A 48,791-nucleotide genomic window follows, 5' to 3' on the forward strand; every position below is an offset into this window, starting at 1 on the left:
AGTCTGGTGCTAGGGCCCGTCGTCCGGACCGGGCCCGGAGACCCTCGCATCGAAGACGGGAAGGTCAGATGTCCTGATTTCGCCGCCCGAAGCGGCCTGCGGCCGGGGCCGCACCGCACCGACTGAGCGCCGAAAACACCGACTGAGCGTCGAAAAGACGCACGCACTCGCGGGGGTAGGCTCGACACCGCCTGGCGGACATACCGTCCGCGGCATTCGACATGTGGAGAGGAGCCCTGACTCAGGGTGAGCACCAAGCCGACCACCACAGATCTCGAGTGGACCGAACTGGATCAGCGGGCAGTGGACACCGTCCGTGTCCTGGCCATGGATTCCGTGCAGAAGGTCGGTAACGGCCATCCCGGTACGGCCATGAGCCTGGCGCCGGCCGCCTACCTTCTCTTCCAGAAGCTGATGCGGCACGACCCGGCGGACGCGAACTGGACCGGCCGCGACCGGTTCGTCCTCTCCGCGGGCCACTCCAGCCTGACCCTCTACATCCAGCTCTACCTCGCCGGTTACGGCCTGGAGCTGGCCGACCTGGAGGCGTTCCGCACCTGGGGCTCGAAGACCCCGGGCCACCCCGAGTACGGCCACACCACCGGCGTGGAGACCACCACCGGCCCGCTGGGCCAGGGTGTCGCCAACGCGGTCGGCATGGCGATGGCGTCGCGCTACGAGCGCGGGCTGTTCGACCCCGGCGCGGCGCAGGGCACCTCGCCCTTCGACCACACCATCTACTGCATCGCCGGTGACGGCTGCCTCCAGGAGGGCATCTCCGCCGAGGCGTCCTCCCTGGCGGGCCACCAGAAGCTCGGCAACCTCATCCTGCTGTGGGACGACAACCACATCTCCATCGAGGGTGACACCGAGACCGCGGTCTCCGAGGACACCCTCAAGCGCTACGAGGCCTACGGCTGGCACGTCCAGCGCGTCGAGCAGCTGCCCAACGGCGACCTGGACCCGGCGGGCCTCGCCCGTGCCCTGGACGCCGCCAAGGCCGAGACCGAGCGCCCGTCGTTCATCGCGATGCGCTCGATCATCGCCTGGCCCGCCCCGAACGCCCAGAACACCGAGGCCGCGCACGGCTCGGCGCTGGGTGACGAGGAAGTCGCGGCCACCAAGCGCGTGCTGGGCTTCGACCCGGAGAAGTCCTTCGATGTCGCCGACGAGGTGCTCGCGCACACCCGCGCCGCCCTCGACCGCGGCCGCGACGCCAAGAAGGAGTGGGAGAAGTCCTTCGCCGACTGGCGCGCCGCCAACCCGGAGCGTGCCGCGGAGTTCGACCGGATCGCCGCGGGCGAGCTGCCCGCGGGCTGGGAGGAGCACCTCCCCGCCTTCGAGACCGGCAAGGCGGTGGCCACCCGCGCCGCGTCCGGCAAGGTGCTCCAGGCGCTCGGCGGGGTCATCCCCGAGCTGTGGGGCGGCTCCGCCGACCTGGCGGGCTCGAACAACACCACGATCGACAAGACCTCGTCGTTCCTGCCCGAGGGCAACCCGCTGCCGGGTGCCGACCCGTACGGCCGCACGATCCACTTCGGTATCCGTGAGCACTCCATGGCCGCGGAGATGAACGGCATCGCGCTGCACGGCAACACCCGCATCTACGGCGGCACCTTCCTGGTGTTCTCCGACTACATGCGCAACGCCGTCCGGCTGTCGGCGCTGATGCACCTGCCGGTGACGTACGTGTGGACGCACGACTCCATCGGTCTGGGCGAGGACGGTCCGACCCACCAGCCCATCGAGCACCTCGCCTCGCTGCGCGCCATCCCGGGCCTCAACGTCGTGCGCCCGGCCGACGCCAACGAGACCGCGATCGCCTGGCGCGAGATCCTCCGGCGCTACACCAAGGAGTACGGCGTGGGTGCCCCGCACGGCCTCGCGCTGACCCGTCAGGGCGTGCCGACGTACCCGGCCGACGAGGCCGCCGCCAAGGGCGGTTACGTCCGCTTCGAGGCCGCCGGCGCCGACGGGCAGGACACCGCGCCGCAGGTCGTGCTGATCGGCACCGGTTCCGAGGTGCAGCTCGCCGTCGAGGCGCGCGAGCAGCTGCAGGCCGAGGGCGTTCCCACCCGTGTGGTGTCGATGCCGTCGGTCGAGTGGTTCGACCAGCAGGACCAGGCCTACCGCGACAGTGTGCTGCCCCCGTCCGTCCGGGCCCGGGTCGCCGTCGAAGCCGGCATCGGTCTGACCTGGCACCGCTTCGTCGGTGACGCCGGGCGCATCGTCTCCCTGGAGCACTTCGGTGCCTCGGCCGACGGCAAGGTCCTCTTCCGCGAGTTCGGCTTCACCGCCGACGCGGTGGCCGCCGCCGCCCGGGAATCGCTCGAAGCCGCCGCGCGCTGACGCCCGTACACGACAAGTAGGAGATGCAGAACCCATGACAGACGCACTCAAGCGCCTCTCCGACGAGGGCGTGGCGATCTGGCTGGACGACCTGTCGCGCCAGCGCATCACGTCCGGCAACCTCGCCGAGCTGATCGACCAGCAGCACGTCGTCGGCGTCACGACCAACCCGTCGATCTTCCAGAAGGCCATCTCGGACGGCCACGGCTACGACCAGCAGGTCGCCGACCTCGCCGCCCGCAAGGTCACCGTCGAGGAAGCCATCCGCATGATCACGACGGCGGACGTCCGGGACGCCGCCGACATCCTGCGGCCGGTCTTCGACGCCACCGGCGGCCAGGACGGCCGGGTCTCCATCGAGGTGGACCCGCGCCTGGCGCACCGCACCACGCCGACCATCGCCGAGGCCAAGCAGCTGGCGTGGCTGGTGGACCGCCCGAACACGCTGATCAAGATCCCGGCCACCAAGGCGGGTCTGCCGGCGATCACCGAGGTCATCGGCCTCGGCATCAGCGTCAACGTCACGCTGATCTTCTCGCTGGAGCGCTACCGCGAGGTCATGGACGCCTACCTCGCGGGCCTGGAGAAGGCCAAGGAGGCGGGCCTGGACCTGTCCCTGATCCGCTCGGTGGCGTCGTTCTTCGTGTCCCGTGTGGACAGCGAGATCGACAAGCGCCTGGAGAAGCTCGGCACGGACGAGGCCAAGGCCCTCAAGGGCAAGGCCGCGCTGGCGAACGCCCGGCTGGCCTACGAGGCGTACGAGGAGGTCTTCTCCTCGGAGCGCTGGGCCGCGCTCGACAAGGCCGGCGCCAACAAGCAGCGCCCGCTGTGGGCCTCGACCGGCGTCAAGGACCCCGCGTACAAGGACACCCTGTACGTCGACGAACTGGTCGCCCCGGGCACGGTCAACACCATGCCGGAGGCCACCCTGGAGGCCACCGGCGACCACGGTCAGATCACCGGTGACACCGTGCGCGGCGGCTACGGGGCGGCGCGCGCCGACCTGGAAGCCATCGCCCGGCTCGGGATCTCGTACGACGAGGTCGTCCAGCTGCTGGAGGACGAGGGCGTGGAGAAATTCGAGGCGTCCTGGAACGACCTGCTCAAGTCCACGGAGGCGGAGCTCAAGCGCCTCGCTCCCTCGGAGGGCTGATCTCCCTTGACTGATTCCCACGGAGCCAACCCGCTCCGTGACGCCCTGGACCGACGGCTCCCGCGTATCGCGGGGCCGTCGGGCCTGGTGATCTTCGGCGTCACGGGCGATTTGTCCCGGAAAAAGCTGATGCCTGCCGTGTATGACCTCGCCAACCGGGGGCTGCTGCCGCCGGGCTTCTCCCTCGTCGGGTTCGCCCGCCGCGAGTGGGAGCACGAGGACTTCGCGCAGGAGGTGTACACGGCGGTCAAGGAGCACTCCCGTACGCCGTTCCGCGAGGAGGTCTGGCAGCAGCTGGTGCAGGGCTGCCGCTTCGTCCAGGGCAACTTCGACGACGACGAGGCCTTCGAGACGCTCAAGGAGACGATAAACGAGCTCGACAAGGCGCAGGGCACCGGCGGCAACTTCGCCTTCTACCTGTCCGTGCCGCCGAAGTTCTTCCCCAAGGTCGTCCAGCAGCTGAAGAAGCACGGGCTGGCCGAGCAGAAGGAGGACTCCTGGCGCCGCGCGGTCATCGAGAAGCCGTTCGGGCACAACCTGGAGAGCGCCAAGGAGCTCAACCGGATCGTGCACGAGGTCTTCCCGCCGCACGAGGTCTTCCGGATCGACCACTACCTGGGCAAGGAGACGGTCCAGAACATCCTGGCGCTGCGGTTCGCCAACACGATGTTCGAGCCGCTGTGGAACCGCAGCTATGTCGACCACGTCCAGATCACGATGGCCGAGGACATCGGCATCGGCGGCCGGGCCGGCTACTACGACGGCATCGGCGCGGCCCGTGACGTCATCCAGAACCACCTGCTCCAGCTGCTCGCGCTGACCGCGATGGAGGAGCCCGCCTCCTTCGAGGCGGACGCGCTGGTCGCGGAGAAGACCAAGGTGCTGGGCGCGGTCCGGCTGCCCAGGGACCTCGGCAAGGAGACCGTCCGCGCGCAGTACGCGGCGGGCTGGCAGGGCGGCGAGCAGGCCGTCGGCTATCTCCAGGAAGACGGCATCGACCCCAAGTCGAAGACCGACACCTACGCCGCGATCAAGCTGTCGATCGACAACCGCCGCTGGGCGGGCGTCCCCTTCTACCTGCGCACCGGCAAGCGCCTGGGCCGCCGGGTCACCGAGATCGCGGTGGTCTTCCAGCGCGCTCCGCACTCCCCCTTCGACCACACCGCCACCGAGGAGCTGGGGCAGAACGCCCTGGTCATCCGCGTGCAGCCGGACGAGGGCGTGACCGTGCGGTTCGGCTCCAAGGTGCCGGGCACCTCGATGGAGGTACGGGACGTGTCGATGGACTTCGCGTACGGCGAGTCCTTCACCGAGTCCAGCCCGGAGGCGTACGAGCGCCTGATCCTCGATGTCCTCCTCGGCGACGCCAACCTCTTCCCGCGAGTGGAGGAGGTGGAGCGGTCCTGGCGCATCCTCGACCCGATCGAGGAGTACTGGGACCGGCACGGCAAGCCCGCGCAGTACCCGGCGGGCACCTGGGGCCCGGCCGAGGCGGACGAAATGCTCGCACGAGACGGACGGAGCTGGCGTCGGCCATGAAGATCGATCTGACGGAAACCACCTCCAGCAAGATCAACAAGGCGCTGGTGGAGGGCCGCCGCGCGGTGGGCACCCCGACCAGCGGCATGGTGCTCACCCTCGTCATCGTCACCGACGAGGAGAACGCCTACGACTCCCTGAAGGCGGCCAACGAGGCCTCCCGCGAGCACCCCTCGCGCACCCTCGTCGTCATCAAGCGGGTCAGCCGGTCGCCGCGCGACCGCGCCAAGGCCCGGCTGGACGCCGAGGTGCGGGTCGGCACGGAGGCCGGCACCGGCGAGACGGTGCTGCTGCGGCTGTACGGCGAGGTCATCGACCACGCCCAGTCCGTGGTGCTGCCCCTGCTGCTGCCGGACGCCCCGGTCGTGGTCTGGTGGGCGGTCAACGCCCCGGCGGCCCCCGCGCAGGACCCGCTCGGTGCGCTGGCCCAGCGCCGGGTCACCGACGCCTACGCCGACGAGCAGCCCATCCACGAGCTGTCCGCCCGCGCCGACACCTACACGCCCGGTGACACGGATCTGTCCTGGACCCGGATCACGCCGTGGCGCTCGATGCTGGCGGCGGCGCTCGACCAGGCGCCGTGCACGGTCACCTCGGCCGAGGTGACCGGCGAGGAGTTCAACCCCAGCTGTGAGCTGCTCGCCATGTGGCTGGCCGACCGGCTGAACGTTCCGGTCACCCGCAAGGTCTCCGGCGGCCCCGGCCTGACGGCGGTCCGGATGGAGTCCAGCATCGGCGCGATCGTGCTGGACCGCCCGGACGGCTCGCTGGCCACGCTCTCCATGCACGGCCAGCCCGACCGCGCGGTGGCGCTCAAGCGGCGGGAAACCTCCGAGCTGCTCGCCGAGGAGCTGCGCCGGCTCGACCCGGACGAGATCTACGCCGCCGCGCTGAAGTTCGGCGTGGACCGGCTCGGTCACGGCAACGGCAACGGCGCGCAGCCGGCGGGCGGGCAGCAGCCGGCCGCCGAGGAGAAGCCGGCCGAGAGCGGCGCCGCCAAGCCCGCGGCGAAGAAGCCCGCGAAGAAGGCGGCCGCCAAGTGAGTGCTCCGCAGGTGGTCGTCCACCGCGACAAGGAGCTGATGGCCAAGGCCGCGGCGGCCCGGCTGATCACGAAGATCGTGGACGCCCAGGCCGCCCGCGGCTCCGCCTCCGTGGTCCTGACGGGCGGGCGCAACGGCAACGGGCTGCTCGCGGCCCTCGCCGAGGCGCCCGCCCGGGACGCGGTGGACTGGTCCCGGCTCGATCTGTGGTGGGGCGACGAGCGGTTCGCACCGGACGGCGATCCGGAGCGCAACCACACCCAGGCCCGCGAGGTGCTGCTGGACAGCGTTCCGCTGGACCCGGCCCGGGTGCACCCCATGCCCCCGTCGGACGGCCCGTACGGCAAGGACGCCGACGCCGCCGCCGAGGCGTACGCGGCCGAACTCGCCGCCGCCGCGGGGCCCGAGGACCACGGCCCGGTGCCGTCCTTCGACGTCCTGCTGCTGGGTGTCGGCCCGGACACCCATGTCGCCTCGCTCTTCCCGGAGCTGCCCGCGGTCTACGAGACGGACCGGACGGTGGTCGGGGTGCACGGCGCGCCGAAGCCGCCGCCCACCCGGGTCTCGCTGACCCTGCCCGCGATCCGCGCGGCGCGGGAGGTCTGGCTGCTGGCGGCCGGCGAGGACAAGGCCAACGCCGCGGCCATCGCCCTCTCCGGCGCCGGTGAGGTGCAGGCCCCGGCGGCCGGCGCACGGGGCCGCAGCCGGACCCTGTGGCTGCTGGACGAGGCGGCGGCGTCCCAGCTGCCGCGCGACCTCTACCCGCCGGCATCGGCCTGAGGAACACCGCAGCAAGGCCGTGGGCCCCGCACCCTCCCGGGTGCGGGGCCCACGGCGTCACCGCGACGCTCCGGCGGCGATCCGGCGGATCAACGCCCGCGCAGCCGACGGTACTCGGCGACCAGACCGGCCGTGGAGGCGTCGAGACCCGGCACCTCGGCGCCCTCGGTCAGGGCCGGTTCGACGCGCTTGGCGAGGACCTTGCCCAGCTCCACGCCCCACTGGTCGAAGGAGTCGATGTTCCACACCGCGCCCTGGACGAACACCTTGTGCTCGTAGAGCGCGATCAGCTGGCCCAGCACGGACGGGCTGAGCTCACCGGCCAGGACGGTCGTGGTGGGGCGGTTGCCCGGGAACGTCTTGTGCGGCACCAGTTCCTCGGCCACGCCCTCGGCGCGTACCTCGTCCGGCGTCTTGCCGAAGGCCAGCGCCTGGCCCTGGGCGAAGAGGTTGGCCATCAGCAGGTCGTGCTGGGCGACCAGCCCCGGCTGGAGGTCGGCGACCGGCTCGGCGAAGCCGATGAGGTCGGCCGGGATCATCTTCGTGCCCTGGTGCAGGAGCTGGTAGTAGGCGTGCTGGCCGTTCGTCCCGGGCGTGCCCCAGACGACGGGCCCCGTCTGCCAGTTGACCCGGTTGCCCTGGCGGTCCACGGACTTGCCGTTGGACTCCATGTCCAGCTGCTGGAGGTAGGCGGTGAACCGGGAGAGGTAGTGGCTGTAGGGCAGCACGGCGTGCGCCTGCGCGTCCCAGAAGTTGCCGTACCAGATGCCGAGCAGGCCCAGCAGCAGCGGGGCGTTCTCCTCCGGCGGGGCGGTGCGGAAGTGCTCGTCGACGAGGTGGAAGCCGGCCAGCATCTCGCGGAAGCGCTCCGGACCGATCGCGATCATCAGCGACAGGCCGATCGCGGAGTCGAAGGAGTACCGGCCGCCGACCCAGTCCCAGAACTCGAACATGTTGTCCGTGTCGATGCCGAACTCCGCCACCTTCCCGGCGTTGGTCGACAGCGCCACGAAGTGCTTGGCGACGGCCTCTCCCCCGGCCCCCAGACCGGCCAGCAGCCAGTCGCGGGCCGAGGTGGCGTTGGTGATCGTCTCGATGGTGGTGAAGGTCTTCGAGGCGATGATGAACAGCGTCTCGGCCGGGTCCAGATCACGGACCGCCTCGTGCAGGTCGGCGCCGTCCACATTGGAGACGAAGCGGAACTGCATGTCCCGGTGGGTGAAGGCGCGCAGCGCCTCGTACGCCATCGCCGGGCCCAGGTCCGAGCCGCCGATACCGATGTTGACGACGGTCTTGATGCGCTTGCCGGTGTGGCCCTTCCAGTCGCCGGAGCGGACCCGGTCGGCGAAGGTGCCCATCCTGGTCAGGACGTGCTGCACACCGGGGACGACGTTCTCGCCGTCGCTCGTGACGACCGCCGAGCCGGGCGCGCGCAGCGCGGTGTGCAGCACCGAGCGCCGCTCGGTGACGTTGATCTTCTCGCCGCGGAACATCGCGTCCCGCAGCCCGGCCACATCGGCCGCCGCGGCCAGCTCGCGCAGCAGCCCCAGCGTCTCGTCGGTGACCAGGTGCTTGGAGTAGTCCAGGTGCAGATCGCCGACCTGGAGGGTGTAGCGCTCGGCGCGCCCCGGGTCCCGCTCGAACAGCTCGCGCAGATGCACCTCCGCCAGCTGCTCACGGTGCTTGCCCAGCGCGGTCCACTCAGGCAGCTGATCGAGCCTGCTGCGGCCTTCTGCGTTCATCTCGGACATCAGCCTTCTTCATCTCGTACCGGCCCCGCCGTCTCCCAACCTAATTGATCAGGGCGCGATGGGAGGTATCTGTCCCCCGCCGGACGGGGCGTCGTCGCGGCGGTGAAGAACAGGTGTCAACGCGGCCGTCCCCAGGGCCAGCAGGGCGGCGGCCAGCAGCGCGGGGGTGTTCGGGCCGAACGCCGCGGCGGCCGCGCCGCCGCACAGCGCGCCGAGCGGTGTCCCGGCGACCGAGACCGTACGGAAGGCGGCGCTGATCCTGCCGAGCATCCCCGCCGGGCTGCGCTGCTGCACGACGGTGGTCTCCAGGACGTTCCACACCATCCCGGCGAAGCCGAACAGGCCCAGGAGCAGGGCCGCGAGCCAGACCGTACGCAGTGTCCCGAAGCCCACCAGCGCCACGGTCTGGACCGCACCGGCGAGCAGCAGAGTGCGGCCCCTGCCGCCGGCCACGGCGATCGTCCGGTCCGCGAGAAGCCCGCCCAGGACCATCCCGATGCCGTAGCCGGTGGTCACCACGGCATACCCGAAGTCCCCGGCGCCCAGCCCGCCCTTGACGACCACCACCAGGGTCGCGATCAGCGCACCGATGCCCACATTGCCCAGCGCCACCGACACACAGAAGGCGCGCAGCACCCGGTCACGCCACAACTGCCGTATCCCCGCGCCGATTTCGCGCCGGACGGTACGCCCGGCGGCGGCCGGCCCCCGTGGCAGTGGGGCGGCGCGCAAGGAGGCGACGAGGACGGCAGCGACGAGGTACGTCACCCCGTCGGCCAGGAACGGGAGGGCGGCACCGAGCGCGAGGAGCACCGGTGCCAGCGGTCCGCCGAGGAACCGGCCGGCCAGCTCCTGACCGGTCATCAGCCTGGCGTTGGCGGCGGCCAGCGCCTCCTTGGGCACCACCGCGGGCAACAGGGCCGTGGCGGCGTTGTCGAACAGCGTCTGGAGGGTGGTGAGCGCGAAGGACAGCGCGAGCAGCAGTGCGATGCCCGCCCGGTCGAACGCCACGGCCAGCGCGAACCCGGCCATCAGCAGGCCCCGCAGCACATCGACGGCCCACATCGCCCGCCGCGGGTCCACACGGTCGGCCACCGCACCGCCCAGCAGCCCGAAGAACAGCCAGGGGACGAAGCCGCAGGCCGTGACGAGCGAGATCAGCAGGGGGTCATCCGTCAGGGCGTAGGCGAGCAGCGGGAGCGCCGTGCCCCGCAGGGCGTCACCGAAGCGGGAGACTGCGGCGGCGCCCCACAGCCGGCCGAAGCCACCGCCCCGGAGCGGCCCGCCCGTGCCCGCCGCCGGGCCCGCCTTCGTCCCCGTTCCGCTGTCCGCCATGCCGCCCCCGTCCGCATCGCTCGCGTACGGAAAACGGTACGGGCGACCACTGACAGTGACCCTCGGGCAACGTCCCCATCCGCTACCTCAGATGCGGACCGCAGGCCCTACAGGGGCGCGTATCGCCGTGAGGGAGCACCGACGCGGAAGGCCCGGCCGGAGGGGGTGTGTCCCCTCCGGCCGGGCCTTACGAGAGATGTGCTGATCCGTCAGATCTCACCGCGGAGCTTGGCGAGCGCCTCCGCGAGGATCGCCTCGCCGTCCGCGTCACTGCGACGCTCGCGGACATAGGCGAGGTGGGTCTTGTACGGCTCGGTGCGCGGCGGGTCCGGCGGGCTGTCCCGGTCCTTGCCGGCCGGGAAACCACAGCGCGGGCAGTCCCAGGTGTCCGGAACCTGCGCATCGCCGGCGAAGCTGGGCTGCGTCTCGTGCCCGTTGGAGCACCAGAAGGAGATGCGGGTGCGCGGCGCGGACTCGCCGCGCTCGGCCTCCCCCATCGGCCCCGCCCCGACCCGACTTCCTCGGATCGCGTTGCCACTTGCCACGGTCGTAACTCCCTGCGTAATGGTGCTGCACGCCTCTCGCAGCAGCTGCGCTGCGGAACGCCCCAGTCTACGTAAGGCCCAACGCGCGTCCAGTGGCTGGAGTTACCCGTCCGAGGACGCCTCCCTCATGATAGGCCGCACCTCCGACGCAGCGTCAGTTGCTGAGCTTCATCAGGATGCCGAGCACGACGATGCAGGCGAACCACAGCAGAGCCACCACGATGGTGATGCGGTCGAGGTTGCGCTCGGCGACCGAGGAGCCACCGACCGAGGACTGCATACCGCCGCCGAACATGTCGGACAGACCGCCGCCCTTCCCCTTGTGCATGAGCACCAGCATCATCAGCAGCAGGCTGAAGACGATGAGGGCGATCGAGAACCCGATGACCACGGCTGGACCAACTCTCTAGGACTGACGGACGGACGTATGGAGCACGATATACGGAACAAATGGTGCGGGGCCGGGGGCGGTGCCGCTGCACCGGTCCCGGCCCCGACAGGGTACGACGAGGGCTCCCCCTCGTCATAGCGGCTACTGGTCGCGGAAGCGGACGATCTTCACGAACTCGTCCGCGTCCAGCGCCGCGCCGCCGATCAGCGCGCCGTCGACGTCGGGCTGCGCCATGATCGCGGCGACGTTGCCGGACTTGACCGAGCCGCCGTACTGGATACGGACCTTGTCGGCCAGCTCCTGGCTGTACAGCTCGGCGAGGCGGCCGCGGATCGCACCGCAGACCTCCTGCGCGTCCTCGGGGGTGGCGACCTCGCCGGTGCCGATGGCCCACACCGGCTCGTAGGCGATCACCACGGTCTCGGCCTGCTCGGCCGGGACGTCCGCCAGACCGCCGTCGACCTGGGCGAGGGTGTGCGCGACCTGGTTGCCGGCCTTGCGGACGTCCAGGCCCTCACCGACGCACAGGATCGGGGTGATGCCGTTCTTGAAGGCGGCCTTGACCTTGGCGTTGCAGATCTCCTCGTTCTCGCCGTGGTACTGGCGGCGCTCGCTGTGGCCGACGGCCACGTACGCGCACTTCAGCTTGGCGAGCATCGGGCCGGAGATCTCACCGGTGTAGGCACCGGAGTCGTGCGCGGAGATGTCCTGGGCGCCGTACTTGATCTTGAGCTTGTCGCCGTCGACCAGCGTCTGCACCGACCGCAGATCGGTGAAGGGCGTCAGGACCGCGACCTCTACGGCGTCGAAGTCCTTGTCGGCGAGGGCGAAGGCGAGCTTCTGGACATGGGCGATGGCCTCGAGGTGGTTGAGGTTCATCTTCCAGTTGCCCGCCATCAGCGGGGTGCGGTCAGTCACGTTGTTCAGTCCTCCAGAGCGGCGAGGCCGGGGAGCGTCTTGCCTTCGAGGTATTCGAGGCTGGCGCCACCGCCGGTCGAGATGTGGCCGAATGCGTTCTCGTCGAATCCCAGCAGACGCACGGCGGCTGCCGAGTCACCGCCCCCCACGACGGTGAAGGCGGGCGAGTCCAGCAGCCCCTGGGCGACGGCCCGGGTGCCGCCGGCGTAGTCGGGGTGCTCGAAGACGCCCATCGGACCGTTCCAGAAGACGGTGCCCGCGTCGGCGAGCTTCGCGGCGTAGAGCTCGCGGGTCTTCGGGCCGATGTCCAGGCCCTCCTCGTCTGCGGGGATGGCGTCCGAGGAGACCACGGCCGGGTTCGCGGGGGCCTTGGTCTTGAGGTCCGGGAACTCGGACGACACCAGCACGTCGACGGGGAGCACGAACTCCACACCGCGCTTCTCGGCCCGCGCCAGGTACTCCAGGCAGGCCGGGACCTGGTCCTCCTGGAGCAGCGAGATGCCGACCTCGTGGCCCTTGGCCTTGAGGAAGGTGTACGCCATCCCGCCGCCGACCAGGATGCGGTCGGCCTTCTCGATCAGCTGGTCGATGACGGCCAGCTTGTCGGAGACCTTGGCGCCGCCCAGTGCGACCACATAGGGGCGCCTGACGTCGTCGGTGAGCTTCTTCAGGACGCCGACCTCGGTGGCGATCAGGTCGCCGGCGGCGTGCGGAAGGCGCTTGGGGAGGTCGTACACGGAGGCGTGCTTGCGGTGCACGGCACCGAAGCCGTCGCCCACGTACAGGTCCGCGAGGCCGGCGAGCTGCTCGGCGAAGGCTCCGCGCTCGGCGTCGTCCTTGCTGGTCTCGCCCGCGTTGAAGCGGAGGTTCTCCAGCACGGCCACCCGGCCGTCGGCCAGGCCCGCGACCACGGACCGGGCGGACTCGCCGACCGTGTCCGTCGCGAACGCCACGTCCTGCCCGAGGATTTCACCCAGCCGCGTGGCCGCCGGGGCCAGCGAGAAGGCCGGGTCGGGGGCGCCCTTGGGGCGGCCCAGGTGCGAGGCGACGATCACCTTGGCGCCGCGCTCGACGAGCTTGGCGATCGTCGGGGCGACGGCACGGATACGGCCGTCGTCGGTGATGGTGGTGCCGTCCAGCGGCACGTTCAGGTCTGCGCGGACAAAGACGCGCTGCCCGGCGACCTGAAGGTCGTCGATCGTCTTCATGAGGAGTGACTCCGTGTTTGCGTAGCTCGGCCATGGAACGGGGCCCGTACGACGCTCCTTCGCGTCCTACGAGCCCCGTCCTCACATCTCGGTGCCTCGGTGTCAACCAGCGATCAGAGCTGTCCGCCGACGAAGGTGGTCAGGTCCACCAGGCGGTTGGAGTAGCCCCACTCGTTGTCGTACCAGCCGACGACCTTGACCTGCTTGCCCTGGGACATGGTCAGGGCGGAGTCGAAGGTACACGAAGCCGGGAAGTTCACGATGTCCGAGGAGACGATCGGGTCCTCGGTGTACTCCAGGATGCCCTTGAGCTGGCCCTCGGCGGCCTTCTGGAAGGCGGCGTTGATCTCGTCCTTGCTGACCTCGCGGTCGAGCTCCAGGACCAGGTCGGTGACCGAGCCGGTGGGGACCGGGACGCGCATGGCGATGCCGTCCAGCTTGCCCTTGAGCTGCGGGAGGACCAGGGCGGTGGCCTTGGCGGCACCGGTCGAGGTCGGAATGATGTTCTCCGCGGCGGCGCGGGCGCGGCGCAGGTCGCTGTGCGGGAAGTCCAGGATGCGCTGGTCGTTGGTGTACGCGTGGACCGTCGTCATCAGGCCCTTGACGATGCCGAAGTTCTCGTCGAGAACCTTCGCCATCGGCGCCACACAGTTGGTGGTGCAGGAGGCGTTGGAGATGACGTGGTGCTTGGCCGCGTCGTACTTGTCGTTGTTGACGCCCATCACGATCGTGATGTCCTCGTCCTTGGCGGGCGCGGAGATCAGGACCTTCTTGGCACCGGCGGTGATGTGCTTCTCCGCGTCGGCCTTCTTCGTGAAGATGCCGGTCGACTCGATGACGATGTCGGCGCCCAGCTCGCCCCAGGGGAGGTTCGCGGGGTCGCGCTCGGCCATCGTCTTGAAGGTCTGGTTGCCGACCGTGATGGTGTCGTCGGTGTGGCTGACGTCCTGCTTGAGACGACCCAGGATGGTGTCGTACTTCAGCAGGTGAACCAGGGTGGCGTTGTCGGTCAGGTCGTTGACACCGACGATCTCGATGTCCGCACCCTGCTCCAGGAGCGCGCGGAAGTAGTTGCGACCAATGCGGCCGAATCCGTTGATGCCTACGCGGATCGTCACGAACCGATCTCCTCGTTAGGTGCGCCGATGGGGTACCGGCGAGCTGTATGGGCTGTCCCCGACCGCCTCCGACCCTACCCCCAATAAGAGACGTACGTGACATTGACAAACGGGCTTTCGACCCCTCAAACGAGCACTTACAGAAGGGCTCTCGGGCCCTCAAACGAGCGAGCCCAGAAGCGCTCCCGGCCCCTCAAACGAGCGGTGTGAACGGCTCTCGTGCGCACCCGCCCGCGCCTCCCCCGACGGCACCGTTTCGGGAGTGACGCCGGGGGCGCGAGGGGATGCCCGGCGGGGTGCGAGGCACCGGTCGTCAGCCGACCATGCCCTCGGCGAGTTCCTCGGTGAGGTTGGACTCGGTGCCGGGGATGCCGAGGTCCTGGGCACGCTTGTCGGCCATCGCCAGCAGCCGGCGAATCCGGCCGGCCACTGCGTCCTTGGTCAGCGGCGGGTCGGCGAGGGCGCCCAGCTCCTCCAGCGAGGCCTGCTTGTGCTCCATGCGCAGCCGGCCGGCCGCCGCCAGGTGCTCGGGGACCTCCTCGCCCAGGATCTCCAGGGCCCGCTGGACCCGGGCGCCCGCGGCGACCGCGGCGCGCGCCGAGCGGCGGAGGTTGGCGTCGTCGAAGTTGGCCAGGCGGTTGGCGGTGGCGCGGACCTCGCGGCGCATCCGCCGTTCCTCCCACGCGAGCACCGACTCATGGGCGCCGAGCCGGGTCAGCAGGGCACCGATCGCGTCACCGTCCCGGACGACCACGCGGTCCACGCCGCGCACCTCACGGGCCTTGGCGCCGATGCCGAGCCGGCGGGCGGCGCCGACCAGTGCGAGCGCCGCCTCGGGCCCAGGGCAGGTGACCTCCAGGGACGAGGAGCGGCCCGGCTCGGTCAGCGAGCCGTGCGCCAGGAAGGCGCCGCGCCAGGCCGCCTCGGCGTCGCAGGTCGCGCCGGAGACCACCTGCGGCGGGAGCCCTCGGATGGGGCGGCCGCGGCCGTCCACCAGGCCGGTCTGGCGCGCCAGCTGATCGCCGCCGGCCACGACCCGGACGACGTAGCGGCTGCCGCGCCGCAGGCCGCCGGGGGCCATCACCACCAGGTCGGAGCTGTGCCCGAAGATCTCCAGGATGTCCTTGCGCAGCCGGCGGGCGGCGATGCCCGTGTCCAGCTCCGCCTCGATCACGATGCGTCCGCTGACCAGGTGCAGACCGCCCGCGAACCGCAGGATCGACGAGACCTCCGACTTCCGGCAGCAGGTCCGGGTGACGGGGAGCCGGGAGATTTCATCCTTCACCGCTGCCGTCATCGCCATGGGCCGATCCTTCCATGCATCCGAAAAATACGGTCGTACGCGGCTGCCAGCAGCTCCGGGTCGTGCCGGTCGGGGGCTCCCCCGGCGCAGGGCCGGGCGTCGTCTCCTTGTGCGGCGACCGCCGCCAGCTCGACCTCGCTGCCGACCAGCTGCTTGGCGGCAACCGTCAGACCATCGATGTCGGGCACGGCGGCCTTGTCGGCCAGCACCACGTCGAAGGCGAGTTTAGGGGCGTGTCGGGCCAAAACCTCCAAATGACGCTGCGGGGAGAAGCCATCGGTTTCGCCCGGTTGGGGCGCAAGGTTGAGCGAAAGGACCTTCCGGGCCTTGGTCTCCTCCAGCGCCTCGCGCAGCTCCGGCACCAGCAGATGCGGGATCACGGAGGAGAACCAGGAGCCGGGGCCGAGAACCACCCAGTCGGCGTCCCGTACGGCGGCGACCGCCTCGGGGACGGCCGGCGGGTCCTCGGGGACCACGTGGACGGACTGGACCTCGCCGCGGGTGAGCGCGACGGTGGCCTGGCCGCGGACCGTGGAGACCTCGGCCGGGCGCGCCGGGTCATGGCCCCTGACCTGTGCCTGGAGCTCCAGCGGCACCGCCGACATGGGCAGCACCCGGCCGTGCGCGCCCAGCAGCTTGCCGACCAGGTCGAGCGCCTGGACATGGTCGCCGAGCTGCTCCCACAGGGCGACGATCAGCAGATTGCCGACCGCGTGGTCGTGCAGCTCGCCCTCGCTCTGGAAGCGGTGCTGGATCACCCGGGACCAGGTCTGGCCCCAGTCGTCGTCGCCGCACAGCGCGGCCAGCGCCTTGCGCAGGTCGCCGGGCGGCAGTACGCCCAGCTCGTCGCGGAGGCGGCCGCTGGAGCCGCCGTCGTCGGCGACCGTGACGACGGCGGTCAGATCACCGGTGATACGGCGCAGCGCGGTCAGCGAGGCGGACAGGCCCATGCCGCCGCCCAGTGCCACCACCTTGGGCGTGGCGCCCTTCGTCGTACGGCCGCTGGGAACGAACCGGCGGACCCGGCGCAGCCGTGGTGTACGCCCGGTCACTCGCGCCCCATGTCCCGGTGGACGACGACCGTTTCCACCCCTTCGTCCACCAGGCGGCGGGCGAGCTTCTCGGACATCGCGACGCTGCGGTGCTTGCCGCCCGTACAGCCCACGGCGATGGTCACGTAGCGCTTGCCCTCACGGCGGTAGCCCTCGGCGACGATCCGCAGCAGCTCGGCGTAGCCGTCCAGGAACTCCTTGGAGCCGGGCTGGCTGAAGACGTAGCCGGAGACCTCTTCGTTGAGGCCGGTGAAGGGGCGCAGCTCGGGGACCCAGTGCGGGTTGGGGATGAAGCGGCAGTCGATGACCATGTCGGCGTCGACCGGGAGGCCGTACTTGAAGCCGAAGGACATGACCGTGGCGCGCAGCTCGGGGACCTCCTCGCCGGCGAACTGGGCGTCCATCTTGGCGCGCAGCTCATGGACGTTGAGGCTGGAGGTGTCGATGACCAGGTCGGCGTCGCCGCGGAGTTCGCGCAGCAGGTCGCGTTCGGCGGCGATGCCGTCGACGATCCGGCCGTCGCCCTGGAGGGGGTGCGGGCGGCGCACCGATTCGAAGCGGCGCACCAGGGCCTCGTCGGAGGACTCCAGGAAGACGATGCGGCGCTTGACGTTCTGCGCGTCGAGGGTGGCCAGCGATTCCTTGAGGTTGGCGAAGAAGCGGCGGCCGCGGACGTCGACGACGACCGCGATCCGGGCGACGTTGCCCTGCGAGCGGGCGCCCAGCTCGACCATCGGCGCGATCAGCTCGGGCGGGATGTTGTCGACCACGAACCAGCCGAGGTCCTCCAGGCACTTCGCGGCCGTGCTGCGGCCGGCGCCGGACATCCCGGAGATGATCACCAACTCGGGGATCGCGGCGCTCTCGCCCTGGTCGGTCGTGCCCGTACTCACCTGTGCACCGTCTCTCTCGGTTTCCTGCGGTTCCTGCGGTGTGCTCATCGGTCCTGCCCCCGTTCTGCTGACAACGCGGCCGGTGGGGCCCCGTCATCCTCAATGATCTCTCCTGTGGCGGTGTTCACCGCGGGGGCGGGCGCCGCCGCTCCCGCCAGCGCCGCGGCGACCGTCTCCGCGGTCTTGCGGCCGACGCCCGGGACCTCGCAGATCTCCTCGATCGTCGCGGCCCGCAGCTTCTTCAGCGAGCCGAAGTGCTTGAGCAGTGCCTGGCGGCGGGTGTCGCCCAGCCCGGCGACGGCGTCCAGCGGCGAGGACTTCAGCCGCTTGCCGCGCTTGCTGCGCTGGTAGGTGATCGCGAAGCGGTGTGCCTCGTCCCGGACGCGCTGGAGGAGGTAGAGCCCCTCGCTGCTGCGGGGCAGCACCACCGGGTCGTCGTCCTCGGGCAGCCAGACCTCTTCGAGGCGCTTGGCCAGGCCGCAGACCGCGACATCGTCGATGCCCAGCTCGTCCAGGGCCCGGCGGGCGGCCGCGACCTGCGGGGCGCCGCCGTCGACGACCACGAGCTGGGGCGGGTAGGCGAAGCGCTTGGGACGGCCGTCCTCGTCGGTCGGACGGCCGGCCATGGGGTCCGGCTCCAGGTCGTCCGCGAGCGCCGGGCCGGTGGCGGCGGCCGTGGCGCCGTTGTCGTCGACGCGGGCGTCCCCGGCCGGCTCCTCGGTCCACTCGCCGGCCTTCTGCTTCTCCTGGAGGTAGCGCCTGAAGCGGCGGCCGATGACCTCGTGCATGGACCGGACATCGTCCTGGCCCTGGAAGGTCTTGATCTGGAAGCGTCGGTATTCGCTCTTCCGGGCGAGACCGTCCTCGAAGACCACCATCGAGGCGACGACGTCCTCGCCCTGGAGGTGGGAGATGTCGAAGCACTCGATGCGCAGCGGCACCGCGTCCAGGCCGAGCGCCTCGGCGATCTCCTCCAGGGCGCGGGAGCGGGTGGTCAGGTCGGAGGCGCGCTTGGTCTTGTGCAGCCCCAGGGCCTGCTGGGCGTTGCGGGCGACCGTGGCCATCAGGTCCTTCTTGTCGCCGCGCTGCGGGATGCGCAGCGAGACCTGGGAGCCGCGGCGCCCGGACAGCCACTGGGCGATCGGCTCGACGGGCTCGGGGAGCGCCGGGACCAGCACCTCCTTGGGGACGGCGTCGCCCCGCTCCTCCCCGTAGAGCTGCTGGAGGGCGTGCTCGACGAGGTCGCCGGTGGTGACGGCCTCGACCTTGTCGGTGACCCAGCCGCGCTGGCCGCGCACCCGGCCGCCGCGGACGTGGAAGATCTGGACGGCGGCTTCCAGCTCGTCCTCGGCGACGGCGATCAGATCGGCGTCGGTGGCGTCGGCGAGCACGACGGCGCTCTTCTCCATGGCCCGCTTGAGCGCCCCTATGTCGTCCCGCAGCCGGGCGGCGCGCTCGTACTCCATCTCCTCCGCCGCTTCCTGCATCCCGCGCTCCAGGCGGCGGATGTAGGCACCGGTGCGGCCGGCCATGAAGTCGCAGAATTCCTCGGCCAGTTCATGGTGTTCCTCGGCGGAGATCCGGCCGACACAGGGGGCCGAGCACTTGCCGATGTAGCCGAGCAGGCAGGGGCGGCCGATCTGGGCGGAGCGCTTGAAGACCCCGGCGGAGCAGGTCCGTACGGGGAAGACACGGAGCATCAGGTCGACGGTCTCGCGGATCGCCCAGGCGTGGCCGTACGGACCGAAGTAGCGCACGCCCTTCTTCTTGGCACCGCGCATGACCTGGACGCGCGGGAACTCCTCGTTGAGGGTCACCGCGAGATACGGATAGCTCTTGTCGTCGCGGTACTTGACGTTGAAGCGCGGGTCGAACTCCTTGATCCAGGTGTATTCGAGCTGGAGCGCCTCGACCTCGGTGGTGACGACGGTCCACTCCACGGAGGCGGCGGTGGTGACCATCGTGCGGGTGCGCGGATGGAGTCCGGCCAGGTCCAGGAAGTAGTTGGCCAGGCGCTGGCGCAGGCTCTTGGCCTTGCCGACGTAGATGACCCGGCCGTGTTCGTCGCGGAACTTATAGACCCCCGGCGAGTCGGGGATCTGTCCCGGCTTGGGTCGATAGCTACTGGGGTCTGCCATGCACACCACCCTACTGACCGCCACTGACAATCACGGGTGCCGGACCGTGCTTGCCAGTGGGCGGGCGGGGCGTACGGGGGTGGGTGGCGAGCGGGGTGAGGGCGGGGGCAGGGGGCGGGGAGGGCTGGTGGGGTGGGGCGGTTCGCGGGGCGGCTCTGCTCCCCCCCACCCCCGAACCCACCCCCCGCCCCCTCCCCCGAAGGGGGAGAGGGGGAGGGGGCGGGGGAAGCCCTGCTCGCCGTTCGTGTGCCCGTGCGGGCACACAGGCGGCGGCAGAACGGGCGGCAGAACCTCGCTGCCGATGCCGAAGGCGAGGCCGCCCCGTGCGCCAGCACCGACGCCCGCACAGACGCCGCCGCACAGGCGCCACCACAAAGCCGCCGCCTCGCAGCCGCCATCGCACGGACGCCGCCCCGCCGGCTCCCCGCGAAGAACACCCGACAGGCAGGTGCCCGCCCCCGTCAGCCGATGCGTCGGCGGCGCAGGGCCGCCGCGGTGGACAGGCCCAGGGCCAGCAGGGCGGCGGCGCCCGCCACGGTGGTGGCCGCGGTCACCGGCAGTCGCTCGTCCGTGAACGCGCCTGCCACGACGGGCTGCTGGGCCCGGACCGGCTCGCCCTGCGGCTTCCCGGCGGCGGCCGGCCCGTAGCCGCCGGCCTCGCCGCGCCGGTCGTACGCAGAGCCCGGCAGCTTGTCCCCGTAGGCCTTCGCCACCCGCTTTCGGTAGGCGGCGACGGTCGTACCGTGCGCCCCGACGGCCTTGCGGGCGTCGGGGTCCAGCGGCTCGATCCGGTCGCCGCGCTGGACGTACCAGGCATCGGTCTGCGGCTCCCGGAAGACCGTGCCGCCCCGCGCGGCCCCGGCCGCGGTGTAGCGGGTCTCGTCGTCGCCGTCGGCGATGTCGACGACCTTCCAGGCGGTGCCCCGCCGCACGGTCCACACGGAGGCCGTGCGGCCGTCGGCGGCGACGGCCTTGCTGGCGAGGAACTCCAGGCGGGCCACGGGAGCCGCGCTTCTGCCGCGTACGAAGTCCGGTGACAGGACGTAGACGGGTACGGTGCCGCCCTCGATGCGCGGGGCCCGGTGCGCGGCGCCGGGGGTCATAGCCTGTGTACCGGCGCGCCTGCGGTCGGCGGCGAAGAAGCGGGCGAGGGTGTCCAGCGTCGCGGGGGCGGTGGCCGCCTCGCGGGCGGCGGCGACGCTCGCGCGGGCCGGGGCCGGTGGCGCGGGAACGGGTGCGGCCAGTGCGGCATGCGGGGCCAGGCCGATGAGGGTGGTCGCGAACGCTCCTGCGGCGACGGCGCGAAGGGTGGTGCGGACGGCGGTGCGCTTCGTCATGCCCTCAGGCTCCTCTCCAGTACAGGGAGTACGTCCAGGAGAAGGTGCTTCCGTTCGCGTAGTAGTCGAAATCGCCCCAGTTGTAGCGGGAGTTGGTCGCCCAGGGATCACCCCAGTAGATCCAGTTTCGATCTGTGTCATAGCTATAGACCACGTGCATATGGCCGCCCCGGAGGACCACTGGATGCGGGTCTCGACGGGCCGGCCGGCGTCGATCTCGCTCCGTACGGTGCCGTGGTGGAGCCGACCGGAACGGCGTGCGTGGGGTGCACGGGTCATGGCGTTCCCCCCGGACATGGGGGTGAGGGGTGAGAGGAGCGCATCCGGATGCTGTTGAGGAGCATCAGGTGTTGTCGCAGGCAGGTCAACACGCTTCAATGCGGAAGCACATGGGGGTGTGGACGGACGGGCCCGGATGTGAACGGCCGGTGCCCGGCGTACCGCAGTGAACAGACAGGCAGCGTGTGCAGCGCGCGAACCCGTGGTGAACGTTCACCCGCGCGCGGAGGAATGAGGCAATGGCACAGAACTCTCCGCAGTCGGCCGAGCTGGCCCAGCTGCTGCAGACCGGCCCGTTCCATCTCGCGCTGCGCTCCGCGCTCACCGTGCGCGGCCTCGCCCTCACCCGCGTCCAGCACAAGCTCGCCGAGCGCGGCATCACCATCGGCGTGACCAGCCTGAGCTACTGGCAGCAGGGGGCCCGGCGGCCGCAGCGCCCCGAGTCGCTGCGCGCGGTGCGGGCCCTGGAGGAGGTCCTGGACCTGCCCGCGCACTCGCTGCACCGGCTGCTGGTGCCGGAGGGCACCACCCGCCCGGAGACCGAGCGGCCGCCCGCCCGCTCGTACCGCTCCCTGATGGCGCCCTCCGCCACGCTGCAGCAGCTGTTCGCCGAGTTGGAGACGCCCGTGGACGGCGGGCTGCACACCGTGGGCCATCACGAACGGGTCGCCATCGGGGCGGGACGTCAGCTCCTCGCCCGTGAATCGCTCCAGGTGGTCCGGGCCCACCGGGACGGCGTGGACCGCTATGTCGCCATCCACCGGGGCGAGTCGGGCTGTGAGACGTCCCGGGTGCGGGTGCGGGCCGCGGAGAACTGCCGGCTGGGCCGGGTCCGCGGGCACGCCGAGACCGGGGTGGTGGTCGCCGAGCTGCTCTTCGACGCCCGGCTGCGGGCCGGTGACACCCATGTCTTGGGCTATGCCTTCGAGGACGGCAGCGGTGGTCCGAGCACCGAGTACCTGCGCGGTTTCAGCCTCTCCGGCGGGCAGTACGTCCTCCAGGTGCGCTTCGACGAGGCGGCGCTGCCGGTGCGCTGCCGCCGCTTCGCCCAGACCTCGGCGGGCGCCCCGCGCAGCGGTCAGGGGGAGCTGACGCTCGGCGGGCCGCACCGCGCCGTGCACCTCGTGGAGCAGGGGGTACGGCCCGGAATACTGGGCATCGCCTGGGACTGGGGGTGAGTCCGCCGGTGCGGACGGCCCGGCGCCTCAGCCCGCGATCAGCTTGCCGTCCCTGGCCTTGACCGGGACCTCGGGCAGCGGTTCGGTCGCCGGGCCCTGGATGACCTCGCCGGTGGTGACGTCGAAGCGGCTGCCGTGGCAGGGGCAGCTGCCCTCCTTCTTCTCGACGTCGGACAGGATGCAGCCGGCGTGGGTGCACTTGGCGCTGAAGCACTTGTAGGTGCCCTTGGCGGGCTGCGACACCACGAGCCGGTCCTCCCGGTAGAGCCTGGCGCCGCCGACCGGTACTTCGGCGGCGGCCCCGAGGTCGACCGGCTCGTCGGGCGCCGCCGAGGCGTTCGCGCCCGAGTCCCCCGGCGAGCAGGCCGCCAGCCCGAGACCGGCGGCCCCGGCGAGCGCGGCCCCCCGCAGCACGGTTCGGCGGTCGGGGGACTGGCTCATGGCTGCTCCAGGGGTCAGGGGCGGGGGCGTCGGCGGCGGACGGCTCCCGACGATACCGGCACAGATCGTTCCGCTTCCGCCCGGGCCGGACGCCCGGCTCCCCTCCCGTCGGCCGGCTCCTGAGGCATGGCCGCGACGGAGGCCGCCGAGCCGACGGGTTACCGGCTGCCGGCCCCCGTCAGCCAGCCGGCGGCCGCCTCCACCTCGCGCGCGATGTCGCCGACGGAACGCCCGTCGGTCGCCACCCGCACCGCGTCCGCGGGGGCCTGCTCGTCCAGCATCCGCGCCTTACGGGCGCTGCTCCGCAGCTCGTGCGCCAGCTCCGAGCCGAGTTCCCGGCCGGTGAGCCGCTCGCGGGTGGTGGTGTCGGACGCGGTGAGCAGCACCCGGACGAGCCTGACGTTCCGCCCCATGGCGCGCCGGAACATCTCCTCGTTGTCCGTCAGCACGCTCACGGTGTTCGTGTAGATCAGGCGGCGGTGGCCGAGTGCGGCGTAGTTCGACCAGAGCGCCGTGAGATTGCGCTCGGCGATCTTCTTGCGGCGGGGGTCACCCTCCGGAGCGGGGTGGGCCTGCCCCATGTAGTCGCCTTCGATGACGCAGTGCGGGACGGTCGCGGCGCGCAGCAGCGCGGAGATCTCCCAGCCCACCGTCGTCTTGCCGACCCCGGCGCGTCCCCCGATGAGCAGGACCTCTGCCCGATCCATGGCACCTGGATGTTCCATGGCCGCACTCTGCCACCGGGGACGCGGGCCGGGCGACCGCTTTACCCGCTCCGTGAGGGGACGGAGGCAGCGCGTAAACGCTTGCGTAAGCGTTTACGTATTCGGCCGGATGCTCGTAGTGTGGTCGCGTTCGCGGGAGGCCTTGGAGGGCGGGGCACCACCGTGGTGCGCACACGCGGAAGGAAGGGCCTGATGACGACGATGGTGGATGTGGCGCGGCGGGCGGGGGTCTCGGTCGCCACGGTCTCGCATGTGCTGAACGGGACCCGGCCGGTGCGTCCCGGCACCCGCGCCGCGGTGCTCGGCGCCATCGACGAACTCGGCTACACCCACAACACCCTGGCCCGCTCGCTGGTCACCTCCCGTACCCGCTCGATCGGCCTGGCGGTCTCCGCGATCAGCAACCCGTACTTCACCGAGATCCTCCAGGGCGTCGAGGCCGGCGCCCTGGAGGCCGGCTACAGCCTGCTGATCGCCGATCCGCACGACGACCCGCGGCACGAGCGCACGGTCGTCCAACTGCTGCACGAGCGACGGGTGGACGGGGTGATCGTCGCACCGTCCGCGGAGCCCGGGGAGATGGTGGAGTACCTGACCCGGCGCAAGGTGCCGGCCGTCTTCCTGGACCGGCTGGTCGGTGACGAGCACGACCAGGTGTGTGCCGAGAACACCGGGCCGGTGCGTCAACTCGTCGAGCATCTGGCCGACTTGGGGCACACCCGGATCGGCCTGGTGGCGGGGCTGCCCGGGCTGAGCACCACGACCGAGCGGGTCGAGGGCTACCGCGCGGGGCTGCGCGCCCGCGGCCTGCCGTACGTGCCCGGGCTCCTCGCCGGCGGCAACTCCGAGGCCGCGGGCGCGCAGGACGCCACCCGGCAGCTGCTCGCCGGGGCCCAACCGCCCACCGCGATCGTCACCGCGAACAACGCGATGACCATCGGCGCGCTGCGGGCGCTGCGCGAGCTGGGCCGGGAGGTGCCCCGCGACACCGCGCTGGCCTGCTTCGACGACTTCTCGTGGGCGGACCTGTTCACGCCCCGGCTGACCGCGATCGCCCAGCCCAGCAAGGACATCGGGGCGGCGGCGGTCCGGCTGCTGCTGGAGCGCCTGGAGGACCCGGGGCGGCCCCCGCGCACCCTCCGCCTCCCCTGCACCTTGGTGCACCGCACGTCGTGCGGCTGCGCCGAACCCGCCCCGGCCATGCGCCCGGCCGCACCCCGGGCCGCCCAGGAAAGGAACCGCACCCCGTGATCGTCGTCGCCGGCGAGGCGCTGATCGACCTCGTCCCCAGCCCGCAGAGCCCTCACCCGCCCGCCTCCGACGGGGAGCACGTCCCCGCCCCGGACAGCTCGTTGCCGGCGTTGCTGCCGCGGCGCGGCGGCGGACCGTACAACACCGCGGTCGCGCTGGGGCGGCTGGGCTCCCCCGCCGCCTTCTGCTCCCGGATCTCGGCCGACGCCTTCGGCGAGGCGCTGCTGGACGGGCTGCGCGGCAGCGGTGTGGACACCGCGCTGGTGCAGCGCGGCGGTGAGCCGACGACCCTTGCCGTGGCGGACATCAGCCCGGACGGGTCGGCGGGCTACGGCTTCTACGCCGACGGCACCGCCGACCGGCTCTTCGCCCTGCCGCCCGCGCTGCCCGCCGCGGCCCGCGCGCTCTCGCTGGGCACCTGTTCGCTCGTCCTGGAGCCGGGGGCGAGCGCGTACGAGTCGCTGCTGCGCCGTGAGGCCCGGCGCGGTGTCTTCACGGCGCTCGACCCCAACATCCGGCCCGGTCTGATCCCCGACGCGGACGCCTACCGGGCCCGCTTCCGCTCCTGGCTCCCCGATGTCGCGCTGCTGAAGCTCTCCGAGGAGGACGCGCTGTGGCTGGCCGGGTCCGGGGACGGGCCGGGCGGTGCCGTGGGCGGGGGCCGGGACGCGGTCCTCGCGGCGGCGAAGGAGTGGCTGGCGGCGGGGCCCGCGGCGATCGTCCTCACCCATGGCGGGGACGGTCTGACGGTGCTGACACCGGGCGGCGGGGAGCTGACGGTGCCCGGGGAACGGGTCACCGTGGTCGACACGATCGGTGCCGGCGACACCGTCAACGCCGCGCTGCTGCACCGCCTGGACACCCACGACGCCCTCTCGCGCACCGCCCTCGCCGCCCTCGGCGCCGGGGACTGGCACGACATCCTGCGCTTCGCCGCCCGCGCGGCCGCCGTCACCTGCTCACGGGCGGGCGCGGAGCCGCCGTTCGCGGCGGAGCTGGTGGCGTAGGCGGAGGGCACACCGCGCCGCCCTCACCACGACGGGCCGTCACCGTCCCCGTCGTACGGAGAGCGGTGACGGCCCGGCGGTAGCGGCCCGTTGGCGTCAGGAGGACCGGCGAGTCCGCGCCGTGGTCTTCTTCGCTGCGGTCTTCTTGGCTGCGGTCTTCTTGGCCGCCGGCTTCCTGGCGGAGGCCTTCACCGGCGCGGCGTCGCTGACGCGGTCGCCGAGGATCTCCCGCAGGAACTTGCCGGTGTGGCTGGCCGGGATGGACGCGATGTCCTCCGGGGTGCCTTCGGCGACGACCAGACCGCCGCCGTTGCCGCCCTCGGGGCCCATGTCGATGACCCAGTCGGCCGTCTTGATCACATCGAGGTTGTGCTCGATGACGATCACCGTGTTGCCCTTGTCGACCAGGCCGGACAGCACATTGATCAGCTTGCTGATGTCGTCGAAGTGCAGACCGGTGGTCGGCTCGTCGAGGACGTAGACCGTGCTGCCCGTCGAACGCTTCTGGAGCTCGCTGGCCAGCTTGACGCGCTGCGCCTCACCGCCGGAGAGCGTCGGCGCGGACTGCCCGAGCCGGACATAGCCGAGGCCGACCTCGTTGAGCGTCTTGAGGTGCCGGGAGATGGTCGGCACCGCCTCGAAGAAGCTCAGGGCCTCCTCGATGGGCATGTCCAGCACCTCGGCGATGGACTTGCCCTTGTAGTGGACCTCCAGGGTCTCCCGGTTGTAGCGCGCGCCGTGGCAGACCTCGCACGGCACGTACACGTCCGGCAGGAAGTTCATCTCGATCTTGATCGTGCCGTCGCCGGAGCAGTTCTCGCAGCGGCCGCCCTTGACGTTGAAGGAGAAGCGTCCCGGCAGATAGCCGCGGACCTTGGCCTCCATCGTCTCCGCGAACAGCTTGCGTACGTGGTCGAAGACGCCGGTGTAGGTGGCCGGGTTGGAGCGGGGGGTGCGGCCGATCGGCGACTGGTCGACATGCACAACCTTGTCCACCAGGTCGTCGCCGGCGACCCGGGTGTGCCGGCCGGGCACCGACTTGGCGCCGTTCAGCTCGCGCGCGAGGTGGGTGTAGAGGATGTCGTTGACCAGCGTCGACTTGCCGGAGCCGGAGACTCCGGTGACGGCGGAGAACACCCCGAGCGGGAAGGAGACGTCGATGTCGCGGAGGTTGTTCTCCTTCGCGCCGTGCACCGTCAGCTGCTGCGCCGGGTCGGCGGGCCGCCGGATGTCCGGTGTCGCGATGACCTTCTTGCCGGACAGGTACTGGCCGGTGATCGATTCCTTGTTGGCCATCAGCTGCTTCATGGGGCCGCTGTGCACGACCTTGCCGCCGTGCTCACCGGCGCCCGGGCCGATGTCCACGACCCAGTCGGCGACCTTGATGGTGTCCTCGTCGTGCTCGACGACGATCAGGGTGTTGCCCATGTCGCGCAGCCGCACCAGGGTCTCGATGAGCCGGTGGTTGTCGCGCTGGTGCAGGCCGATCGACGGCTCGTCGAGGACGTAGAGCACGCCCACCAGGCCGGAGCCGATCTGGGTGGCGAGGCGGATGCGCTGGGCCTCACCGCCGGAGAGGGTGCCGGCCGCGCGGTTCAGCGAGAGGTAGTCCAGGCCGACGTCGACCAGGAACTTCAGCCGCTCGTTGACCTCCTTGAGGACCCGTTCGGCGATCTTCTTCTCGCGGGCGGTGAGCTTCATCTCCCGCAGGAAGTCGGCGCAGTCGCTGATCGACATGGCCGCGACCTCGGCGATCGACTTCTGCTGGACCGTGACGGCGAGCACGATCGGCTTGAGCCGGGTGCCCTCACAGGTCGGGCAGGGCACCTCGCGCATATAGCCCTCGAAGCGCTCCCGGCTGCTGTCGCTCTCCGCTTCGGAATGCCGCCGCTTGACGAACGGCACGGCTCCCTCGAAGGGGGTGGTGTAGGCCCGCTCGCGGCCGTAGCGGTTGCGGTAGCGCACCTCGATCTGGGTCTTGTGCCCCTGCAGCAGGGCCTTCTTGGCGCGGGCCGGCAGCCCGGCCCAGGGGATGTCCGTACGGAATCCGAGGGCGTCGGCCAGCGCGCCGACCAGGCGGCCGAAGTACTCCTTGGTGTGGCCGTGGGACCAGGGGTGGATGGCGCCCTCGTCGAGGGAGCGGTCCTCGTCGGGGACGATCAGCTCGGGGTCGACCTCCATCCGCGTGCCGATGCCGGTGCAGTCCGGGCAGGCGCCGAAGGGCGAGTTGAAGGAGAAGGAGCGGGGCTCCAGCTCCTCGAAGGAGAGGTCGTCGTAGGCGCAGTAGAGATGCTCGGAGTACATCCGCTCGCGCTGCGGGTCGTCGGCGTCCAGGTCGACGAAGTCGAGGATGACCATGCCGCCGGAGAGCCCGAGGGCGGTCTCGACGGAGTCGGTCAGCCGCCGCTTGGCGCTGTCCTTGACGGTGAGGCGGTCGACGACCACCTCGATGGTGTGCTTCTCCTGCTTCTTCAGCTTCGGCGGCTCGGAGAGCTGGATGGTCTCCCCGTCGACCCGGGCCCGGCTGTAGCCCTTGGTCTGGAGGTCGGAGAAGAGATCGACGAACTCGCCCTTGCGCTCGCGCACCAGCGGGGAGAGCACCTGGAAGCGGCTGCCCTCGGGGAGTTCGAGCACCTTGTCCACGATGGCCTGCGGCGACTGCCGGGCGATCGGCCGTCCGCACTCGGGACAGTGCGGCTTGCCGATGCGGGCGAAGAGCAGCCGGAGGTAGTCGTAGACCTCGGTGATCGTGCCGACCGTCGAGCGCGGGTTGCGGGACGTCGACTTCTGGTCGATCGACACCGCGGGGGACAGGCCCTCGATGAAGTCCACATCGGGCTTGTCCATCTGCCCGAGGAACTGCCGGGCGTAGGAGGAGAGCGACTCGACATAGCGCCGCTGCCCCTCGGCGAAGATCGTGTCGAAGGCGAGCGAGGACTTGCCCGACCCGGAGAGCCCCGTGAAGACGATGAGGGAGTCACGGGGGAGGTCGAGCGAGACGTTCTTGAGGTTGTGCTCGCGAGCGCCACGGACGATGAGACGGTCGGCCACGCCGGTCGGCACCTTTCTTGGAGGGGGCGGGAGCCGCGACTCCGCGCCCGCCGCTCGGTGGGTGAGCAGAGGCGGCGAAGCGGAGCGGAGCCCCGCCCAGGGTAGGGGGCCCGCCGCGGCACTGTCTTCGGGATGCCACCCACGAGCTTATAGCACGCACATTCGATTTGCCGGACTCGCAAGCCCTGTTCACCCGAACGTGTGGCGGCCCCACAATCTTCCCGCCCCACCGCACGCCCGTACGCTGCGGAAACGCCATCGTCAAGCGAAGCCGGGCAGCGCCCGCTCCAGCGCATCGAACGTCCGCCGCAGCACTTCCGCCTGCTCAACGGCCACCTCGTCCACCGGGTCACCCCCGAGCTGCCGGTCAGCGGCATCGACGTACGCCACCCGGATCGCCGCGACGACCAGCGCCGCGCCCAGCCGGGCGTCCTGACCGGGCCGGTCCGCCGCACCGCCCGCGGCCTCGGCGAGCAGCCCGGCGAGGACGCCCTCCGCCTCCTCGACCGCCTCCCGCCCCCGCGCCCGCAGCGCCGGCGAGTCCAGTACGGTGCGCCAGAAGTGCTCGAACCCCTCCCCCACCGCGCCCAGCGGATGCCGCTCCGCCAGCAGGCCGAGCACCAGCCGGCGCAGCGCCGCGAGCGGCGGTTCGCCGGCGCCGCGCTCCCGGACGGCGCGGACGATCAGCTCCTGCGCCTCGGGAATCCGGTCGAGGAAGAGGTCCTCCTTGCGCGGGAAGTAGTTGAAGACCGTCATCGTCGACACCTCGGCGGCGCGGGCCACCTCGGCGACGGTGACGTTGTCGAAGCCGCGCTGGATGAACAGCAGGGTGGCCTCGCCCGAGATCCGCTGCCGGGTGCGCAGCTTCTTGCGCTCGCGGAGCGTCAGCCGCTCCTCCTCCACCGTGAAGCCGGTCTCCGGCCGCCGCCCCCGCACGCGCCCGCCGCCCGCTTCCTGCCCGCCGTCCGCGCCCCGCTCACCGCCGCGCCGTCCCTCATCCGCCATGGCTGGATTTTAGACAGCTTTGAGTCGACAAAATTTTTTAGTCACTACACTTCTGTGCCATGACCCATGACGCAGACGTAGTGGTGGCGGGGGGCGGCCCGGTGGGGCTGCTGCTCGCCTGCGAACTCGCCCTGGCCGGTGTCCCGGTGACCGTCCTGGAGCGACTGACCGAAGTGGACACGACGATCAAGGCGGGGGCGATCAACTCCCCCAGTTCGGAGGCCTTCTACCGGCGCGGGATGCTGCCCGCCCTGGCGGAGGCGCAGCGCGAGGCCTTCGAGAAGTTCAGCGCGTTCCTGAAGCAGCGGCAGGCCGCCGGGGCCTCCACGGTGCGGCAGCCGCCGAAGTTCGCCGGGCATTTCGCGGGCATCATGCTGCGCGGTGATCTGCTGGACGAGACCGACCCGGACTTCGACGGCCACGGACCCGCCGCCGACGTCGGCCTCGTACCGCAGGAGGCCCTGGAGCGGCTGCTCGGTGCCCGCGCCGCCGAACTCGGCGTCGACCTGCGCCGCGGGGTGACCCTGACCGGCTTCGACGCCGGGGAGGACGGCGTACACGTCCACACCTCGGACGGAACGCTGCGCACCGGCTGGCTGGTCGGCTGCGACGGCGGCCGCAGCACCGTCCGCCGGCTCGCCGGCTTCCCGTTCCCCGGAACGGCCCCCGGGATCACCGGACGGCAGGCCCTGGTGGAGATGACCGGCGCCGAGGAGCTGGGGGCGGGCTGGAACTGGACGGATGCCGGGACGTACGCGCACGGGCCGCTGCCCGGCCGGATTCTCACCGTGGAGTTCGACGGGCCGCCCGCGGACCGTGCAGCCCCGGTCACCGCCGAGGAGTTGGAGGAGTCGCTGCGCAGGGTCTCCGGAGTGCCGGACGTGAAGGTCCACAAGGTCCTCTCGGCGACCCGGTTCACGGACAACGCGCGCCAGGTGCCCGACTACCGCTCCGGACGGGTCCTGCTGGCCGGTGACGCGGCCCATGTGCACTCGCCGTTCGGCGGCCAGGGGCTGAACCTCGGCCTCGGTGACGCGATGAACCTCGGCTGGAAGCTGGCCGCCACGGTCCGCGGCCACGCGCCCGCGGGGCTGCTCGACACGTACACCGCCGAGCGGCACCCCCTGGGCGCGTGGGTGCTGGAGTGGACCCGGGCCCAAGTCGCCCTGATGCGGCCGGAGTCGCACGCCCGGGCGCTGCGCGGGGTGATCGCGGAACTGACCGGGACGGTCACCGCCACCACCTTCTTCGCCAAGAAGATCTCCGGTGTCGGGCAGCGCCACGACCTTCCCGGCGCGCATCCGCTGACCGGCCGCAGCGCCCCTGACCTGGAACTCTCCGATGGCACCCGGCTCGCGGGACATCTGCACGACGGGCACGGGCTGTTGCTCGACCTGGCCGGTGCCCCCGGGGTGCGCGCGGCCGCCGCGGGCTACGACGGCCGGGTGCAGGTGGTCACCGCCGGCTGCCCCGGACGGCCCGGCCTGGCCGGTCTGCTGGTGCGGCCGGACGGCTGCACCGCCTGGGCGGCGGACTCCGGCGGCCCCGGCTCCCCGGACGAGCTGACCGCGGCGCTCCGGACCTGGTTCGGCGCCCCGGACGGTGCGGCGGCCTGACCGGCACGGCGGGTGGCGCGGACCGGCCGTCCGGAACGGCTGGAACGCGCCGCCCGCCCCACCCGCGTACGCCCCGCGCGGCGCCGGCCGACTCCCGAACCCGCCGCGACGGCGCTAGCGTCGGACCATGACCCTCACCCCGTCTGACTTCCCGCACGATGTGGCCGCCGTCCGCGAGGCCACCGACCGGCTCCTGGTCTCGGTGAGCAAGCTCGACGACGCGGCGATCGGCGAACCGTCGCTGCTCCCCGGATGGACCCGCGGCCATGTCCTCGCCCATCTGGCGCGCAACGCGGACGCGCTGGGCAATCTCCTCACCTGGGCGCGGACCGGCGTGCGGACGCCGATGTACGCGAGTGCCGAGGTGCGCGGGCGCGACATCGAGCGGGGCGCCGGCCGTCCGCTGGCGGCGCAGCTGGAGGATCTCCGGGAGACCGCCGCGCGGTTCGACGCGGCGATGGAGGCACTGCCGGAGGAGCGGTGGGCCTTCGAGGTGGAGATGCGCAACGGGGTGGTCGAGCGGGCCGACCGGCTGCCGCTGCGCCGGCTGACCGAACTCGAACTGCACCATGTCGACCTCGGCGTCGGCCACACCGTCGACCAGCTCTCGCCCGCTTTCGTCGACCGTGAGCTGTACTTCCTCTGCTCGGTGAAGTTCGCCGGACACCCGGAGCTGCCCCCGCTGGAGCTGAGGGCCGACGACGGCCGCCGGTGGCGCACCGGCCGCGCGGACACCGGGCCGGAGGCCGAGGCCGCGCCGCTGGTGGTGACGGGCTCCGCGGCCGCCCTCGTCGGCTGGCTCACCGGCCGCGGCGACGGCGGCAAACTGGACAGCCACGGCAGCGAGCTGCCCGCCGTACCGCCGCTCTAGAGTGGTCCCATGGGCTACAGCGGAGCAGTGAAGGTCGGCGGACCGGCCGACGTGCACGAGCTGACCGACCTGATGATTTCCAAGGTCGCGGTCGGTCCGATGAACAACAACGCCTATGTGCTGCGGTGCCGGGCGACCGATGAGCAACTGCTGATCGACGCGGCCGCCGAGCCGCGCACCCTTCTCGCACTGATCGGCGACAGCGGTATCGGCTCCGTGGTCACCACCCACCGGCACGGTGACCACTGGGGCGCGCTGCGCGAGATCGTCGACGCGACCGGCGCGCGGACCTGTGCGGGGCGGTACGACGCCGAGGGCATCCCCGTCCCGACGGAGGTGCTGATCGAGGACGGTGACACCCTCACCGTCGGCCGGGTGGAACTGACCGCGCGTCATCTGGTCGGGCACACCCCGGGCAGCATCGCGCTGGTCTACGACGACCCGCACGGCGCCCCGCACCTGTTCACCGGGGACTGCCTGTTCCCCGGGGGCGTCGGCAACACCTTCGGCAGCGCCGAGAACTTCGCCCGTCTCATCGACGACGTGGAACACAAGCTCTTCGGTGAACTGCCCGACGAGACCTGGGTCTATCCGGGGCACGGCAACGACACCACGCTCGGCGCTGAGCGCCCGCAGCTCGCCCAGTGGCGCGAGCGCGGCTGGTGACAACACCGGACGGCGGGCGCGGCGGACCGTACGCCGCGTCCGGCAACGGGAAACGGGGCTGCCGGTCCGCCCGGCGGCCCCTACTCTCACGTCATGCCGATACGGACACCGCCCGCCTCCGCGCTCCGACACCCGCCCAAGCCGCGCCCGGGTGACCGGGTGGCCGTGCTCTCGCCCTCCTCGGGGCTTCCGCACCTGTTCCCGAGGCCGTACGAACTCGGCCTGGCCCGGCTGGAGAAGGACTTCGGGCTGATCCCGGTCGAGTACCCGACCACCCGGAAGTGGGGCGCCGGCCCCCAGGAGCGGGCCGCCGACCTCCATGCGGCGTTCGCGGACCCGGACATCGCCGCCGTCTTCGCCAGCATCGGCGGTGACGACCAGCTCACCGTGCTGCCCCATCTGGACCGCGAGGTGTTCCGCGCCCACCCCAAGCCGTTCTTCGGCTACAGCGCCAACACCAATCTGCTGGCGTACCTCTGGAACACCGGCATCGTCGGCTTCCACGGCGCCACGGTGATGTGCGAACTGGGCCGCCCCGGCGCGATGCACCCGCTCACCGCGCAATCGCTGCGCGCCGCGCTGTTCACCGAGGGCCCGTACGAACTGCGGCCCGCCGAGCGCTACGGCGACGAGAACGGCGACTGGGACGACCCGGAGACCTTCGCCGCCGAGCCCGCCGCGTGGCCGGGCGAGGGCTGGTGGTGGTACGGGCCGGAACGGGTGGTCGAGGGACCCAGCTGGGGCGGCAGCGTCGAGGTGCTGTCCTGGATGCTGATGGCGGACCGTGAGATCCAGGAGGCGGCCGCGTACGACGGCTGTGTGCTGTTCCTGGAGACCTGCGAGGAGCTGCCGAAGGCCGACGAGGTGTACTTCGTGCTGCGCAGCATGGGTGAGCGCGGTCTGCTGCGGCGGTTCCCGGCGCTGCTGATGGGCCGCCCCAAGGCGTGGTCGCTGTCCCAGCCGCTCCCCGGCCCGGCGAAGGAGGCCTACCGGCGCGAGCAGCGTGCGGCGGTGCTCCGTGCGCTGGACACGTACGCCCCGGAGACCGTCGCGGTCTTCGACGTCGACCTCGGGCACACCGATCCGCAGCTGGTGATCCCCTACGGCGGCGCGGTGCGCGTCGACGGGGTGGCGCGGCGGATCACGGTGACGTACTGACGGGTGCGCGCCCGTATACGGCGGCGGCGCCCGGCCCCGCTCCGGGAGGGAGCGGGAACCGGGCGCCGCGGACGCCGTTCCGGGGCCGTGGGCCGGCCTCAGGCGTCGATGCGCTCCTTGGCCGTGGCCTCCTCGGCCGCGGCCTGCTTCTTGGAGGCGCGCAGGCTGGTGATCGTGGTGACGACCAGGACGGCGCAGATGACACCCAGCGAGACCGGAATGGAGATCTCCGGGACGGGCACCCCGGACTCGTGGAGGGCGTGCAGCACCAGCTTCACGCCGATGAAGCCGAGGATCACCGACAGGCCGTACGAGAGGTGGACCAGCTTCTTGAGCAGTCCGCCGATGAGGAAGTACAGCTGCCGCAGACCCATCAGGGCGAAGGCGTTGGCGGTGAAGACGATGTACGGGTCCTGGGTGAGGCCGAAGATCGCCGGGATGGAGTCCAGGGCGAAGAGGACGTCGGTGGTACCGATCGCCAGCATGACGATCAGCATCGGCGTCATCAGCCGCTTGCCGTTCTCGACGATGAACAGCTTGGTGCCGTGGTACGTGTCGGTCGACGGGAAGCGCTTCTCGACCAGCTTCAGGAAGCGGTTCTCCTCGAACTCCTCGTCCTCCTCCTCGGCGCGCGCCTCCTTGATGAGCTTCCACGCGGTCCAGATGAGGAAGGCGCCGAAGAGGTAGAAGATCCAGGAGAAGTTGGCGATGATCGCGGCGCCCGCGCCGATGAAGCCGGCCCGCAGCACCAGCGCGATCAGCACACCCACCATCAGCACCCGCTGCTGGTAGACCGCCGGGACCGCGAACTTCGCCATGATCAGCACGAAGACGAAGAGGTTGTCGACGCTCAGGGACTTCTCGGTGATGAATCCGGCGAAGAACTCACCGGCCGGTGCGGTGCCGCCGAACAGCAGCAGCCCGACGCCGAACAGCGCGGCGAGGGCGATCCAGACACCGGTCCAGATTCCGGCCTCCTTGAGGGAGACCTCGTGCGGTTTGCGGCCGCCGATGAAGAAATCGGCGGCTATCAGGGCGCAGAGACCAAGGATGGTCAGCACCCACAGGTTCAGGGAAACGTCCACTGCTCCTCCGGCAGAGTCGTACGGCACTCACAGCGTCGTCGCTGCCGGAGGTCTCTTCCGCCCCGTCCGCCCGAAGGGGGACGGGACCGACGCCCCGGGATCTCGTCACACTCGCAATCCGTGATGACGGGTACGTCGTGGTGGGAATACTCCCCTCCGCACCAAGAAGCGTAAAGGAAGCCCAATGAATAGTAAAGAGAAAGGTAAAGTCCCTGTTCAGGGGGCTTTTCGGGCGGCCGCGAGCCGGCCCAGCACCTGACGTACCACCTGACTGCCCTTCGGGGCGAGCGGCGGCTCGTACGTCCAGGCGTGGCCCACCCAGGGGTCGGCGAGGTGCGCGTCGGGCACCGGGGTGATCCGCAGCAGGGAGCGCCACAGGGGGTCCAGGACCGGGCCGTGCTCCCGGCTCTGGGCGCGGTCGGCGACCAGCATCAGATGCACCCCGACCGCCGGCCCCTCGTCGGCCAGATAGCGGAGCCGGGTCAGGGCACGGTCGTCGAAGCCGTGCGGGAAGTCGTGCACGATCAGCAGCTGCTCGGCGGTGTCGAGATCCGCCGGCAGATGGTCCGCGGCGCGATGGCGGACGGCCATCTGGACGAGCTCCACCCGCCGGGTCAGCTCCTCCAGGACCGCGGTCACCCCCTTGGCGCCAGGCAGCGGGAAGGCGGGCAGCGCACCGCTCTCCACCAGCGGGGCCAGCGCCGGCCCGGCGGCCCCGTCCGGGTCGATGACCTGGACCGCGAACTCTCCGGCGGGGTGGACGGCGAGCAGCCGGGCGGCGATCGCGACCGCCGACTCCATGGCCAGACGGCGCAGCTCGGCCGCGTCGGGCGGCCCGTCAGTGAGCGCGCCGGGCAGCTCCCGGCGGCCGATGTCGCGCCCGGGGCCGGGCCTGCCGCCGGTGTAGGAGTCGGGGCCGCTGTCGATCCACAGCCCGCGCTCCAGCGGGAGCCGGACCAGCATGGGAACGCGCAGGTCCAGGACCTCGGGGAGGTGCAGATCGCCCAGGCGCAGCGCCATCGGACGCTCCAGCGGGACGTGGTAGCCCTGCCATACGGGGTTGTCCCAGCGGGCGAACGCGGGCGGCAGCGCGGGCTCCACGACCTCCGACTCGGCCGTGAGCTGTGCGAGGTCCCGGTCGAGGGCGGCGCGGGCCTGGGTGACGAGGGTGGCGTGCTTGTCGCGGGCGGCGGCGCGCGCGGCCTCGCCCTCCGTGCCGAGGCGGTTGCGCGGGTCGGCGAGGGCGCGGTCGAGCTCCTGCTCCAGGCGGGTCTCGGCGAAGTCGGCGGCGCTGCGGTAGGCGGCGACCGAACGCGCCAGGTCCTCGAACATGCCCCAGACCTGGTTGTAGAGCCGCTCGTCCATGCTCCAGCCGGCGGCGTCACCGGCCACCGGGAGCGAGGGGCCGTCGGGTGCGGAGGCGCCGGGGGCCGAGGCGGGCGGGCCGGCCGGTGGCGCGGTGGACGGGGCTGGGGCAGCGGGGGCGGGTGCGGGCGTGCCGCGCCGGCGGGGGTGCCGGTAGTCGATGGGGCCGCCGTCCGCCGGGGCGGGCGGCAGGTCTCCGGCCTTGGCACCGGCGGCGGCCTTCGCGCCCGTTCCGGCCCCGGGCCCGGCCGCGGCTCCGGGACGTGGCGGTCCGTCAGCCGTTGTGGCGGGCCCGGGGGACGGCCGGTCCTGGGCGGGGGCGGGAGACGGGCCGGTGCCGGGCCGTTCGGACCGGCCGGCCGCCAGAGGGGCGGGGGCGGGGACCGCGCGGGCCTGCCCCCGCCCGACCGCTTCCTCGATCTCCGCGGCCAGCTCCGCCGCCTGCGGCAGCCCCTGGTCACGCAGCATCGCCGACAGGCCGTCCGCATAGCCCTGGCCCACGGCCCGTACCTTCCAGGCGTCCTGCCGGCGGTAGAGCTCCACGGCGACGACGGCGGACTCGGAGCCCAGACCGGTGACCGTGTAGCGGACCAGGGCGGCGCCGTCGAGTCCGGTGACCGTGACGGAGGGCGCGGCGTCGGCGCCGAAGGCGGCCGGCCCGCCGGTCCCGCCGGGCAGCGCGAGCAGGACACTCACCCGGTGGACGGCCGCGTCCAGCGCGTCGAGATCCACCGCGATGCGGTGCTCGGCGGCCGCCTGGCGGGGAACCTCGATTCCGGTGCGGCGGGGCTGCCCGGGGTGGGCCACCGCCTCGGCGCCGGAGAGCCTGCCCTCCGCGTCGCCGAGGGTGACCCCGGCCACGACGGGGGCGCCCGCCGCCACCCGGATCTCCACCCGGGTCCGGTCCAGTGGATGGTTCTGCCCCCGGACCAGCTCGGCCGTCATCGTTGCTCCCCCTGAAGGTGGTGGCGTTCCCCGGGCCGACGCCGGGCGGGCCCGGAACTGCGGCGGCGCGGCCCGGTGCGCGCTGCCGCGAGGGTGGTGGTTACAGGTGCGGCACGATCGCCGGCACCAGGTCCTGGAAGGTGCGGCCGACGGAGGGCTCGCCGATGGCGGTCATCTGCCAGCCGCTGCCCACCCGGTGGACCTTGGACATGACCTGTGCGGTGTAGTTGCCGCCGCCCGTGAGGGTGTAGCGGGCCAGCTCCTGCCCGGTGGTCTCGTCCACCAGCCGGCAGAAGGCGTCCTGCACCTCGGCGAAGGTCTGCCCGGTGAAGGAGTTGACGGTGAACACGATCTGGTCGATGTGCACCGGCACCCGCGCCAGGTCGACCAGGATCGCCTCGTCGTCGCCGCCCTGGCCCGCGCCGCCGACCAGGTTGTCGCCGGTGTGCCGCACCGCGCCGTCATCACTGACCAGGTGCTGGAAGAAGACGACGTCTATCGGCTTCTTGTCGGCGAACAGCACGGCCGAGGCATCGAGGTCGATCTCGCTGGTCCGCCTGCCGAACAGGCCACGGCGCGGCGCCGAGCGCCACCCCAGCCCCATCCGCACCGCGGTCAGGGTGCCTCCGTCGGACTTCTGCAGGCTGATGCCCTGCCCCTTGGACAAATTGACCGACACGCGCCGTCCCCTCTCTCGTCACTGTCCCCGCCCAGCTTTCCGGCGGCCCTTCGACCCTACGCACGGCGGCGGGCCGGGCACGCACAAGGCCCGCGTTTTGTGGCGCTTCTGCAACACACCGGTCCGCTGAACACACCGCGCTCACGTGCGGCGATGCCCTGCGGCGCGCCCGTACGGACCGGCCGCCCACCCTCCTCGTGCTCCCCCCGGGCGACGCTCCGGCCCCCGTCTACTTCACCCCGGCCTCCCTCATTTGCCGCAGCTCCTTCTTCAGTTCACCCACCTCGTCCCGCAGCCGGGCGGCGACCTCGAACTGCAGCTCCGCCGCGGCGGCGCGCATCCGCTCCGTCATCTCCTCGATCAGCGCGGCCAGTTCGGCGGCGGGGCGGTCCGTCAGCTCCGCTCCCGCCTTGCCGCCCTTGCCCTTCGCCCCCTTGGCGCCGAGCGCCGGGACCGGCGCCTTGCCCCTGGCGTCCTTGGTCTCGGAGCCCTTGCGGTAGCCCGTGCCCAGCAGCTCCTGGGTGTCGATCTCCTCGCGGGCGAGGGTGGCGACGATGTCGCCGATCTTCTTGCGGAGCGGCTGCGGGTCGATGTCGTTCGCCTTGTTGTAGGCCAGCTGCTTCTCCCGGCGCCGGTTGGTCTCGTCAATGGCCTTCGCCATCGCCGCGGTGACCTTGTCGGCGTACATGTGCACCTGTCCGGAGACATTGCGCGCCGCGCGTCCGATGGTCTGGATGAGCGCCGAACCGGACCGCAGGAACCCCTCCTTGTCGGCGTCCAGAATGGCCACCAGGGAGACCTCGGGGAGGTCGAGGCCCTCACGCAGCAGGTTGATGCCCACCAGGACGTCGTACTCACCCGATCGCAGCTCCCGCAGCAGCTCCACCCGGCGCAGCGTGTCCACGTCGCTGTGCAGATAGCGGACCTGGATGCCGAGCTCCAGGAAGTAGTCCGTGAGGTCCTCGGCCATCTTCTTGGTGAGGGTGGTGACCAGGACGCGCTCGTCCTTGTCCGTGCGCTTACGGATCTCGTGCACCAGGTCGTCGATCTGCCCGTCGGTGGGCTTGACCACGACCTCCGGGTCGACCAGGCCGGTCGGGCGGATGATCTGCTCCACGAAGCCGTCGCCCCGGGAGAGCTCGTACGAGCCCGGGGTCGCGGACAGGTAGACGGTCTGGCCGATGCGCTCCAGGAACTCTTCCCACTTCAGCGGCCGGTTGTCCAGGGCGGACGGCAGCCGGAAGCCGTGCTCGACCAGGGTCCGCTTGCGGGAGGCGTCGCCCTCGTACATGGCGCCGATCTGCGGGACGGTGACATGCGACTCGTCGAGGACCAGGAGGAAGTCGTCCGGGAAGTAGTCGATGAGGGTGTTGGGTGCGGAGCCGGGCTCGCGGCCGTCCATGTGCATCGAGTAGTTCTCGATGCCCGAGCAGGAGCCGATCTGCCGCATCATCTCGATGTCGTAGGTGGTGCGCATCCGCAGCCGCTGGGCCTCCAGGTGCTTGCCCTGCTTCTCCATCGTGGCGAGGCTGTCCGCCAGCTCGGCCTCGATGCCGGCGATGGCCTTCTCCATGCGCTCGGGGCCCGCGATGTAGTGGCTGGCCGGGAAGATGTACAGCTCCCGGTCGTCGCTGATCACCTCGCCGGTGAGCGGGTGCAGGGTGGACAGCGCCTCGATCTCGTCGCCGAACATCTCGATGCGCACGGCCAGCTCTTCGTAGACCGGGAAGATCTCGATGGTGTCGCCGCGCACCCGGAAGGTGCCGCGGGTGAAGGCCACGTCGTTGCGGGTGTACTGGATGTCGACGAAGCGGCGCAGCAGCTGGTCGCGGTCGAACTCGTCACCGACCTTGAGCGGCACCATGCGGTCGACGTACTCCTGCGGGGTACCCAGGCCGTAGATGCAGGACACCGAGGCGACCACGACGACGTCACGCCGGGTGAGCAGGGAATTCGTCGCGGAGTGGCGCAGCCGTTCGACCTCCTCGTTGATGGAGGAGTCCTTCTCGATGTACGTATCGGACTGCGGGACGTACGCCTCGGGCTGGTAGTAGTCGTAGTAGGAGACGAAGTACTCGACGGCGTTGTTCGGCAGCAGCTCGCGGAATTCGTTGGCGAGCTGGGCCGCGAGGGTCTTGTTGGGCGCCATCACGAGCGTCGGGCGCTGCAGCTTCTCGATCATCCACGCGGTGGTCGCCGACTTGCCGGTGCCGGTCGCGCCGAGCAGGACGACATCCTTCTCACCCCCGCGGATGCGCCGCTCCAGCTCGGCGATGGCCGCCGGCTGGTCACCATTGGGCTGGTAGGGGCTGACGACCTCGAAGGGCGCCACCGTGCGTTCGATCTTTGATTCGGGCCGCATGGGTTCCACCGTACGACCCGGCACTGACAACCGGCGGTGCTCATGCTCCGACCTGCGGTTCTGCGGCGGGCGGTGGTGGTCGGGGCCCTGCGGTGGGGGCGGGCGGGGCCTGCGGCCGGCGGGGTCCTGCGACGGAGGGCCGATGGCGGGGCGGCGGGGCGCGGCGGGCGCGGACCACGGTCCGGCGGTCGGCGGGCGGCGGTCGGCAGGCCGCGATCCGAGGCGAGTGCGGGACGGTGGGCCCGGCGTGCCCGGTGGGCGCGGAACGCCGCGGGGCCGGGGCCGCTGTGAGGCGCCGCGCGGGGCGCGGCACCCCGCGCGGCGGGATACTCCCGTCCCGCCTGGCGGCCCGTCAGCGAGCGTGCCCCGCCCGCACCCGGAACCCGGCGCGCCGGGCCACCCTGCGAGGCGTTCGACCAAAACCGGTCAGAAGCACGAGGGGTGACGCATCATCGGCCAAGATGCGCGGATGCCGTGGCTCCGGCAAGTTGGACGGCGTCGGAGCGTACGTCTGTGGCACGGCTGAACCGGGCATCCTGCAACTGCGCGACGCTCCACGGAAGACCGGCCACATCTCGTTCAGGTCCCGGACACCACACGACCGCCTCCCGCTACGGCCCGGCTGCGAGCCTCTGTCCGTCCGAACCGGTTCACGTCCCTTCACGTCAGCTCACGTCCACGACGTCACGAGGAGTCCGTATGCGTATTCGCCCCGTCGCCACCGTTGCCGCCGGTGCGCTCATGGGACTGTCCACGCTCGTCCTCTCCCCGACCGCCGCCCAGGCCGCGCCGGCCGGACACACCCCGCTGACGGTCGCCCACCGCGGCGCCTCGTCGTACGCGCCCGAGAACACCCTCGCCGCGATCGACGCGGCCGACCGGCTCGGATTCGAGTGGGTCGAGAACGACGTACAGCGCACCAAGGACGGCGAGCTGGTCATCCTCCATGACAACTCGCTCGCCCGGACGACGAACGTCGAGCAGGTCTTCCCCGGCCGCTCCCCGTGGAACGTCTCGGACTTCACGCTCGACGAGATCGAGAAGCTCGATGCGGGCAGCTGGTTCGGGCCGAAGTTCCACGGGGAGCGGGTGCCGACCCTGGAGGACTACATGGACGAGGTCGAGCACAACGACCAGAGCCTCCTGATGGAGCTCAAGTCGCCGGAGCTCTATCCCGGCATCGAGCTGCAGACCCTCACGGAGCTGCGCCGCGCGGGCTGGCTGGACAAGGCGCATGTGAAGGACCGTCTGATCGTGCAGAGCTTCAACGCCGACGCCATCAAGAAGGTCCACGCCCTCCGGTCGGACGTCAAGACGGGCTTCCTCGGCAACCCGTCCGTCGCCGACCTCCCGAAGTTCGCGAAGTACTGCGACCAGATCAACCCCGTCCACACGGCGGTCACCAAGGAGTACGTCGCCGCCGTGCACGGCCTGCGGGGACCGCACCGCCGGCAGCTGGACCTGTACACCTGGACCGTCGACGACCCGGCGGTCGCGGTGAAGGTCGCCGGTCTGGGCGTCGACGGCATCATCACCAACAAGCCCGACGTCGTGCGCGACGCCCTGGAGGGCCGCAGCAACGGCTGAGCGCCTGGTGGCGACGGGGGACGGGCGGCGCGGGCGCCGTCCGTCCCCTTCGCGTTGTCAGTGGTGCGTCCTACCCTGATCGGGTGACGTATGCAGAGCGGGATTCCGGGCCGGCGACACCGCCGGACGCGGCGCCGGAGGCGGCGGCGCGGCGCGACTGGGCCTGGAGGCGCCTGACGACCCCCATCGGTCCGCTGCTGCTCGCCGCGACGCGGGAGGGCCTGGTCCAGGTCGTCTTCCACGCCGACGAGCGGACGACCCGCGGTGCCCTGGCCCGTCTGGAGCAGCTCTTCGGCGGTCCGCCGCTCGACGGGACACCTCACCTGACGACGGCCGCCGACGAGCTGACCGCCTACTTCGCCGGGGAGCTGCGGTCCTTCACCGTCCCCCTGGACTGGTCCCTCTCCTCCGGCTTCCCCAACCGGGTGCTGCACGCCCTGGCCACCGGCGTCCCCTACGGCAGCGTCGTCGGCTACCAGGACCTCGCCGACCGGGTCGGGGAACCGGGCGCCGCGCGTGCGGTCGGCGCGGCGATGGGCTCCAACCCGCTGCCGGTCGTCGTCCCCTGCCACCGTGTCGTGGCCAGTGACGGCGGCATCGGCGGCTTCGGCGGCGGCCTGGAGACCAAACGCCTGCTGCTGGCCCTGGAAGGTGTGCTGCCGGCTCCGCTCTTCTGACCCCGACCGCCGTCCGGCCTCACCGGGGCCGGCTCCCACGAAGGACCGCGTCATGACCCGTCAGATCGCTCTGCTCCGCGGCATCAACGTCGGCGGCCACAACTCCTTCCCCAAGGCGAAACAGCTGGAGCTGGCCGCTTCACTGGGATTCGAGGACGTCTCGGTCCTGCTGCAGACCGGCAACATCGTCTTCGCCGACCCCGGTACCCCGCCGGAGGCAACGGCCCGGGCGATCCACGACCGGATCGCGGCCGAGCTGGGCCTGACGGTGCCGGTCCTCGTCCGGACCGCTGACGAGCTGGCCGCCGCCGTCGCCGCGAATCCGTTTCCCGAGGCCGTGCCGGAGCCCAAGAGTCTGCACGTCACGTTCCTGTCGGCGGTGCCGGCCGACACCTCCCGGCTGGACGCGCTCGACCTGGCCGCGTTCGCGCCGGACCGGTTCCGGCTGATCGGGCGCGAACTGTATCTGTGCTGCCCCGGCGGCATCGGCCGCTCCAAACTGGCCGACGCGGTGAGCCGGGCCCCACTGGGGGTCACCGCCACGGCACGCAACTGGAACACCGTCACCAAGCTGCTGGCCCTGGCGACCGCCTGAGGGGCCCGGCGCCGTCAGCGCCAGCCGTGGCGCTCGCGCAGCCGGTTGGTGACCAGGTTGAAGCGGCCCCGGTCCAGGGCGCAGGCCTCGCGCCGCATACCGGCCGGGTGCACCCGCAGCACCCGGTCCACGGCCACCCATGAGTCGCGCCCCGCGCGGTCCCATGGGCCGGCCCCTATCGGGACCCACTCCCGGTCGTGGTTGTGGCGCTTGCTGGACAGCTGCACGGCCAGCAGCGTGCCGCCGGTCTCCCGGGCCACGACCAGCACCGGCCGGTCCTTGCCGCGGCCGTCGTTCTCCTCGTAGGGGACCCAGGTCCACACGATCTCGCCGGGGTCCGGGTCGCCGTCCGGGTCCGGCGCATAGGTCATCGTCACGGTGCCGACGGAGCGCGGCCTGGCCTCCACGGTGGCGGTGGGGCCGTGGCTGCCGGGCAGCGCGCCGGGCTCGTCGGATGCAGGGAATGAAGTCGTCACGGGGCCACGCTAACCGCCGTCCGGCAGGCGGCGGTCAGCGGTCCGCGGCCGGCCGTTCCCGGCCGGTTGTCAGTGGTCGGCCGTACGGTTTTTCACAGCGGGGGACGGCCGTCGGGGCCGCCCGGGGAGGGGAGCGCTGTGTCCGGAACCACGACGTATCTGGAGCTGTCGCACGAGGGCGGCGGCGCCCACAAGTTCTATGAGGTGACGGTGCAGGACACGGTCGTCTCGGTGCGCTACGGCCGCATCGGCGCGGACGGCCGGCAGCAGACCTCGACGTTCCCGACCCGGGAGAAGGCGCAGGACGCGGCCGCCAGGAAGGTCGGCGAGAAGGTCCGCAAGGGCTACGCGCCGGCGGTCAGGGGGCAGCGCGCCGCCCGGCCGGTGACGCGCCGCCAGGTCTCCTCCGCACCGTCGACGGCGCGCGCGGTCGCCCCGGTGCTGTGGCGCTTCCGTACGGGCGCACCGGCCTTCGGGATTCACATCGCCGAGGACCGCTGCTGGGTCGGCAACCAGGACGGCGACGTCCACACCCTCGGGCACGACGGCGAGGTGCTGGCGCGCTATCAGCTCCCCGACGGCGTCAAGTGCCTGGTCGCGGACGACTTCTGGATCTACGCGGGCTGCGACGACGGCACGGTCTACGACCTCTCCTCGAAGCTCCCGTTCGCCGCCTACGCCATCGCCCCCGATGTCGACATCTTCTGGCTGGACATCCGCGAGGGCGTCCTCGATGTGGCCGACCGCGACGGCGGGCTGACGGTGATCGACCCCGAGGACGAGTACCAGTGGTCGCGGCGCAGCAGCGGCGAGCACGCCTGGATGGTGCGGCGGGACGAACGCGCCGTCTACCACGGCCATCGGCGCGGGGTGACCGCCTATCGCCCCGACGGCAGCGGGGAGTTGTGGCACACCCCGGTCCAGGGCGCGGTGCTGTTCGGCTGGCAGGAGGACGACGCGGTGTACGCCGGCACGAACCGGCACGTGGTCCAGCGGCTGGCGAAGGACAGCGGAGCGCCGGAAGCCACCTACCACTGCGACACGGCCGTCTACTCCTGCGCCACGGCCCCGGGCGGCCGTTATGTCTTCGCCGGTGACGCGGCCTCCTCGGTGTACTGCTTCGCCGCCGACGGCACCCGCCTGTGGAAGCTGGGCACCGGCGGCGGATCGGCGCTCTCGATGCAGTATCTGGACGAGAGGCTGTACATGGTCACCACCGACGGGTCCCTGGTGTGTGTGGACGCGAGTGACGCGGCCGTCGCCGCCGCCCGGTCGGGCACGGTCCCGGTGGCCCGGGACGTGAAGTCGGCGGCCGCGCTGCCCACTTACACCCCGTCGGCCACGGTGCGGACGGTGGCGTCCGCCGCCGCCTCGGAGATCGTGGTGGAGTGCGTCCAGGAAGGCGGCCGGCTGCGGGTCCACGCCGTCTCCGACGGCTATGAGGCGTCCTGGAACGTGCAGTTCCCGCGCCACATACGCCGCCCCGGGGCGCGGTATGTCGTCGATGACCTGGCGGCGTCCCCGGGCGGCTTCTACCGCGTCCGGGGCGAGATACGGCAGCTCGTCTGAGACCGGGCGACCAGGTGGGGACGGGCGCCAGGGCGGTCCCGGCTGCCGGGCCCGGCGCTCACCGCGGTCCGCTCCAGGCGGGACGGCGGGGGTCGTCGGCCCGTACGACGACGTCCGCCGCCTCCCCGGGCCGGGTCTCGGCCTCGTAGCGCGCGAACGCGGGCAGCGTCCAGCGCTCCCCCTCCGGGGTGCGGCGGGCCAGCGCGGCCGGTGACAGCTTCAGGTGGACGGAGAGATCGAAGGGAAACCAGTGACCGAGCAGCAGCGGACCGTGCAGCAGCAGGACGCCGCCGGGCGGCAGCGCCACGTACGCGCTGCGGGTCGCCCGGTCCGCGACCGGGTCCCACAGGTCCGGGAGCACCCGCCCGGTGCCGCCCGGCTCCAGCGGCTGGAAGACCTCCCGCCACAGCGCCGGCCGGTCGAACCACTCGTCGTGGTAGGCGTCGGGGTCCTCCCGGCCGTATTCGAGCCGCAGCGAGGCGGGGCGCAGAAAGCCGAAGGTGCCGGCCTTGTGCACCGCCCGCCCGCGCAGCCGCAGCGCCTCGGCGAGCCGGTCGGCCAGATCGCCGGGCGCGGCCGCGGGAGCCCCGTCGACGGCCACCCGCAGCCAGGGGCTCCCGTCCTTCGCCGGCATCGCGACGAGCCGCTCGGCGAGCGCGTCGGTGAGCCGTTCCCAGGTGATCGCTTCGAGCCGCACCCCGCCATTCTGCACGGCCGGGCGCGGGCGGCCGTGAGCCGTGTGTCAGGCCTGGTCCGCGTCCGGGCGGGCCGCTCCGTGGCGGCTGAGTTCGGCCGCCGCCTCCTTCGCCGCCTCCACGACCTCGTCGGGAGCCACCGGCATCACGGACTTCTGCTTGAGGAGCAGGACCGCCCCCATGATCGAGCCGTCCCACATGATCGGCGCCGCGCAGGAGTTCCAGCCGGCCATGCACTCCTCGTACCCGAGCGCGTGCCCCAGGTCGCGCACCTCCGCGAGGGACTCCAGCAGCGCGTCGTTGTCGCGGTAGACACCAGGTCCCGCCTGGTCGGGTACGGGCTCGGCCAGCACCCGCTGCTGGAGCACCTCCGGCAGGTAGGCGAGGATCGTCCGCCCGGAGGCGCCGGTGCGCAGGGAGCGCGTCACGGACAGCACGTCGCGCGGCGTCATGCCCAGCTCCGCGAGGTCGGAGTCGCCGACGGCCATGTCGACGCACTGTCGTTGGGCGCCCGAGAACGGGGCCACCATGTAGAGGAACGCCAGCCCGCCGTCGGTGGCGGTGCGCAGTTCGCTGAGCACCGTCTGGGAGATGCCGCCGTCGAGCCGGTGGTCGAGCGCGGTGAAGGCGAGCTGCGCGGCCGAGGTCCGCAGCCGGTAGAGGCCGCGGTCCACCCGCTCGAAGATGCGCTGGTAGATGCCGGACTGCAGGATGCGGTAGACGACGGAGTCGTCCAGCCCGGTGAACTCGGCGATCTCACCGGGCCCGTGGGCGGACCCGCCCAGCTCGGCGAAGGCCGTCTGTACGAGGAAGACCCGCTCGGCATGGCCGGAACCCGACGTCCGGGCACCCTCGGACGGCGCGCCCCTGGACGCCTTCCCGGAGTGGCCCGCGGTACGCGGCGCCACGCCGGTGGCGGGCACGGCGGCCGAGGCCGGCGATCCCGTGGCTGTGGTGCTGTGACCCATGGTGTGCTCTCTCCCCTGGCAGTGATCCGCGCCCGAAGGCGCGCGGCATGTGCGGTACGGGCCGCCCCCGTTGCCCGCTGTGTGCGCGGGACGGCCCCGGGGTGCGCTCCGCCGGCCCTTGTTCCCCTCCGGTGTCCCGGGTCACCCGTGTTACCGGGTGACGTCGAGCGCGAGTTTCCCGGTCGGGGTGCGTGCGGCCAGCTCGTGGTGCGCCCGGGCCGCCTCCCCGAGCCCGTAGACGCCGCCGGTCCGCGGCGTGAGGGTGCCCGCGGCGACCGCGTCGAACAGGGCCCGCATGGAAGTCGGCAGCGCCGTACGGTCCGCGTAGAGCTGCGGCAGCCAGAAACCGGAGACGGTGATGCTCCGTTCCATCAGCTCCCGGGTCGGCACGCTCGCCAGCTCGCCCCCGGCGTACCCGTAGACGGCGAGCCGGCCGCGCGGCGCCACGGCGGCGAGGGTCCGGGCGAAGGTGGCGCCGCCGGTCATCTCCAGTGCCGCGTCCACGGGGCCGCCGGCTGCGTCCAGGATGCGCTCGGTCAGGTCCTCGGCGGTGGAGTCGACCACCGCGTGGGCGCCCCATTCCCCGGCCAGTCTGCGCTTCTCCGGGGTGCCCGCGAGACCGATGACCCTGGCGCCGGCGTGTGCGGCGAGCTGGACGGCCAGCGAGCCGACGCCCCCCGCCGCGGCCGGCACGACCACGGTCTCGCCCTCGGTGAGGCGCAGCGAGGTGAACAGCAGATGCCAGGCGCTGTTGCCCTGCAGCGCCAGGGCGACGGCCTGTTCGTCGCTGATGGCGTCGGGGACGTCCCAGGTGACGCGGCGGTGCAGCGGCGTCCGTTCCGCGTATCCGCCGCCGCGGCAGAGTCCGACGACACGGCGTCCGCCGTCCACGGTCCCCACGACCTCGTTGCCGGGCACATAGGGCAGTTCGACGGGCGCCAGGTAGGAGTCCCCCCGGACGTGCACGTCCGCGTAGTTGACGCCGGCCAGGGTGACGTCGACCAGCGCGTGGCCGCCGCGCGGTGCGGGCTCGGGCACGTCCTCGAGCCGCAGCACGTCCGGGCCGCCGAATTCTCGCATCACAATCGCGCGCACGACTCTCCCTCGGGTTCTCCAGTGCGGTGCCCGCACAGGGTAGGCACGGCGGCCAACTGGCCGAGAGGGCCCGATCATTTCGCGCCAACCATGTGCTGCTCCTGGCTGCGGTGCTCCTCTCCCCGCGGGCTCTTCTCGCCGACTTTCTCGTGTCGCGAGAAAGCGCCACGGCGGTTTCCGCCCATTGCGCCGTTTTGCTGCACATCTACCCAGCGGTATCCCCGGGGTGGCTGCCTCGTGTCTCTCGCTCAAACCCGGCTGTCGGAAGTGATCGACGCCGCCTACGATCCGGAATGTGTCCGCCGTTGCCCAGAGGTGACGGCCGCGTCCCCCGGGGCGGAGCACGCTCCGCGAGGCAGTTGCGCCCGCCCCTCGCGTCCGGTGAAACGGACGGGTGGCGGAGGAGGACGTGGCGGTGCGCGGGGCGGGGCGGGCACGGCCCGAGGGGGAATCATGATGGGGAAATCGGGGAGCGGGGGGGGCGGGGGGGGGCCCGCCCGCCCCCCCCCCCAACCCCCCCCCCCCCCCCCCCCCCCACCCCCACAACGCCGCCCCCCCCCCACCCCCCCGACCTAAGATGAGGCCCCCCAAAC

Annotated in this window: 40 protein-coding genes and 1 pseudogene; 16 read left to right on the forward strand and 25 right to left on the reverse strand. The window is 71.9% G+C overall.

Annotation, left to right across the window (positions count from 1 at the left end; all coding sequences use genetic code 11):
• Positions 1-246: 246 nt before the first annotated feature.
• The 5 genes from tkt to pgl are packed head-to-tail and all read left to right on the forward strand — an operon-like array spanning position 247 to position 6,863.
• Complete coding sequence (gene tkt, locus ACGFN2_RS30940; protein WP_393365916.1) at positions 247-2,349, forward strand: transketolase; 2,103 nt, start codon at positions 247-249, stop codon at positions 2,347-2,349.
• A 34-nt stretch (positions 2,350-2,383) separates the two neighbouring features.
• Positions 2,384-3,502, forward strand: a complete 1,119-nt coding sequence (gene tal / locus ACGFN2_RS30945) for a transaldolase (RefSeq protein ID WP_362612311.1) — start codon at positions 2,384-2,386, stop codon at positions 3,500-3,502.
• Between the two features lie 6 nt (positions 3,503-3,508).
• Positions 3,509-5,041: a glucose-6-phosphate dehydrogenase gene (zwf, locus tag ACGFN2_RS30950; RefSeq protein ID WP_362612314.1), complete on the forward strand. Its 1,533-nt coding sequence runs from the start codon at positions 3,509-3,511 to the stop codon at positions 5,039-5,041.
• Positions 5,038-6,084, forward strand: coding sequence for a glucose-6-phosphate dehydrogenase assembly protein OpcA (gene opcA / locus ACGFN2_RS30955; RefSeq protein ID WP_362612317.1), 1,047 nt, complete (start codon positions 5,038-5,040; stop codon positions 6,082-6,084). Before zwf ends, opcA begins: the two co-directional genes overlap by 4 nt.
• The gene (pgl, locus tag ACGFN2_RS30960) at positions 6,081-6,863 is read left to right on the forward strand and encodes a 6-phosphogluconolactonase (protein ID WP_362612319.1); all 783 of its coding nucleotides are present in this window, start codon (positions 6,081-6,083) and stop codon (positions 6,861-6,863) included. The genes opcA and pgl overlap by 4 nt, the downstream gene beginning before the upstream one ends.
• An 89-nt stretch (positions 6,864-6,952) precedes the next feature.
• On the opposite strand, the gene pgi is transcribed toward pgl, so the two are convergent.
• The 13 genes and pseudogenes from pgi to ACGFN2_RS31025 all read right to left on the reverse strand — a co-directional run.
• Positions 6,953-8,605 carry a glucose-6-phosphate isomerase gene (pgi, locus tag ACGFN2_RS30965; protein ID WP_393365968.1) on the reverse strand — a complete coding sequence of 551 codons (1,653 nt, stop codon included), beginning with the start codon at positions 8,603-8,605 and terminating at the stop codon, positions 6,953-6,955.
• Between the two features lie 57 nt (positions 8,606-8,662).
• Positions 8,663-9,949 (reverse strand): MFS transporter, encoded by a 1,287-nt coding sequence (locus tag ACGFN2_RS30970; RefSeq protein ID WP_393365920.1) that lies wholly within the window; start codon positions 9,947-9,949, stop codon positions 8,663-8,665.
• Between the two features lie 209 nt (positions 9,950-10,158).
• A complete protein-coding gene (locus tag ACGFN2_RS30975; RefSeq protein ID WP_006606296.1) occupies positions 10,159-10,494 on the reverse strand; it encodes an RNA polymerase-binding protein RbpA in 336 nt (111 codons plus the stop codon).
• Between the two features lie 154 nt (positions 10,495-10,648).
• Positions 10,649-10,885, reverse strand: coding sequence for a preprotein translocase subunit SecG (gene secG, locus ACGFN2_RS30980; protein WP_362614367.1), 237 nt, complete (start codon positions 10,883-10,885; stop codon positions 10,649-10,651).
• A gap of 141 nt (positions 10,886-11,026) precedes the next feature.
• On the reverse strand, positions 11,027-11,803 hold the full coding sequence (tpiA, locus tag ACGFN2_RS30985) for a triose-phosphate isomerase (RefSeq protein ID WP_362614364.1): 777 nt from the start codon (positions 11,801-11,803) through the stop codon (positions 11,027-11,029).
• 5 nt (positions 11,804-11,808) lie between these two features.
• Complete coding sequence (locus ACGFN2_RS30990) at positions 11,809-13,011, reverse strand: phosphoglycerate kinase (protein ID WP_362614362.1); 1,203 nt, start codon at positions 13,009-13,011, stop codon at positions 11,809-11,811.
• Positions 13,012-13,124: 113 nt separating this feature from the next.
• Positions 13,125-14,129 (reverse strand): type I glyceraldehyde-3-phosphate dehydrogenase, encoded by a 1,005-nt coding sequence (gap, locus tag ACGFN2_RS30995; RefSeq protein ID WP_362614359.1) that lies wholly within the window; start codon positions 14,127-14,129, stop codon positions 13,125-13,127.
• A gap of 313 nt (positions 14,130-14,442) precedes the next feature.
• Positions 14,443-15,432 (reverse strand): DNA-binding protein WhiA, encoded by a 990-nt coding sequence (gene whiA / locus ACGFN2_RS31000; protein ID WP_018091880.1) that lies wholly within the window; start codon positions 15,430-15,432, stop codon positions 14,443-14,445.
• Positions 15,423-16,484, reverse strand: a complete 1,062-nt coding sequence (yvcK, locus tag ACGFN2_RS31005) for a uridine diphosphate-N-acetylglucosamine-binding protein YvcK (RefSeq protein WP_362614357.1) — start codon at positions 16,482-16,484, stop codon at positions 15,423-15,425. Before yvcK ends, whiA begins: the two co-directional genes overlap by 10 nt.
• Complete coding sequence (gene rapZ / locus ACGFN2_RS31010; RefSeq protein WP_393365925.1) at positions 16,481-17,425, reverse strand: RNase adapter RapZ; 945 nt, start codon at positions 17,423-17,425, stop codon at positions 16,481-16,483. The genes yvcK and rapZ overlap by 4 nt, the downstream gene beginning before the upstream one ends.
• Positions 17,422-19,515 carry an excinuclease ABC subunit UvrC gene (gene uvrC / locus ACGFN2_RS31015; RefSeq protein ID WP_393365927.1) on the reverse strand — a complete coding sequence of 698 codons (2,094 nt, stop codon included), beginning with the start codon at positions 19,513-19,515 and terminating at the stop codon, positions 17,422-17,424. The genes rapZ and uvrC overlap by 4 nt, the downstream gene beginning before the upstream one ends.
• A gap of 461 nt (positions 19,516-19,976) precedes the next feature.
• Positions 19,977-20,852: a hypothetical protein gene (locus ACGFN2_RS31020; RefSeq protein WP_393365929.1), complete on the reverse strand. Its 876-nt coding sequence runs from the start codon at positions 20,850-20,852 to the stop codon at positions 19,977-19,979.
• A 4-nt stretch (positions 20,853-20,856) separates the two neighbouring features.
• Positions 20,857-21,104: pseudogene (locus ACGFN2_RS31025) on the reverse strand (papain-like cysteine protease family protein); the annotation flags it as partial.
• Between the two features lie 266 nt (positions 21,105-21,370).
• Here ACGFN2_RS31025 and ACGFN2_RS31030 point away from each other — a divergent pair.
• Positions 21,371-22,309 (forward strand): hypothetical protein, encoded by a 939-nt coding sequence (locus tag ACGFN2_RS31030; protein ID WP_393365931.1) that lies wholly within the window; start codon positions 21,371-21,373, stop codon positions 22,307-22,309.
• A 27-nt stretch (positions 22,310-22,336) separates the two neighbouring features.
• On the opposite strand, the gene ACGFN2_RS31035 is transcribed toward ACGFN2_RS31030, so the two are convergent.
• Together ACGFN2_RS31035 and ACGFN2_RS31040 are read right to left on the reverse strand one after the other, a co-directional pair.
• Positions 22,337-22,750, reverse strand: a complete 414-nt coding sequence (locus tag ACGFN2_RS31035) for a Rieske (2Fe-2S) protein (RefSeq protein WP_362608075.1) — start codon at positions 22,748-22,750, stop codon at positions 22,337-22,339.
• A 158-nt stretch (positions 22,751-22,908) separates the two neighbouring features.
• Entirely contained in the window at positions 22,909-23,457 is a 549-nt protein-coding gene (locus ACGFN2_RS31040) for a hypothetical protein (protein ID WP_393365933.1), read from the reverse strand.
• A gap of 210 nt (positions 23,458-23,667) precedes the next feature.
• Here ACGFN2_RS31040 and ACGFN2_RS31045 point away from each other — a divergent pair, with 210 nt between their 5' ends.
• Positions 23,668-24,726, forward strand: a complete 1,059-nt coding sequence (locus ACGFN2_RS31045) for a LacI family DNA-binding transcriptional regulator (RefSeq protein ID WP_362608079.1) — start codon at positions 23,668-23,670, stop codon at positions 24,724-24,726.
• Positions 24,723-25,733, forward strand: coding sequence for a carbohydrate kinase (locus ACGFN2_RS31050; RefSeq protein ID WP_393365935.1), 1,011 nt, complete (start codon positions 24,723-24,725; stop codon positions 25,731-25,733). The genes ACGFN2_RS31045 and ACGFN2_RS31050 overlap by 4 nt, the downstream gene beginning before the upstream one ends.
• A 96-nt stretch (positions 25,734-25,829) precedes the next feature.
• Here the strand turns inward: ACGFN2_RS31050 and uvrA are convergent, their stop codons facing one another.
• On the reverse strand, positions 25,830-28,784 hold the full coding sequence (gene uvrA, locus ACGFN2_RS31055) for an excinuclease ABC subunit UvrA (protein WP_362608083.1): 2,955 nt from the start codon (positions 28,782-28,784) through the stop codon (positions 25,830-25,832).
• A gap of 261 nt (positions 28,785-29,045) precedes the next feature.
• Complete coding sequence (locus ACGFN2_RS31060) at positions 29,046-29,789, reverse strand: TetR/AcrR family transcriptional regulator (protein ID WP_393365938.1); 744 nt, start codon at positions 29,787-29,789, stop codon at positions 29,046-29,048.
• 59 nt (positions 29,790-29,848) lie between these two features.
• Here ACGFN2_RS31060 and ACGFN2_RS31065 point away from each other — a divergent pair, with 59 nt between their 5' ends.
• The 4 genes from ACGFN2_RS31065 to ACGFN2_RS31080 all read left to right on the forward strand — a co-directional run bounded on the left by ACGFN2_RS31065 (position 29,849) and on the right by ACGFN2_RS31080 (position 34,100).
• Positions 29,849-31,405, forward strand: coding sequence for an FAD-dependent oxidoreductase (locus ACGFN2_RS31065; protein ID WP_393365940.1), 1,557 nt, complete (start codon positions 29,849-29,851; stop codon positions 31,403-31,405).
• Between the two features lie 127 nt (positions 31,406-31,532).
• Positions 31,533-32,276, forward strand: coding sequence for a maleylpyruvate isomerase family mycothiol-dependent enzyme (locus ACGFN2_RS31070; RefSeq protein ID WP_393365942.1), 744 nt, complete (start codon positions 31,533-31,535; stop codon positions 32,274-32,276).
• Between the two features lie 9 nt (positions 32,277-32,285).
• The gene (locus tag ACGFN2_RS31075; RefSeq protein WP_362608090.1) at positions 32,286-32,942 is read left to right on the forward strand and encodes an MBL fold metallo-hydrolase; all 657 of its coding nucleotides are present in this window, start codon (positions 32,286-32,288) and stop codon (positions 32,940-32,942) included.
• Positions 32,943-33,035: 93 nt separating this feature from the next.
• On the forward strand, positions 33,036-34,100 hold the full coding sequence (locus ACGFN2_RS31080) for a S66 peptidase family protein (protein WP_393365945.1): 1,065 nt from the start codon (positions 33,036-33,038) through the stop codon (positions 34,098-34,100).
• Between the two features lie 98 nt (positions 34,101-34,198).
• On the opposite strand, the gene ACGFN2_RS31085 is transcribed toward ACGFN2_RS31080, so the two are convergent.
• The 4 genes from ACGFN2_RS31085 to uvrB form a co-directional block, all read right to left on the reverse strand.
• The gene (locus ACGFN2_RS31085) at positions 34,199-35,185 is read right to left on the reverse strand and encodes a TerC family protein (protein WP_362608094.1); all 987 of its coding nucleotides are present in this window, start codon (positions 35,183-35,185) and stop codon (positions 34,199-34,201) included.
• A gap of 216 nt (positions 35,186-35,401) precedes the next feature.
• Entirely contained in the window at positions 35,402-37,495 is a 2,094-nt protein-coding gene (locus ACGFN2_RS31090) for a TerD family protein (protein ID WP_393365947.1), read from the reverse strand.
• A gap of 100 nt (positions 37,496-37,595) precedes the next feature.
• A complete protein-coding gene (locus ACGFN2_RS31095; protein ID WP_362608098.1) occupies positions 37,596-38,174 on the reverse strand; it encodes a TerD family protein in 579 nt (192 codons plus the stop codon).
• Positions 38,175-38,403: 229 nt separating this feature from the next.
• Positions 38,404-40,536: an excinuclease ABC subunit UvrB gene (gene uvrB, locus ACGFN2_RS31100; RefSeq protein ID WP_393365949.1), complete on the reverse strand. Its 2,133-nt coding sequence runs from the start codon at positions 40,534-40,536 to the stop codon at positions 38,404-38,406.
• Positions 40,537-41,235: 699 nt separating this feature from the next.
• Between uvrB and ACGFN2_RS31105 the strand changes: the two genes are divergently transcribed.
• The 3 genes from ACGFN2_RS31105 (at position 41,236) to ACGFN2_RS31115 (ending at position 43,395) form a co-directional block, all read left to right on the forward strand.
• Entirely contained in the window at positions 41,236-42,123 is an 888-nt protein-coding gene (locus tag ACGFN2_RS31105; RefSeq protein WP_393365951.1) for a glycerophosphodiester phosphodiesterase, read from the forward strand.
• A gap of 83 nt (positions 42,124-42,206) precedes the next feature.
• The gene (locus tag ACGFN2_RS31110) at positions 42,207-42,800 is read left to right on the forward strand and encodes a methylated-DNA--[protein]-cysteine S-methyltransferase (protein ID WP_362608103.1); all 594 of its coding nucleotides are present in this window, start codon (positions 42,207-42,209) and stop codon (positions 42,798-42,800) included.
• Positions 42,801-42,852: 52 nt separating this feature from the next.
• The gene (locus tag ACGFN2_RS31115) at positions 42,853-43,395 is read left to right on the forward strand and encodes a DUF1697 domain-containing protein (RefSeq protein WP_393365953.1); all 543 of its coding nucleotides are present in this window, start codon (positions 42,853-42,855) and stop codon (positions 43,393-43,395) included.
• 14 nt (positions 43,396-43,409) lie between these two features.
• Here ACGFN2_RS31115 and ACGFN2_RS31120 read toward each other — a convergent pair whose 3' ends face one another.
• Complete coding sequence (locus ACGFN2_RS31120) at positions 43,410-43,871, reverse strand: type II toxin-antitoxin system PemK/MazF family toxin (protein WP_362608107.1); 462 nt, start codon at positions 43,869-43,871, stop codon at positions 43,410-43,412.
• Between the two features lie 138 nt (positions 43,872-44,009).
• Between ACGFN2_RS31120 and ACGFN2_RS31125 the strand changes: the two genes are divergently transcribed.
• Positions 44,010-45,440, forward strand: coding sequence for a WGR domain-containing protein (locus ACGFN2_RS31125; protein WP_393365955.1), 1,431 nt, complete (start codon positions 44,010-44,012; stop codon positions 45,438-45,440).
• A 58-nt stretch (positions 45,441-45,498) separates the two neighbouring features.
• Here ACGFN2_RS31125 and ACGFN2_RS31130 read toward each other — a convergent pair whose 3' ends face one another.
• From ACGFN2_RS31130 to ACGFN2_RS31140, 3 genes are all read right to left on the reverse strand, one after another.
• A complete protein-coding gene (locus tag ACGFN2_RS31130) occupies positions 45,499-46,137 on the reverse strand; it encodes a uridine kinase (RefSeq protein WP_362608111.1) in 639 nt (212 codons plus the stop codon).
• A 45-nt stretch (positions 46,138-46,182) separates the two neighbouring features.
• Positions 46,183-47,103, reverse strand: a complete 921-nt coding sequence (locus ACGFN2_RS31135) for an IclR family transcriptional regulator C-terminal domain-containing protein (RefSeq protein WP_362608112.1) — start codon at positions 47,101-47,103, stop codon at positions 46,183-46,185.
• 150 nt (positions 47,104-47,253) lie between these two features.
• Positions 47,254-48,198, reverse strand: coding sequence for a zinc-binding alcohol dehydrogenase family protein (locus tag ACGFN2_RS31140; protein ID WP_393365958.1), 945 nt, complete (start codon positions 48,196-48,198; stop codon positions 47,254-47,256).
• Positions 48,199-48,791 lie beyond the last annotated feature (593 nt).

The organism is Streptomyces sp. NPDC048612, from assembly GCF_043199295.1.
Lineage (GTDB): Bacteria > Actinomycetota > Actinomycetes > Streptomycetales > Streptomycetaceae > Streptomyces.

Excerpts from the sequence above, each read along its gene's own strand:
- tal (WP_362612311.1), top strand. The coding sequence starts at position 2,384 with ATGACAGACGCACTCAAGCGCCTCTCCGACGAGGGCGTGGCGATCTGG.
- opcA (WP_362612317.1), top strand. The coding sequence starts at position 5,038 with ATGAAGATCGATCTGACGGAAACCACCTCCAGCAAGATCAACAAGGCG.
- pgi (WP_393365968.1), bottom strand. The coding sequence starts at position 8,605 with ATGAACGCAGAAGGCCGCAGCAGGCTCGATCAGCTGCCTGAGTGGACC.
- ACGFN2_RS30970 (WP_393365920.1), bottom strand. The coding sequence starts at position 9,949 with ATGGCGGACAGCGGAACGGGGACGAAGGCGGGCCCGGCGGCGGGCACG.
- ACGFN2_RS30990 (WP_362614362.1), bottom strand. The coding sequence starts at position 13,011 with ATGAAGACGATCGACGACCTTCAGGTCGCCGGGCAGCGCGTCTTTGTC.
- whiA (WP_018091880.1), bottom strand. The coding sequence starts at position 15,432 with ATGGCGATGACGGCAGCGGTGAAGGATGAAATCTCCCGGCTCCCCGTC.
- rapZ (WP_393365925.1), bottom strand. The coding sequence starts at position 17,425 with ATGAGCACACCGCAGGAACCGCAGGAAACCGAGAGAGACGGTGCACAG.
- uvrC (WP_393365927.1), bottom strand. The coding sequence starts at position 19,515 with ATGGCAGACCCCAGTAGCTATCGACCCAAGCCGGGACAGATCCCCGAC.
- ACGFN2_RS31020 (WP_393365929.1), bottom strand. The coding sequence starts at position 20,852 with ATGACGAAGCGCACCGCCGTCCGCACCACCCTTCGCGCCGTCGCCGCA.
- ACGFN2_RS31030 (WP_393365931.1), top strand. The coding sequence starts at position 21,371 with ATGGCACAGAACTCTCCGCAGTCGGCCGAGCTGGCCCAGCTGCTGCAG.
- ACGFN2_RS31035 (WP_362608075.1), bottom strand. The coding sequence starts at position 22,750 with ATGAGCCAGTCCCCCGACCGCCGAACCGTGCTGCGGGGGGCCGCGCTC.
- ACGFN2_RS31040 (WP_393365933.1), bottom strand. The coding sequence starts at position 23,457 with ATGGATCGGGCAGAGGTCCTGCTCATCGGGGGACGCGCCGGGGTCGGC.
- ACGFN2_RS31045 (WP_362608079.1), top strand. The coding sequence starts at position 23,668 with ATGACGACGATGGTGGATGTGGCGCGGCGGGCGGGGGTCTCGGTCGCC.
- ACGFN2_RS31060 (WP_393365938.1), bottom strand. The coding sequence starts at position 29,789 with ATGGCGGATGAGGGACGGCGCGGCGGTGAGCGGGGCGCGGACGGCGGG.
- ACGFN2_RS31065 (WP_393365940.1), top strand. The coding sequence starts at position 29,849 with ATGACCCATGACGCAGACGTAGTGGTGGCGGGGGGCGGCCCGGTGGGG.
- ACGFN2_RS31070 (WP_393365942.1), top strand. The coding sequence starts at position 31,533 with ATGACCCTCACCCCGTCTGACTTCCCGCACGATGTGGCCGCCGTCCGC.
- ACGFN2_RS31075 (WP_362608090.1), top strand. The coding sequence starts at position 32,286 with ATGGGCTACAGCGGAGCAGTGAAGGTCGGCGGACCGGCCGACGTGCAC.
- ACGFN2_RS31080 (WP_393365945.1), top strand. The coding sequence starts at position 33,036 with ATGCCGATACGGACACCGCCCGCCTCCGCGCTCCGACACCCGCCCAAG.
- ACGFN2_RS31090 (WP_393365947.1), bottom strand. The coding sequence starts at position 37,495 with ATGACGGCCGAGCTGGTCCGGGGGCAGAACCATCCACTGGACCGGACC.
- uvrB (WP_393365949.1), bottom strand. The coding sequence starts at position 40,536 with ATGCGGCCCGAATCAAAGATCGAACGCACGGTGGCGCCCTTCGAGGTC.
- ACGFN2_RS31105 (WP_393365951.1), top strand. The coding sequence starts at position 41,236 with ATGCGTATTCGCCCCGTCGCCACCGTTGCCGCCGGTGCGCTCATGGGA.
- ACGFN2_RS31115 (WP_393365953.1), top strand. The coding sequence starts at position 42,853 with ATGACCCGTCAGATCGCTCTGCTCCGCGGCATCAACGTCGGCGGCCAC.
- ACGFN2_RS31135 (WP_362608112.1), bottom strand. The coding sequence starts at position 47,103 with ATGGGTCACAGCACCACAGCCACGGGATCGCCGGCCTCGGCCGCCGTG.